This is a genomic window from Phenylobacterium sp. (assembly GCF_025351295.1).
Taxonomy (GTDB): Bacteria; Pseudomonadota; Alphaproteobacteria; order Caulobacterales; family Caulobacteraceae; genus Phenylobacterium.
On sequence record NZ_JANXWD010000077.1, the window covers coordinates 1 to 47550 of the forward strand.

Below are 47550 nucleotides of genomic sequence, written 5' to 3' on the forward strand. Positions count from 1 at the left end.
GGCTTCGTCACCCTCGCCAGCATCATGCTATGGCTCAAATGACTAAATCGTCCCTACGACCTAGAGCGCGGCAGGCGAAAGTGGATCCCGGTTTCGCCGCCCGACGCGCTCTAATTCAAAGAGTTAGAGCCTTTTTATCGGGTTCAAGTGAGGCCACTTGAACCAGAAAGGCTCTAGGCCGCGCCGCGCGCCACACTGGCCTCGCCGCCGTGATCGAAGACGGTCTTCCCGCGCTGGGTCGCCTGCACGCTCCATTTGATCCCGAATCTCGCTGCCGTCGAGCGGACTTCGAGCCGCGTCGTCACGCTCACCGACCAGTCCGGCCGTTCGAATTCGGCGCGATAGACCTTGGCTGCTGCGGCGTTCGAACCGTCCGCGGTCAGCTCAACGTCAAACCGCGAGGCCATTCGATAGTCCGTGCCCGTCGCCGCCAGGTGATAGGCGACGGCGGCCGGCGCATGGACGGCGGCCCGCGACAGCCCAGTCGTCGGCAAGGGTTGCGCCGTTGCGCCAAGCCACTTGGCTGGCCCCGGACCGGCCACGGCCGCGGTCGTGGGCGGTTCGAATGGACGCACACGGCTCGTGGCGAACGCGCCATCCGGGACGCCCAGCTCCAGCGTATCAAGGTCCAAGGTCAACGTCGCGCCCGTGCGGCTTGGCCAGAGGGTCGGCCAGCCCTCAGCGGAGAGCAGCAGGCCGAGCCGATGACCGGCCCTCAGGCGCCAGGCCGTGGCCTGGAAGGGCAGGGCGATGTCGAGGATCTCGTCAGCCGTGGGCGGCGAAGCGCGGCCTGAGCCATCGTGGAACGCCAGGTTCAGCGCGCCGGTGGTCATCCGCACGGCCTGCCCGTCCGGCGCGATGTCCAGCAGCCGGGCGACCAGCAGGCCTCCCGCGCGGTCCGAGCGCAGGCGGCAGCGCAGCACCGGCGCGGCGATAATCTCCAGATCGGCCGTGGCCGGGGCCGTGGTCAGGGCGCCCGCCGCAGGCCATGGTCCAGGGACATCCTCGTAGAGATCGGCCTGCAGCGTCGCGGGCGTTTGCGGCGCCGGCTTGAGAACCAGGGGTCCCGTCCCGAACCGGAAACGGGCGGATCTCGCCGCCGTCATGGGCCAGGCCATGCCGCGCCATGTCCCGGTCTGCAGCCCGCCGGCCCGGTCCGGTTCAGCCACCCAGAGCCGCAGGGCTGGCTCGTCCATCACGCCGGTGTCACGGCCCTTCAGCCAGCGATCCCACCAGCGCAGCGCCTCCTGCAGGAAGCCGATACGTGGTCCGTGCGTGGCGATCACCGGAACCGCATGCTCCCACGGTCCGATGATCGTCCTGACGGGACCACGCCATGTTGCGGCGATCCGCAGGACCGATGTCGAATATTTGTCCGCCCATCCGGAGTAGAGCAGCAGCGGAATGTCAGAGGGCCGCGCGGCGCGGTCCTTCCAGTAGGGGTCCCTTTCGGGGTGCGAAAGCCAGCGGATGACGAACGGCCGGTTCGCCTCCAGACGCCTGAGCCACTCCTTTCGCCACCCGGCGCCGAACTGCTGCGGGTCGGGAGGCAGGGCGTTGAACATCAGCATTACACCGGACCAGTCGATCAGGCCGGCATAGGGCGCTCCGCCCAGGTTGTGGATATCGGTCGTCCAGCCGTCCTCGGAGACGCCGCCAAGCACCATGGCCTTGAGCGCCGGCGGCGCACGTCCCGCTGCACGCAGCGCCGTGAAGGCGGCCCAGGACAGGCCGCTCAGGCCTACCGACCCGTCACACCACGGCTGCGCCGCGGACCAGGCCACGACCGCCACCGCGTCGTCGATCTCCGAGGTCTCGTATTCGTCAAGCAGCAGGCCGGTCGAGCCCCCGGCGCCGGCGGTGTCGACCGCCAGCACGGCATAGCCCCGTTCGGCCCACCAGGGCAGCAGCGAGGCTTCCAGGGTCCGGAAGACATCGAAGGCGCGGTAGGGCGAAAGGTCCAGGATCGCGGGAACGGGACCGCCTTGGGCCGGACGCCAGATATGGGCCGCCAGCACGCGGCCGCTAGGCAGCGGAATCCGCAAGAATTCGTCGATCAGCGATGCGCTCGCGGCCATGCGCCCCTCCGCGCGGCAGTAAGCGTCACCGCGCCGCCGAAGGGAAGGCCAGCCGGTGTTGAAGCCGGTCCGGCTGCCGGGCCATACGATCTACGAACTTTGGGTCGTGACCGGAGGCCAACCCGTTTGGTCGGAGCCTGGAGCTTTCCCGTGGCAATTGATCCCTGCAAGAGCAGCTGAACGCGTCAGCGCCTCGACACACCAGACGGCTAGCCCCGCCGCCCCACAGCCGCCTCGGAGGGATAGATCTCGCGCCCCTGGCCCAGGAGGGCTGGGACGACCTCGTCCACCGTGCCCACCGAGGTCCAGGCCAGCATGAACTCCGGCGGAGTCAGCTTCTCGTCGACCGTATGCTGGAACAGCTTGAACAGCGGCTCCCAGAAGCCGCGCGGGTTATAGAACACCACCGGCTTGGCGTGCAGGTCGAGACGGCGCCATGACAGCAGCTCCACCACCTCCTCCAGGGTGCCGATCCCGCCGGGCAGCACCACGAAGCTGTCGGAGCGCTGGAACATCAGCATTTTCCGCTCATGCATGTTGTCGACGATGATGTGCTCGACGCTCTCCAGGGCCCGCTCCGCGCCGACCAGGAAGGTCGGGATGATGCCCAGCACCTCGCCGCCCGCCTCGTGGGCCGCGCGCGCCACCGCGCCCATCAGGCCGACCCCGCCGCCGCCATAGACCAGCTTGATCCCCACGTCGGCCAGCGCCTTGCCCACGCCGCGCGCCGCGTCGAGGAACGCCGGGTCCGCATCGTCGGAGGATCCGCAGAACACGCAGGTCGATTCCAGGCGTTGGCTCTCACGCCCCATAGCGCGTACTCCGTAAGGAAATCGGATTGGGCCGCTTGCTTCGGCGGCGCGCAAGCCCAACTAGCTATGGCCCAATTAGCTATGGCCAGGGTTAAGGAGTTTCAAGCGCACCGTGAACTTGCAGCCCGCCCCCCTTTTCGCGCGCCGTGCGGTCGCGCCGCGGTCTGAGGCCTAGCCCGCTTGGTCCACGGTCACATGGCGCATGCCCGGTTCTCGGGGCCCGAGGCGGTCTCGCCGCCGGAAACCAAGTTCGCCTTCTGGGGCTCGATGGGCGACCTGTTCGCCCTGGTGATGCGCTCCGGCGCGCCGCAGCTGCGCCTGCGGATCGGCGCGGCCCTGGTGCTGGTGTTCATCGGCAAGCTGTGCGGCGTCATCGCCCCGGTGATGCTGGGCGACGCCATCAACACGCTCACCCCGGCGGCCCAGGGTGGGGTGATCCTGGGCGCGACCTTCATCACCCTGGCGGTGGCCTTCGCGGCGCTGCGGCTGATCGCGGCCTGCGCCCCCTACGCCCGCGACGCGATCTTCACGCGGGTCTCGCAGTCCACCATGGCGCGGGCGGCGGTGGAGAGTTTCGGCCACGCGCTGTCGCTGTCGCTGGACTTCCACCAGAGCAAGCAGACCGGCACCCTGTCGCGGGTCATCGACCGCGGCGCGCGCTCCACCGACTTCCTGATCCGCAGCCTGATCTTCAACCTGGGCCCCACCTTCGTGGAGCTGATCCTGGCGATCGTGGTGATGGTGGTGCGGCTGGACTGGCGCTTCGCGATCACCGCCTTCGTGACCCTGGTGATCTACTCCGCGGTGACGTTCCGGATCACCGACTGGCGGCTGTCGCATCGGCGCGACCTCAACGAGGCGGAGAACCGCGCCGCCGGCCTCTCGTCGGACGCCCTGATCAACTACGAGACGCTGAAGGCGTTCGGCGCCGAGGACCGGCTGGTGGACGCCTACGGCGGGGCCATGGCCGACTATGTGGACGCCAGCTCCAAGGCCAACAGTTCGCTCAACATGCTGAACGGCGTGCAGTCGCTGATCCTCAACGTCGGCCTGGCCGCCATGACCGTCATGGCGGGGCTGGAGGTGGCGGGCGGGCACCTGAGGATCGGCGATATCACCACGGCGATCTTCCTGCTGTCGGGGCTCTATGCGCCGCTGGGCATGCTGGGCTTCCAGTACCGCGAGATCCGCCAGGGGCTGATCGACATGGAGCAGATGGTCATGCTGAAGACCATCGCGCCCGACATCACCGATGCCCCAACCGCCCAGGCCCTGCCGCCGGCCAGCGGGAAGGGGGCCCGGGTCGCCTTCGAGGACGTCAGCTTCCGCCATGACGCCCGCTCGTCCGGACTGCTGGGCGTCAGTTTCGAGGCCAAGCCCGGCGAGACCGTGGCCCTGGTCGGTCCCTCCGGCGCCGGCAAGACCACCGCCGTGCGCCTGGCCATGCGCTTGCTGGACCCGCAGGAGGGCCATGTGCTGATCGACGGGGTCGACATGCGCCAGGCCCGCCAGGCGGAGCTGCGCGGCGCCGTGGCCCTGGTGCCCCAGGACGTGGCCCTGTTCAACGACACCCTTTACGCCAACATCGGCTTCGCCCGGCCGGATGCGACGCTGGACGAGGTCCGCGGGGCCGCCGCCGCCGCCGAGCTGGGCCCGTTCATCGACGGCCTGCCGAACGGCATGGCCACCAAGGTGGGCGAGCGCGGCCTGAAGCTCTCCGGCGGCGAACGCCAGCGGGTCGGCATCGCCCGCGCCCTGCTGGCCAACCCGCGCCTGCTGATCCTGGACGAGGCCACCAGCGCGCTCGATGGCCCCACCGAGGCCGCCATCCAGGAGACCCTGCGCAAGGTGAAGGCCGGCCGCACCACCATCGTCATCGCCCACCGCCTCTCCACCATCGTCGACGCCGACCAGATCCTGGTCCTGCGGCGGGGTCGGATCGTCGAGCGGGGGACGCATGCGGAGCTGCTGGAGAAGACGGGGGAATATGCGGCGCTATGGAGAAGGCAGACGCGGGAGAGCTGACCCAGCGCCCCCTCCACCGCTTCGCGGTCCCCCTCCCCCGAAGTGTTCCCTTCGGGGGAGGAACTTGACGCTGACACCGAGGCTTCCGTTCCTCACCCGCAAAGCGGGGGAGGGGGACCCCGAAGGGGGGGAGGGGGCGCTGTGGCCGTGCGCCCGGCTAGAGCCTTTCCGGTTCAAATGGAATCATTTGAACCGGACAAAAAGGCGCTAAATCAAAAGTCTAGAGCACGACGGGCGCTTGAAGCGGTATCCACTTCAAGCTGTCGTGCTCTAGCCGATCGCCTTGCCCATCCGCACCAGCGGCACCGCCGCCCCGCCGCGTGCGTCTTCGATGGCCTCGATGTCGGTGTAGCCGCATTGCGTATAGAGCGCCCGGCCGGACAGCGTCGCCATCAGCTCCAGGCGCGTGAACCCCTCGGCCCCGGCCGCCGCCTCGCACAGCTCCAGGATCAGCCGGCCGACGCCACGCCGGGCGAAGTCGGGGTGGGTGTACATGGCGCGCACGCGGGCGGCCTGCGTGCCCGGGTCGAGCAGGGCGGCGTCGCGGCCGGGGGTGTGGTCGCCGCCGTAGAGCGTGGCGCGCCGGCTCCAGCCGCCGCAGCCGGCGATGCGGCCTTCAGCCTCCACGACGAAATAGGTGCCGTCGGCCACCAGCTGGCGATCCAGGCCCATGATCGCGCGGCTGGAGGCGATCTGGGCAGGGTCGAGGAAGCCGCGCTGCAGCTCGGCGATCGATGCGTCCATGACCCCCTTGAGGGCATCCAGGTCCGCGGGCTCCGCCAGCCGGTGCGAAAGTCCCGCCGTCACCGCCTACTCCGCGGCGCGGGGGATGTCGGCCTGGCCGAGCTCGGCCGGGCGCTGGCGGTCCTGGACGCCGCCGCGGGCGCCGGTGATCCACCCCTTCAGCTTGCCGAACCGCGCCGAATAGACCTTGGGCGCGGCCAGCATCACCGGCGTCAGCACCAGGGTCAGCAGGGTCGCGAAGCTGAGGCCCCAGACCACGGCGGCCGACAGCTGCACCCACCATTCCGACCCCGGCGCCTTGTACTCGATGTGGCCGGTGCGGAAATCCGGGTGCACCTGGAACATCAGTGGCAGCAGCCCGGCCACCGTCACCAGGGTGGTCAGCAGCACCGGCCGGAACCGCTGGGTCGCCGCGCGCACCGCCGCCTCGTCGGCCATATAGCCGCTCCGCCTGAGGTGGTAGTAGGTGTCCACCAGCACGATGTTGTGGCCCACGACCACGCCGAACAGCGCGACCACGCCGGTCCCCAGCATGATCACCGAGATGTAATCGAAGGTATGGGCGACGTTCACCTGCACCCCCAGCAGCACGCCGGTGGTCGACAGTATCACCGCCGACAGGGTGACCAGCACGCCGTAGAAGCTGTTGAACTGCCAGAGCAGGATCACCGACATCATGAAGATGGTGGCGACGATGGCGACCATGAAGAACTGCGCCGCCTTCTGGCCCTCCTCGTCGGCGCCCACGAACTTGGTGGACACGGCCGGGTCGATCGGGGCCTTGGCCAGCCAGGGTTTCAGCTGGGCGATCTTCAGGTTGCCGGCCACGCCCTCGATGGTGTTGGCCTGGACGACCACCAGCCGCTGGCCTTCGCGCCGCTGGATTTGGGTGACCTGCTGGGCGGGCACGCGCTTGATGAAGTAGCTGGCGGGCACCGCGCCGCTGGGGGTGGTGATCTTCAGCTGCTCGATGGCGGCGACGTTGCGGTCGCTGGCCGGGAAGCGGACGCGGATGTCCAGCTCGTCCTGGGCGTCGTCGGGGCGGAAACGGCCCATCAGCACGCCGCCGGTCAGGAACTGGATGGTCTGGCCCACCGACAGCACGTCGACGCCGTAGCGGCCGGCGGCTTCGCGGTCGACTGCCAGGTTCCACTCGATGCCGGGCGAGGTGCGGTTGTCCTCCAGCTCGATGAGCTGCGGATCGGCGGCCAGCTTGGCCTTCACCAGATCGGCGGCCTTGCCGAGCGCGATGGGATCGTGGCTCTGCAGCTGCACCTGGATCGCCTTGCCGGTGGGCGGGCCGCCCTGCGGCAGGCGCACCTCCACCTGCATGCCGGGCAGGTCGCGGACACGCTGGCGCACCTCGGTGGCGATCTCGAAGCCGCTGATCCCCAACGCCTTGCGCGCCTCGTATTTGTCGAAGTCGACGCGGATGCGGCCGATCGTGTCGTTGGGGGCCGAGTTCGGCCCGCCGTTTTGAGTGAAGCCGCCGGCACGCACGTACATCGAATGCACGCCCTTGACGTCGATCAGCCGGCCCTCGACCTGCTTGGTCAGGGCGTCCTGCGCCTCGGGCGACAGGTTGCCGCGGGCCTTGGCGTAGACATCGACGAATTCCGGCTCCTGCTTGAGGAAGAACTCGCTGGAGTGCGGGGTCTTGCCGAACCAGACGAAGATGCCGATCACCACCGCCAGGGCCACCGCCAGGCTGCGGGTGGGGTGGCGGCCCAGCGTGGTGATCATCCGGGCGTACCAGCCCATGAAGCCGCTCATCCCGGTCGGATCGCCATGCTCGGACTTCATGATCTCGGCCAGATGCGCCTCATCGATGGACGCCTTGCGCCCGATCAGCGAACCCAGCGCCGGGGTGAAGATCAGGGCCACGAAGATCGAGGCGCCCAGCACGAAGAACAGGGTCATCGGCAGGAAGCTCATGAACTTGCCGGCGATCGAGTTCCAGAACAGGAACGGCAGGAAGGCGCAGAGCGTGGTCAGGGTGCCGTTCACCACCGGCCAGAACATGCGTTTGCCCGCGGCGGCGAACGCCTCCTCACGCGGCAGCCCCTCGGCCATCTTCCGGTCGGCGTACTCCACCACCACGATGCCGCCGTCGACCAGGATGCCCACGGCCAGCACCATGCCGAACATCACCATCTGATTGAGCGTGATGTGCATGGCGTTGATCATCAGGAAGGCCAGCAGGAAGCAGGCCGGGATGGCGATGCCCACCAGCAGCCCCTGGCGGATCCCCAGGCTGGCCACGATGATCATCATCACCAGCAGGCTGGCCGAAATCAGCCCGCCCTCCAGTACGTTCAGGGTGCGGCCGATGAAGTCGCTTTCATCGAAGGTGTAGTCGGTATGCACCGTCGCGGGCCAGTGTTTCGCCTCCTCGGCGGTGACCGTCTTGATCGCCTGAACGGTGTCCAGCACGTTGGAGCCGCCGCGCTTGGAGACCTCTAGCGAGAAGGCCGTCTGGCCGTTGTAGCGGCTGATCGCGCTCGGCTCCTTGAAGGTCCGACGCACATCGCCGATGTCGCCAAGAGTCACGATGCGGTCGCCGCTCTGCTTGATCGGCAGAGCCAGGATGTCGGCCGGTTTCTGCACCACGCCGGGCACCTTGACCGCGAACATGCCGGCCCCCGAGCGCAGGTTGCCCGCCGGGACCAGCTGGTTGTTGCGGCCGATCACGTTGGCGATCTGGCCGGTGGTGACGCCGTAGGCCTCCATCCGCAGCGGGTCGATGGTGACCTCGAGCACCTCCTCGCGGCCGCCGCTCATGAACACTTCCAGGACGCCCGGCGTGGCCTCCAGCCGCTCCTCCAGCGCTTGAGTGATCCGGTAGAGTTCGCGTTCCGGCGCCGCGCCGTAGAGCATGATCCCGATCACCGGCTGGCCGGAGAAGTTCTGCTCCTGGATGATCGGCTCCTCGGCGTCCGGCGGGAACTTGCCGCGGGCGAGGTCGACCTTGGCGCGCACGTCGGCCAGGGCCTTGTCCTTCTTGAAGTCGGCCTCGAACTCCAGGGTGACGATCGCCGCGCCCTGCCGGGCCACGGCGTTCATGTGCTTCACGCCCGGGATGGCCTGCATCTCCACTTCCATGGGCTTGACCAGCAGGCGCTCGGCGTCCTCGGGGCTGACGCCGGGATAGGGGACGACCACCGAGATATAGGGCAGGTCGATGTCGGGTTGCGCCTCGCGCGGCATGGAGAGATAGGCGAAGAGGCCGAAGATCGCCGCGACCAGGGTCACGCCGAGCACGACCTTGCGTCGCTTGATGGCTCCGTCGATCAGACCGCCGATCATTCTTCTTCTCCCCGGTGCGCTCAGGCCTAGCGGGCCTGCGCGACCCGAACCTTCTGGCCGTCGGCGACGAAAGACTGGCCGACGGTGATCACGTTGACGGCCCCCGAAAGGCCGCTGACCCACATGCCCTGGGGCGTTTCCTCCAGCACCGTCACCGGCGCGAAGGCGACGCGGCTGTCGGCCTGGACGAAGCGCACGCCCTGGCGGCCGGCCGAGTCCAGCACCAGGGCCGAGACCGGCACCAGATGCGCCGCGCCGCTGCCCGTGCCGACACTAAGGTCGGCGGAGAGGCCCGAGCGGACGGCGAGGTCCGGGTTCTGGACCAGCACCTGCAGGTGATAGGTGCGGGTCTGCGGGTCGGCGTCATGGGCCACGTAGCGCACGCGGCCGCTCAGCATCTGGCCCGACACCAGCCGGGCCTGGGCGAGAGCGCCGATTTTCAACCGCGAGGCCTGGGTCTCGGGCGCGTCGCCCACCACCAGCAATGGGTTCAGCTCGATCATCGTACCGCAGGGCTGGCCGGGGGCCAGATAGGCGCCGATCTCGGCATCTCGGTGGTCGAACACCCCGGCGAAGGGCGCGCGGATATCGACCTGCTTGAGCGCGATCTCGGCGGCGCTGACCCCGGCCTGTGCGGCGTCGAGATCGGCCTGAGCCTGCAGCACCTGGGTCGGCGACCGGTAGCCCTTCGCGGCGAGCTGCGCCGCGGCGTCGCGCGACAGCTGCCGCGACTTCAGCGCCGCGCGCATCTGGTCGAGGTTGGCCTGGCGGGCGTCGACGGCCAGTCGGCAAAGCACCTGGCCCTGCTTCACGAAGCTGCCTTCGGCGGCCGGCGCTGCAGCCACCACGCCGCTGGTCTCGGAGCGGACGCTCACGCTGCGCGTCGCCTGGGTGCGGCCGCGCATGACCAGCTGGATTTCACGGACCGTCTCTGGCGTGAGCCTGACCTGGACGCTCGGGGGGCCGTTTTCGGGCGCCTTCGCCTTGGCCTCGGCCTTCTTCGAGCCGCCTGTGGCCAGGGACATCACGACGAAGAACACCACCAGCACACCCAGGACGGCGAGAATGAAGACATACTGCGGCTTCAGGCGCTTCAAACTAAATCCCCGGTCTCGGCTGCATGCGTGAAAGGTCCCGCCGCACGCGATCGCCGACTTTGCGCGGCTTGCGGTGCTTTTGATGCCGCCGTTATGTCAGCGCAAATGAATTTGCGGTCACGCCGGCGGGCAGGTCTAATCTGACGCAGTGAGCCTAGATTGCAACGCGCCGGTTTCACGCGCGCTACGCGAGCCCGGCGCATTGAGTTTACGAGGTAAGAGGAAGGATCGCCAGTGAGATACCTGCATACCATGGTCCGGGTGGCCGATCTCGACGCCTCGCTCAGATTCTACTGTGACAAGCTTGGGCTTAAGGAAGTCTCCAGGGTCGACAACGAGGGCGGCCGCTTCACCCTGGTGTTCCTCTGCGCCCCTGGCGACGAGGACGCGGCGCGGGAGAACCGGGCCCCGACGGTCGAGTTGACCCACAACTGGGACCCGGAGGCCTACCAGAGCGGCCGCAATTTCGGTCACCTGGCCTATGCGGTGGACGACATCTACGCGACCTGCCAGCGGCTGCGGGACGGCGGCGTGGTGATCAACCGGCCGCCCCGCGACGGTCGCATGGCCTTCATCCGCTCGCCCGACAACATCTCGGTGGAACTGCTGCAGGCCGGCGCCGCCTTGCCGCCCGCCGAACCCTGGGCCTCGATGCCGAACGTCGGGGTCTGGTGAGCTAGCGCCCGCCCAACCATCGCGCCAGGTTCTCGAAATACCTCACGGTGTCGGCCAAGGCGGTCGGGTCGCGCAGCATGCCGTCGCCGGGCGGCTCGCTGACGAAGCTGGGACAGCCGTCGCGCGGGTCGAGGTTGTAGTCGCAATAGTGGTGGAAAGTGCTCTCGGCCAGGGCGCGGCCGCCGTCCGCGCTGGCCTCGAAGGCGACGGCGATATTGAACCGCCGGTTCGTCGCCTGGCTCATGCCGCGCGCGATGACCCGCGCCGTCGGGTCGTCCGGCGGCGCGCCGACCGCCCCCTCGTGCGGATGGGCGGGCAGGCGGGTGATCGGCCCGTCCGGCTTGCGGAACACCGGATGCGGCGCGCCGACCAGCTCGATGGTCTGGAAATCGCCGTTGGCGCCCGAGTGATAGTTCGGCCAGTCGATGTTGAGGGTGTGCGGGTCGTCGCGGCGGTTGCGGCTGGCGTCGGGGTCCGGGTTCTTCGAGTGGAAGTAGTGGGCCGCGCCGACGCCGCCGAGCGTGCAGATCGAGACCCCCAGGTCCATGTGGTCGCGGGTCACCATCAGCCCGCCGCCGGCCTTGCGGAACCGGCCGATCGCCGCGCATTCCTCGGCGTTGAGCCCGTCGCCCACGTCAACCGCGAACAGCCAGAGTTCATCGAAGTCGGAGCGGTCCAGGGCGCCCAGCACCGGATCGGTGGTTCCGCCCGACGTCGCCCGGTCCCGCGCCGTCACCTGGACGCCCTCCAGGCTGGCCAGGTGATGGCGAAGGCGGCTGAAGCGCCCGATATGCCAGTCGTCGGCCTGGGTCGTGATGGTGGTCTGCAGCAGGATGCGAAGCGGCGTGCTCATGCGCCCCATTCTAGCATCAGCCCTCCGCGGCGTCAGGCGAGACCCGCTCGGCCGCCCACACCCGCCAGCGCCAGATGATCAGACCCGCGATCACCGCCACCAGCCCGGCGCCGATGGCGATCGGCGCCGCATGCGCCATCAGCCCGTTGAAGACCAGCATCACCGCCGGGCCAAAGGCGTAGCCCAGGCCCACGAACGCCGCCGCCCATATCACCGCGCCGAGGGCGTTCAGCACGGCGAACCGCGTCGTGGAGATATGGGTCACGCCCACCGCCACCGGCCCCGCCGCGCGCAGGCCGTAGAGAAAGCGGAAGCTCAGGATGAACAGGGTTGGATGGCGCTCGATCATGTTCAGCGCCTTGGCGAAGGCCACCTTGGCCGAGACGCGCTGCACGAAGCGGCTGTCGCGGAAGCTGCGGCCCAGGATGAACAGCACCTGGTCCAGCACGCCGGAGCCCATCGCCGCGGCGGCCACCGCTACGAACGGCGAAAGCATGCCCTGGCGCGCCAGGACGCCCCCGGCGATCACCGCCGTCTGGCCCTCGAACGCCGCGCCCGCGAGGATCGCGGGCGGCCCCAAGGCCGCCAGGAAATGCGCCAGTTGATCCATGCCGCCGTCTGTTGGGGGAGGTCGAAAGAGACTTCATATGGGCGATGCCGGGGGGTTCCGCCAACACCCAGCCCGAGACATTTCCACGGTGTGTCTTAACGCCGGTTCTTCAGGCCGCCAGATCGAGGGCGAGACGGCCTTTTCCAGCCGCCGCAGCAGGGTTTCCCGGTCCTCGGCTGACCCATCTCCGAAGTGCCAATGCATCGTCGCCATGTCGTCGCGCAGCTGCCCAGGCAGCGTGCCACCGGTTGGCGGCCAGCCGCATGTCCATTGCGGAGATCGCGCTGGAAACCGGCTTCGCCCACCAGGGCCACATGACCCGCAGCATGCGCCGGCTGATAGGACTCACGCCCGGCGAGTTCGCGCGGGCTCGGCAGAGTTGCCCGACTGACCGGGTTGGCGAACCCGCTCAGGTGGATCGATGCGGCCATGCTCGAAGCTCTGACGACAGGCATGCCGCTGCGGACACTGGGCGCCAGCCAGGGGGTGCGGTCAATGCGGGATGACGACCGGCACTGACGCCGACGTCGCTGTTCTTCTGCGGCTGGCGGTCCATCTCGGGCGATCGCCAAGACACCCCTCATTCAGCACCAAGTCTGGGTTGAAATGCGGGGTGAGCCATAGAAAATGCCGATTTCTTGGGGAAATCAGTAGGCGATGGCTCCCGGAGCAGGACTCGAACCTGCGACAAGTCGGTTAACAGCCGACTGCTCTACCAGCTGAGCTATCCGGGATCAGGCCGTCGAGAGGCCGGGCGTATACGCTGGCCCGCCGGGGCGCGCAAGCGGCGCCGGCGACACGTCGCGCAGGCTGGTGCAACCACCGCGAGCGACATTCCGTCGCCTCCCAGGTGGGGAACGCTGATGCGCCAAGGTTGGGTCGCGAACGCCGACTCGCCACCCATTCCCCTGTCGGGTGGGTCGGGTCGCCGACCGTACTGCGCGGCCGCCGTGCGGTGGGTTTCGCGTGAAGGCCTGACGCGATCTGAATACAGCAGGGAGCCGCCGGCCGAACGGTCGGTGGCGCCCTGCTGGGCGTCCCTCGCCCCATGCGGGAATGCCACCGGCCGGGTTCACGCCTCCGGTGAGTCGTGTTGTGCCCCAAGCTGCACCGCAGCATAGGGTGTTCCCAACAGTCATATCGTTGGAGTTCCGGAGCCTCCGGAACGGCACGGTCCATCGGGGTTACCAGTATGAAGTTCGGTATTTTGGCCGCCGGCGTTGCGGCGGTTGCGGTGATGGTCGGGGCGCCGGCGAGCGCGGCCGTGCTGTTCGGGTTCGACCCGGGCGCTGCGTCGCCCGAACCGGGCTACCATGTGGTCAACGCGTTCGATGTCGCCACCGGCATCACCGGTTCGAACTTCCAGATCAAGGTTCCGCCGTCGGACGGGAACGGCGCGCTGCCGGCCAACTCGATCCCGGCCGGCACGCCCTATTTGTCGGTCCTGGGTGGCGGCTTCGCCAATGTCAGCCTGGGCGGCCTGTTCTCGGCCTTCCAGTTCGACTGGGGCTCGATCGACACCTACAACACCCTGACCATCCACGGCACCGCGGGCGACGTGGTCGTCGTGCCGGGCGGCAACTTCCCCAACCAGGCCGACGGCAACCAGTTCGCGGCTGGCACCAACGGCGTCTTCACCGTGGTCGGAACGGCCGGCGAAAAGTTCACCGGCATCACCCTCGCCTCGGGCAGCAATTCGTTCGAGATCGACAACCTGGCGGTCGCCGGCGGCGTGCCGGAACCGGCTGCCTGGACGATGATGATCCTGGGCTTCGCCGCCGCCGGTAGCCTGATCCGTCGCCGCCGGGCGATGGCCGCCACCGTCTGAACCCAGGCCTGAGCGTTGCAGACGCCGCCGCCCCCGGGGCCAGCGGCGTTTTGCTGCGCTGGGGCGCGACGGCGTGGCCCAGAAAAAAGCCCGGCGCGAGCGCCGGGCTGTACAGAGTTTGGTGATGGTGGGTGTCTTCGAAGAAGACGCCCTGAAACTCGCCCCTTGTAGTTAAGGCCGCATTAACGACGTGGGGCGGGCTGGACGAGGCGGGCGGATCGTCCGATCAACGGGCCGATGCGCATCCATTTCACGGGGATTGCCGGGGCGGGCATGGCGGCGGCGGCGCTGATGATGCGCGAGGCCGGGCACACGATCGCCGGCTCCGACCAGGACGTCTTCCCGCCCATGTCGACCTATGTCGAGGGCCTGGGCTTCCCGGTCTTCCATTCGTTCGCGGCGGCCAACCTGGCGGCGGACCTCGACCTGCTTGTGCTGGGCGCCAGCGCCAAGCTGGGCGGTGAGGCCAATCCCGAGGTGCGCGCCGCCCGCGCCCGCGGCGTACGCGTGACCACCTTCCCGGCGCTGGTGGGGGAGGCGACCGCGGGCCGGCGCAACACCGTGGTGGCCGGCTCGTTCGGCAAGTCCACCTGCACGGCGCTGCTGGCCCACGTGCTGAGCCAATCGGGCCGCGACGCCGGCTGGATGGTCGGCGCGATCTCGCCCTCGCTACCGGACACCGGCCACTGGGGCACGGCGCCCGAGGTGGTGCTGGAGGGCGACGAGTACATCGTAGGCCCCGATGATCGCCGCTCGAAGTTCGTGCTCTACCATCCGCGCGACGTACTGCTGACCTCGCTGGTCCACGACCACGTCAACGTCTTCCCGACCTTCGCTGACTACGAGGCGCCCTTCCGCGAGCTGCTGCGCCTGCTGCCGGCCGAGGGCCTGCTGGTGGCCCGCGAGAGCGCCCCGATCCGCGCCGTCGCCGGCGAAGCCGCCTGCCGCATCGTCTGGTACGACACCGCCCCCTGCGACGGCTGGTATGCTGAGGACGTGACCTACGGCGACACCTCGCGCTTCACCCTGGTGGGGCCCGGCGGACGGCGCGTGGCCCTCGCCACCACGCTGCTGGGCGCGCACAACATCGAGAACATCGTCGGCGTCGGCGCCTACCTGCTGGAGCGCGGCCTGGCCGCCGAGCCGGCCCTGGCCGCCGCCGCCGCGAGCTTCGCCGGCATCCGGCGGCGCCTCGACCGCCTGACCCGGCGCTCGGCGATCCCGATCATCGAGGGCTTTGGCTCCTCCTACGAGAAGGCCCGCTCGGCCATCGAGGCGATGCTGTTGCACTACCCGACCCGTCCGCTGACGGTGGTGTTCGAGCCGCACACCTTCTCCTGGCGCAACCGCGACGCGCTGGCTTGGTACGACACGGTGTTCGAGGGCGTGGCCAGGGTCCTGGTGATCCCGCCCCCGCACCACGGCGAAGGCAGCCACGACCAGTCCAGCTTCCCGGAGATCCTGGCGCGGGTGGCGGCCGCGGGTGTGCCCGCTGAAGGCGTGGAGACCGCGGAGGCCGCCACCGAAGCGCTCTTGCGCCTTACGGGCGACGAGGTGGTCCTGCTCCTGTCGTCCGGCCCGCTGCTGGGCCTGCCCGACAGCCTGCCCCCGGTGTTCGACAAACTGTATGGCCGGGCCTAGCGCCCCAGGGCCAGGCATGCCTCGCGGTCGGCGGCGCAGGGGAACCACACCTCCACCAGGCCCGGCCTGACGCGACCGCTGACGCCGCTCACCTGCTTGAGGGTCGGCACGCCGAACTGCGGCAGCACGCGCGCGATCCGCCCCGCCAGGCCCAGGGCGGCGTCCCGGTCGGCGTCGCGGAAATAGCGCACGTCGATCGCCCCCAGCTGGCCGGCCTTCAGCACGCGGGCCCCCTGGGCGTTCAGCACATTCTCGATGCCCGGCACCGGAACGCCGTCCTCCCGCAGCGCATCGCGCAGGCGTTCGGCCGCGCTCCGGTCGGCTTCCCTGTAGAGTTGGAGGTAGACCCACCGCGGCATCGCGCTGGCCACGCTGGGTGGTGTGAGCGCAACCGCCTTGCTGATGGTTTTGGCCCCGCCGGTCACCGCCGCGCTCGACAGGGCGAGGCCGCTCGAGGCGCCGCCCTGGTAGAGGCTCTCCGCGTCCAGCGCCGCCTCCTTGCGCACCTTCATGTCGCTGCTCTGCTGGCCGGCGCCCACGATCACCTGGATCTGCCGATAGGCCGCGGACAGCCCAGGACCGGCCTCCCGGGCGTTCACCAGGCTGGACAGCACCGCAATCCCGATGGTCCGCTCCGACGCTTTGTCGCTCGACAGGCTGGGGATCAGGGCGGTCATCTGATCGACGTCCTTGCGCGCCTCGGCGATCGTCACCTCCTGGTGACGCTCCGCCTCATGCCGCTTGGCGTCGAACAGGCCCCAGACGCCGGTGGCGATCGGGATCATCAGACTGGCGATCAGCCACTTGACGTTGTCGGGCGCAGCCAGGGTCCGCCAGAAGCCCTTCTGCGCCTGCGCCTCCAGGTCCCCGCGCAACTTGTGGCGGATGACCTCCTCTTCCTCGAGGCGGGCGCGGTCCTCACTGCTCAACGGCATGATACGACCCCCGATGCTCAGCGCATTAAGGCGCCGGGCGCGGGGGGCTCGCAAGCGGCGACGCAACCCCTGGTTCCAGACGCAGGGCGTAAAGCCATGCGTCGGTCATCCCGCCCGGGGCCTCGACCGGAACGACCAGCCGCTCGTATTCCGCGCCTTCGAACGCATCCAGCCGCGCCCAATGCGCCGCCAGATCATCCGAACTGAACACCTGAACCGCCACCGCCGGCCCCGCCGGATCCGGCCGCAGCCCAGGATACCCCTGCGCCGCGCCCCAACCGCTTTCGACGCGCCAGCCGCGTACCGTCCCCGTGCTCCAGTCGCCCCGCAGGCCGGCCAGTTGATGGTGGTTCGACTGGCCCGGCGCCAGCGATCCGTAGACCGCCAGGCGCCGATCCGCCGTCACGGCCGCGCGGGAACCGGCTGGACGTAGGCGTTCTTCGCCGCCTTCTCCGCCGCGTTCAGCTCCTTGAACTCCTCCCGCTTGGGGCCGAGGTAGCCGAACAGATAGGCCGCCACCTTGCGGATCTGGATCTCCTCCGAGCCCTCGGTGATCCGGTAGCGGCGGTGGTGGCGGTAGATGTGCTCGAAGGGGGTGTGGCGCGAATAGCCCATGCCGCCGTGCACCTGCATCGCCCGATCGGACGCCTCGCAGACCAGCCGGTTGCCCCAGTAGTTGCACATCGAGACCTTGTCCGAGATCGTCCGCTCGATCTCCTTGTGCTCCATCTTGTCCATCTGCCAGGCAGTCTTGCGGATCAGCAGGCGCAGCATCTCGCACTGGGTCTGCAGTTCCACCAGCGGCCACTGGATCGCCTGGTTCTCGGCGAGCGCCTTGCCGAATGGCTTGCGCTTTCGGGCGTACTTGACGCTCTCGTTGATGCAGAACTGCGCCGCGCCCAGGCTGGAGGCCGCCTGCCGGATGCGGTTCTGGTGCACGAAGCTCTGGCCCAGGCCCAGCCCGCGGTCGATCTGGCCCCAGTAGCTGTCCTCCGGGATCCAGACGTTGGTGAAGCTGACCCGCGGGTGGTCCGTGGGCATGTTGAAGGTCCACATATATTCTTCGATCTTCACCCCGGGGGTGTCCGCCGGCACGATGAAGCAGGTGATGCCGAGGGCGTCGCCGTCCTTGCCGGAGGTGCGGGCGAAGACCATCACATGGGTCGCCACGTGCATGCCCGTGGTCCACATCTTCTCGCCGTTTATCAGCCAGCCCGGCTGGCCGTCCTTCTCGTGCGGGACGCCCACGGTTTCCATGAAGGTGGCGTCGGAGCCGTGGTTGGGCTCGGTCAGGCCGAAGCCGGTGCGCATCTTGCCGCCCAGCAGCTTCTCGGAATCGCGGGCGTACTGGGCGTTGGTGGCGAACTCCTTGAACATCAGGATGAAGGGGTTGTTGCCGACGATCGAGTGCTCGGTCTGCAGGTCGTTGAACAGGCCCAGGCCCTTGGCGGCCAGGTGTTCGCGGATTACCGCCATGGCCAGCTGGGTGCCGCCCTTGCCGCCCATCTCCGGCGGCCAGGCGTAGCGCAGGTGCCCGGCGTCGTCGGCCAGCTTGCGCGCCTTGCCCAGCAGCTCCTCCCACTCCTTGCGCGGCAGGCCCTGGTTGTCCCAGTCGGTGCGGGCGTGTTCGCGGCGGTGGTCGAAGAACCGCTCGTTGTCGTCCTGCGCCTGCAGTGGCTTGATCTTGTCGTCGATGAAGCGGTCGAGTTCGTCGAGGTAGTCGACGAGGTCCTTGGGCAGGTCGAAGTCCATGGCGGTTTCCTTCCGGGCGCGGTCCTTCAGCGGGCTTGACGTTGGGGAGGCGTTTACAAGCCGCCCATTCGCCCGCCAGATCGGGATGAGATTAGACCAAGCAACAGGTTCCGTCGGGTCATGGAATTGGATGTCCGCGCAGGGTTGGAACGACTGGCCGAACGGCTGGGCGGCGCGGGTGCGAGCCTGACCGAGGCGCAGCGCCTGTCCGGCGGTGCGAGCATGGAGACCTGGGCGTTCGGCGTGGACGGGCAGGGCGGGCGCGAGTCGCTGATCCTGCGCCGCCGCAGCGCGCCGTTCGACGCTGAGACCGCGCGCTCGGTCAGCCTCGCCACCGAGGCGGCGCTGATCCAGGCGACCGGCGCCAACGGCGCGCGGGCGCCGAAGGTGCGCCACGTCTGCGACGCCGCCGACGGCCTGGGCGAGGCCTATGTGATGGTCCGGGTCGGCGGCGAGACGTTGGGCAAGCGAATCACCAGCGACCCGCGGTTCGACGCGATCCGCCCGCGGCTGGCGCGCCAGTGCGGCGAGGTGCTGGTCCCGATCCACGCCACCCAGCCTCCCGCCGGCCTGAACCTGAAGACCGTCGACGCAAACCTCGAACTGGACCGCTACGAAGAGGTCTACCGCGCCACGGGCGCTGAGCGGCCGATCCTGGAGCTGGCGTTCCAGTACCTGCGCCGGCACACGCCGCCGCCGGTCGAGCCGACCCTGCTGCATGGCGATTTCCGCAACGGGAACATCATGTTCGACCCCGAAATCGGCGTCGCCGCGGTGCTGGACTGGGAGTTGGCCCACATCGGCGACCCGGCCGAGGACATGGGCTGGATCTGCACCAACTCCTGGCGGTTCGGCCGGCCCGACCGGCCGGTGGGCGGATTCGGGGCCTATGAGGACCTGCTGGCCGGCTATGCGGCGGCGGGGGGACGGCCCATCGAGCTCAGCCGCGTGCGGTTCTGGCAGATGCTGGGCTCGCTGCGCTGGGGCGTCATGTGCCTGACCATGTACCTGAGCTGGCGCGACGGGCTGGAGAAGTCGGTGGAGCGCCCGATGATCGGCCGCCGCGTCTCGGAGACCGAGGCCGACCTCGTGGTGCTGCTGGAGGAAGGCCTGTGATCTCGCATCCGACGACGGAGGAACTGGTCAAGTCCGTGGCCCTCTGGATCGACCAGATCCGCCCGAGCCTGGACCCGCGCAACGCCTTCCTGGCCCGCGTCGCCGCCAATGCGCTCGCCACCGTCGGACGGGAGCTGACCCAGGGCCCGGCGGCGGATGCGCAGGCCATCGCCCGGATGGGCGAGGTGCTGGGCCTCGCCGGCGCCTTCGCCGAACTGAACGCCGAGCTCTGCGCCCGCATCCGCGCCGGCGAACTCACCGTCGAATCGCCCGGCCTGCTCGCCGCGTTGCAGGTCATGGCCCGCGACCAGATCGCCATCGACCAGCCCAGCTATCGGCCGGAAGGGTCGATGGTCTGAGCCGCCTCAGTCCGCGTGGACGTCGGGGCGCTCGATCCGCAGCCCCCGCGTCGGCCGCAGCATCAGGATAAGCGGCAGCAGCAGGACCAGCGCCAACGCCATCCAGCTGAAGACGTTCACATAGCCGATCATCGCCGCCTGGCGGGTGACCTCCGCGTTCAGCGTCAGCAGGCCGGTGGCCTGGGTGGGGTCCATGAAGGCCGGCAGCGCGTAGCGGATCAGCGGGTTGCTGGGGTCGATGCCGTCGGCGAGCCGGCTGTGGGCCGCGGCGCTGGTGCGGATCACCATCGCCTGGACGATCGAGATGCCGGCGCTGGAGCCCAGGCTGCGGGCCATGGTCGAGACGATCGTGCCTTCGACCCTGTGAATGGGGTCGAGCGTGACGTAGGCCAGGGTGGTGAGCGGCGCGAACAGCAGCCCCGTGCCGAGTCCCTGGATGAACCCGCTGACCATGATCGGCTGGGCTGTCATCATCAGGTCGAACCGGCCCATCATCCCGAGCGCGGCGATGGAAATCGCCAGGCCGATGATCAAGGCGGTGCGCGGTCCAAGCCGGGCCATCACCAGCGGCACGATCAGGAAGGAAACCAGCGAGCCCACGCCGCGCGGAACGCTCGCGATGCCGCTCTGCAAGGCCGAATAGCCGAGCAGCTGCTGCATGAAGGACGGCAGCAGCGCCGTCGTCGAGAACAGCAGGACGCCCACGAACAGGCCAAAGATCGCCGTGCCGACGAAATTGGCGTCCTTGGCGAGGTCGCGATGGAAGAACGGGTGCTCGGCGGTCGCGGTCTGGACGACGAACACCCAGAAGCCGCCGGCCGCGATGGCGGTCTCGAACCAGATTTCCCGCGAGGCGAACCAGTCCTGGGTGGGCCCGCGATCCATCAGCACCTGGAAGCCGCCGATGAAGGCCACCAGCGCGCCGAACCCGAGGAAATCGAACGGTCGTTGCCGTCCGCCCGGGTCCTTGGCCATGACGGTGTAGAGGCCGACCGTGGCGATGATGCCGATCGGCAGGTTGATGTAGAACACCCAGCGCCAGGTGAGGTTTTCGGTGATCCAGCCCCCGAGCGTCGGCCCTAGGATCGGCCCCAGGATCACCGCTGCGCTCCACAGGCTCATCACCCGCGGGATCAGCCGCTGGGGATAGAGGTCGAGCATCACCGTCTGCGACAGCGGCATGAGCGCCGCGCCGGCCACCCCCTGCAACAGACGGAAGGCGACCATCTCCGGCAGGTTGGTGGCGACGCCGCAGAGCATCGAGGCGATCGTGAAGCCGCCGATCGAGAGCAGCAGCATCCGCTTGCGGCCGATCTTCTGCGACAGCCAGCCGGACAGGGGCGTCATCAGGGCTGTGGCGATGATGTACGAGGTCAGGACCCAGGTGATCTGGTCCTGCGAGGCCGAGAGGCTGCCCTGCATGTGCGGCAGGGCGACATTGGCGATCGTGCTGTCCAGCGTGCTCATCAGCGTGGCCAGCATCAGGGCGCCCGTGATCGGGATCCGGTTCGCGATGTCCTGGTCTGACGCCAAACGCCGATCCCCCCGGAGGCCACGCCACCATGACCACGGCCGGCGCGGATACCAAGCGGGACGTGGCGTAAGGCGGGCGGATCAGGCCGCTTCGAGCACGCGGATGATCTCGCTCTCGCGCTCGTTCCAGAGGATCGCGACGCGGGCGGCGCGGGACGCGTGGGGGCCGAGCGCGGCCTCCACCTCCGCGTCGTGCAGCCGGCGTTCGGAGAGCCGCAGCAAGGTACGCTGGCCGCCCTGGTCCACGGCCACGTCGTGGAAGCGCAGCACTGCGTCGACCACGGCGGCCGGCGGCAGCGGGCGCGGCGGCGGCTTCGGCGCCTGGACGGGGCGAGGGGCGAATGGGCTGCGGCGGCGGCGGGGTTGGAACGGTGAGGTCATCGGTCGAGCGCCTTGCGGGTTGTCGATGTTTCCGTTCTATTCCGTAGGTACGACAGAATCGGACGTTGGCCGGATGCGACACGAAAAAGCTGGACGATTGCTGGAGCTGGCGCGGTGGTTGGCCAGCACCGCCGAGGGCCTGACCCTCGACGAGATGGCGCAGAGGCTGGGGGTCGGCCGGCGCACCGCCGAGCGGATGCGCGACGCCGTCCGCGACGTGTTCCCGCAGCTGGAGGAGGTGGCCGACCCGCCGACCCGGCGCTTCCGCATCCCCTCGGGCCTGGATCACCTGTTCCAGGCCCCCACGGCGGAGGAACTGGCGGCGCTGTCGGCCTCGGCCGAGATGATGGACCGGCAGGGCGCCTCCGGCCGGGCCGCCGCGCTCAGGTCGCTGGAGCACAAGGTGCTGTCGGCGACGCGGGCGGCTGCGCGGCGCAGGCTGGCGCCGGACCTGGAGGCCCTGCTGCAGGCCGAGACCATCGCCGTCACCGCCGGGCCGCGGCCGTTCGAGGAAGCCGGGGTGCTGGCGAGCGTGCGCGAGGGGGTGAAGGCGCTCTCGACCCTGCGCTTCCGCTACGAGGGCGGGTCGACGCCCGGCCGGGTGCGGGAGGTAACGCCCTACGGCATCCTGTTCGGCCGCTCCAACTACCTGGTGGCCGCGGAGGAGGGCGCCGAGACCGGGCCGCGCAACTGGCGGCTCGACCGCATCTTCGACGTGGAGGTCACCGGACGGGCCGGGTCGCGGCCGGAGGGCTTCTCGCTCCAGGCCTACGCCGACGAGAGCTTCGGCATCTACCAGGACGACACCGAGAACGTGGTGCTGAGCATCACGCCGCAGGGCCGCGAGGACGCTCTGCGCTGGCGCTTCCACGCCAACCAGCGCGTGGAGGACCAGCCCGACGGCTCGGTCACCGTCCGCTTCCGCGCCAGCGGCATGCGCGAGCTGGCCTGGCACCTGTTCACGTGGGGCGACAAGGTGCGCGTGGTCGCGCCGCAGGCATTGCAGGACATGCTGGTCGGCGAGATCGAGATCGCTCGCCGCGCCCACGTCCGGAACTGACGTACCCCGCGCCTAGCGTCGCCCCATCAGACCGGGAGCCAGGCCTTGACCACCCTCGATTATGCCGCCGCCTACGAAACCGAACGCCATGCGCGCCGCCGTCGGCGGGCGATGCTGAGTCTATCGACGCTCGTCGTGTTCATGCTGCCCATCGCCTTCGTCGGGTTGCTCGGGCTTGGCTGACGGCCTGCGGTGAGTGAGACATTGACCTCGTGAGTTCAGATCGCCATCTTACCCAGGTCTTACCTGGAAACGATCATGGCTGTGATGGCAACGCAAACGACCGTCTTGTCGACCAAGGGGCAGGTGATTCTGCCCAAGGCGATCCGAGAGCGTCGCAACTGGGCCGCGGGTACGAAACTCGTCGTAGAGGATACGGACGACGGCGTACTGCTGAGATCTGAACCTCTCTTCAAGCCGACGACCGTCGAAGAGGTTTTCGGAATGCTGAAGTATGACGGCCCGCCCATCAGCGTGGAAGAGATGAACGCAGCTGTCTTGCGAGCGGCCGCCGAGGATGACGCGCGGATCAAGGAAGACTATCGGCGTCGTGATTGCGATTGACACAAATCTGATCGTCCGGGCGTTGACGGGGGACGACGCTGAGCAGTCGGCACGTGTGAGGGCGCTGCTGGGCGAGGAGGATCTCTTCGTCCCGACGACGGTCCTGCTTGAGGCCGAGTGGGTTCTGCGGACAGTTTATCGGCTCGACGCGAGCCGGGCGATCGAGGCCTTTGTCGGCCTTCCGCGGATTCGCCTCGAGCATCCGCAATACGTGAGCCACGCCTTGAAGCTGGCCCGAGCGGGCTTCGATTTTGCTGACGCCCTGCATCACGCCGCCGCCGGCGCGGCGGGCTGCGACAGCTTCCTGACCTTCGATCGTGAGCTCGCAAAGCTGCCGCAAACCGAGGCGCCGCCCGTGCGCCTGCTTTGAGACCACACCGCCCGCAGCACGGCTAGTGACGTCCCTGTTACGTCGGGCTAGCGTCCGCGCCATCGTGCCATCGAGACCCCAACCATGCGTCTGTCCGTCGCCGCGACCCTGCTCGCGGGAGTCTTCCTGATGGGCGCCGCCGCGCCGCCCAAGGACCCTTATGTCTACATGGAGGAGGCGGAGGGCGCGAAGGCGCTGGCCTTCGCCAAGGCTGAGAACGCGCGCTCCCTGCCACAGCTGCAGAACGACCCGCGCTATGGCGGCCTCTATGCCGATGCCCTGAAGATCGCCACCGCCAAGGACCGGATTCCCGCCGTGGGTTTCGCCGGCGACGGCGCGTTCCGCGACTTCTGGCAGGACGCCGAGCATGTGCGCGGCGTCTGGCGCACCACCAGCATTGACAGCTACCGCGCCGGCGCCCCGGCCTGGAAGACCCTGCTGGACCTGGACGCGTTGTCCAAGGCCGAGACGGCCAACTGGGTCTGGAAGGGCGCCCAATGCCTGGCCCCGGACGACCGCTACTGCCTGGTCAGCCTCTCCAACGGCGGCAAGGACGCCGTCGAGGTCCGCGAGTTCGACACCGAAACCGGCAGGTTCGTCGAGGGCGGCTTCCACCTGGCCGAGGGTAAGCATCGTTTCGACTGGCTCGATAAGGACACCTTGTTCGTCGTCACCGACTGGACCAAGGCCGACGTCACCACCTCGGGCTATCCGTTCATCGCCAAGGTCCTCAAGCGCGGCCAGCCGCTGAGTTCGGCCAAGGAGGTCTATCGCGGGACCGCTGCCGATGGCGGCTATGGCGTGCAGCCGGCCGTGCTGCGCGATCCCGAAGGCAAGGTGCAGGCCGTGGTGATCCAGCGGCCGCTCGACACCTTCAACGCCGAAAAGTACCTGCTGACCGGGGCCACGACCGCCCGCCTGGACCTGCCGAAGAAGTCGACCATCCAGGGCTACGTTTCCGGCCGGATGATCCTCAGCCTGGAGGAGGACTGGCCGGCCAAGGGGCTGAAGCAGGGCGACCTGATCGACGTCGACCTGGCGGCGGCAAAGGCCCAGCCGGGCGACCTGAAGCCGTCGCTGATCCTGCGGCCCAGCGAGAGCCAGGCGGTGGAGGAGGTGGCGACCACCCACGACCGGCTGGTCGTCGTGCTGCTGGATGACGTGAAGGGCCAGGTGCAGAGCCTGCGCCGGGTCGGCGCGGGCTGGGAGACGACCGCGCTCGACCTGCCGAAGGATTCCACCATCGGCATCGACTCCACGTCGGACCACGACAACCGCCTGCTGCTGAACGTTGCCAGCTACCTGACACCCACCAGCCAGTGGCTGGCCGACGCCGGCGGCGGCGCCCAGCCCACGCAACTGCGCGCCCTGCCGGACCGCTTCGACGCCTCGAAGTTCGCCGTGGAGCAGTTCTGGGCCACATCGAAGGACGGCACGAAGGTCCCGTACTTCGTGGTCCACAAGCAGGGTCTGACGCTGGACGGGACCAACCCGACGCTGCTCAACGCCTACGGCGGCTTCCAGGTCAGCGAGTCGCCCACCTACTCCGGCGCGGTCGGCAAGCTGTGGCTGGAGAAGGGCGGCGTCTTCGCGGTGGCCAATATCCGCGGCGGTGGCGAGTTCGGTCCCCGCTGGCACAACGCCGGCCTGAAGCTGAACCGCATGCGGGTCTACAACGACTTCTTCGCCGTCTCCCGGGACCTGATCGCGCGCAGGATCACCAGTCCGAAGAAGCTGGGCATCGTCGGCGGCTCCAACGGCGGCCTGCTGATGGGCGTTGCCCTGACCAGGCACCCGGAGCTCTACAACGCCATCGTCATCCAGGTGCCGCTGTTCGACATGATCGGCTACGACCACATCGGCGCGGGCTCGTCCTGGATCGGCGAATATGGCGACCCCAAGGTCCCGGCCGAGCGGGCGATGCTGATGACCTATTCGCCCTACCAGAAGCTGAAACCCGGCCAGCCCTATCCGAGGGTGTTCATCGAGACGTCCACCAAGGACGACCGCGTCCACCCCGCCCACGCCCGCAAGGCCGCCGCGCGGCTGAAGGAATACGGCTACGACTACCTCTATTACGAGAACATCGACGGCGGCCACGCGGCCTCGGCCAACCTCAACGAGCGCGCCATGCGCCAGGCGCTGGAGTATACCTACCTGCAGCAGCGGCTGATGGACTGACCGTCGGCTACCCGATCTGCGAGAGAGGAGTCCGCGCGTGACCTTGCACCGGACCCTGGAGGATCTGGTCGGGCCGCGCTCGGGCCTGCTGTGCGCCTATCGTTTCGCCGGCGGGATCGCGGCGGCCTCGGCTGGGCCGGAGTTCGATCCGGGACCGGACGAGGGGGCCTGGGTCTGGTCCCACCTGGCGCTGGGCGACCTGCGTTCCAAACTGCTGCTGGACAAGGTCGAGGGCCTGCCCGCCGACGCCAGGACCCTGTTCGTCCGCCGCGAGGCGCGGGTGCACATCGAACAGGGCGACGGCTGGGTCTACGGCGTGCTGCCCGAGCTGGAGCGGGACCTGGCCGGCCGGCCGCAGGGCGAGGGGCGGCTGGTGTTCGCCCTGGACGCGACCCGCCTGATCACCGGGCGCCTGCACGCCCTGCGCGCCGTGGACGACCTGCGCCACGAGGTTGACGGCGGGCTCGCGTTCGAGAGCCCTGCGGCCGCGTTGGCGCGGCTGATCGAGCACTACGTCGACCGCGTGGAGCAGATATTCGAGGACCTCGGCGCGTCCCTGGCCACCGTCGAGGACTATGTGCTGACCGAACCGCAGGACCTGGCCGACACGGGCCTCAGCCCCGTGCGCCGCAGCCTCTCGCGCTACCGACGCGAGGTGCAGGCCCTGCGCACCGCGCTGATGCGCGGCTATGCCGGGCGGGGCGCGCGGCGGGTCGAGCTCCTGGCCGAATGGCTGCCGGACCTGATCGCGGCCGTCGAGGACGCGGACCGCGAGGCTGGCGGCCTGCAGGAGCGCGCGCGCCTGCTGCACGAAGAGGTCGACACCCTGATCACCAACGCCACCAACCGCGCGATGCGCACCCTGACGGTGATCTCGACCCTGCTGATCCCGCCGACCCTGGTGGTCGGGGCCTGGGGCATGAACGTCGAGGGCATCCCCTTCTCCCACTCGCCCACCGGGTTCCTGGCCGTGAGCGTGATCTGCGTGGCAATGGTCGGCGGCGCGCTGTGGATGCTGCGCCGGATGGGCATGCTGCCCTGAGCAGAAGGGCCCGAGAACCGCCCCTTGGCCAAACCACAGCCTCGCCGCCGAAACCGCTCACACTTTCGCCCAACAAGCCCTAGTCAGGCCCCGTGTCCGAACCCCTCCAATCCGCCACCATCCGCGCCGAGCCGGACGCCTTCGACGTATCGCGCCCGCAGTTGATGGGCCGCCACACCGCGGGCCATGGCTTCCTGCGGGCCGCCGTGGCCGCACGCGGAGACGGGCCGATCCACGGCTATGCGCCGACCCCGGCCGCGGCGCGGGGCTTCGAGGCGATCGTGCGCGAGATCGACCCGGCCGCCCGCACCGCCATGGTGCAGGGGACCGACCTGGCCGGGCTGGGCGATCCCGGCGTGCTCTACCTCGGCGACGTCACCGTGCCGACCTTCGCCCGGTTGCGGCTGCGCCAGGGCGTCGCCGCCTTCTCGCTGTGCGGCGTGACCCACACCACCGCCAGCAGCAGCAGCATGGACGCCACCGCCGACCTGCTGCGCGAGCCGATCGCGCCGTGGGACGCCCTGGTCTGCACCTCGACGGCGGTGCTGGAGACCATCCGGCGAGTGCAGGCGGCGGAGGCCGACTACCTGCGCTGGCGGCTGGGCGAGGCGGTGCGGATCGAGGGGCCGCAGCTGCCGGTGATCCCGCTGGGGGTGCATTGCGCGGACTTCGACTTCAGCCCGGCGGACCGGACGGCGGCGCGGGCCGCCCTGGGCCTGGAGCCCGACGAGGTGGCCGGGCTCTACGTCGGGCGGCTGCTGTTCCACGGCAAGGCCCATCCGCTGCCGATGTACCAGGCGCTGCAGGCCGCCGCCGAGCGCACCGGCCAGCGGGTCGCCCTGGTGATGAGCGGCTGGGCGCCCAACAGCTTCATCGAGGACGCCTTCGTCCGCGGCGCCGCCGAGTTCGCGCCGGATGTCCGAACCATCTTCGTGGACGGGCGCGAGACCAGCCCCCGCCGTCACGCCTGGGCCGGCAGCGACATCTTCTTCTCGCTCTCCGACGGCATCCAGGAGACCTTCGGCCTGACCCCCATCGAGGCGAAGGCGGCCGGCCTGCCGCTGATCGTCAGCGACTGGAACGGCTATCGCGACACGGTGCGCAGCGGGGTCGACGGCTTCCGCATCTCTACCTGGGCGCCGACTGCGGGCGCCGGCCAGTCGCTCGCCCTCGCGTTCGAGGCCGGGGTCATGAGTTACGACCTTTACGGCTGGGCGGCGGCGGCGACGACCTCGGTCGACCTGTCGGAGTTGTGCGACTGCGTCAGCCTGCTGGTGGCCAACCCGCCGCTGCGCCGCCGGATGGGCGACGCCGCGCGCCTGCATGCCCGCGAGGTCTACGACTGGCCGAGCGTCTACCGCGTCTATCAGGCCCTGTGGGGCGAGCTTGATGCGCGCCGCCGCCACGCCCTGGCGGATCCGGTCGCGATGGTCCGGTGGAGCGCCGCGCCGCGCGTAACCCCCCGGCGGCTCGACCCTTTCGACGCCTTCGGCCACTACCCGACCTTCAGCCTCGGGCCGCGCACCCTGTTGAGCCCGGCCGAGGGGGCGTCGATGGCGCGGTTCGAGCAGATCGCGGCGCACCCGCTGTTCTGGGAGGTCGCCATGCCGCACGAGATGACCCAGGCGCTGATGGCGCTGGCGCTCCATGGTCCGGTCGGCGTGGCCGACGCCGCGGCGACGCTGGCCCTGAACGTGACGGTGGTGATCCGCTCGGCCGGCCTGCTGGCGAAGATGGGCCTGATCCGGCTCTCCGCCGGCTGAGCCTATTTAACGGACGAAGCTCGCGCCGTTGATATCCAGGACGGCGCCGGTCATGGACGGCGGGGCCTCCAGGGCGAGCCAGGCGGCTGCGGTCGCCACCTCGCCCGGATCGGCGACCCGGCCGAGCGGGATGTCGGCCAGCATCCGGTCGCCGCCGCGGCTGGCCAGGTAGTCCTGCGCCATGCCGGTCATGGTGAAGCCGGGGCAGATGGCGAAGGCCAGGATGGCTTCCGCCGCATAGCCACGGGCGATCGACTTGGTCATCGCTACCATCCCGGCCTTGGCGGCGGCGTAGTGCCAGTGGGCCGGCGAATCGCCACGATAGGCGGCACGGCTGGCGATATTGACCAGGCGGCCAGGCGCGCCGCGCTCGCGCCAGTGCAGGATCGCGCGGCGTGAAAGGTCGGCGGCGGCCTGCAGGTTGACCTGCAGCGTCCGCGACCATTGCGCCTGCCAGTTGGCAAGTGGCGCGTCGACCGCGACCGCCTCGAACACCCCGGCATTGTTGATCAGCACGTCGATGCGGCCATCCAGCCGCTCGATCGCCCGGTCCCAGAGGCGCTCGGCGGCGGCCGGGTCGGCGAGGTCGGCGCCCAGGGTGTCGGGCCCGTCGCGGCGCCCGTGACCCACGACCCGCGCGCGGCCGGTCAGCGCCTCTACGATCGCCGCGCCGATCCCCCGCGTCGAGCCGGTGACCAGGACATGGGGGAGGGCGTTTGGCATGGCTTCGGTTAAGGTGCCCGTCCTGGATGATCAAGCATCTGGCTCCGGGGGAGACCGCGCATGACCCTCTATCTGGCCGCCCTGCTGCTGGGCGTGATCGCGGGCCTCCGGGCGATGACCGCGCCGGCGGCGGCGAGTTGGGCGGCGGCGCTGGGGGTTCTCAGGCTCGGGGGGACGCCGATGGCCTTCCTGGGTGCGGCGTTCACGCCGTGGATCTTCACCGCATTCGCGGCGGTCGAGCTGGTCACCGACAAGCTGTCGATCACCCCCAGCCGCAAGGTCCCGGTGCAGTTCGGGGCGCGGGTGCTGATGGGCGCGCTCTGCGGCGCGGCGGTCGGCGCATCGGCCGGCGCGCTGGCCCAGGGCGCGGTGCTGGGCGCGGCCGGCGCGGTGCTGGGGACCTTCGGCGGCGCGGCGGCGCGCGGCTCGCTGGCGGGCCGGCTCGGCCGCGATCTGCCCGCAGCGCTCTGCGAGGACCTAGTCGCGGTCGGCGGCGCCGTGTTGGTCATCTTCGGCCTGCTCTGACGCCACGGTTTCGCGCCCCGCCGCCGTTGCATTTGGCGCGCCCGTCCGACACACAGCCCCGCAGTGCGCCCGGTAGGGGCGGCAGGAGCGCTGGCGTGGCCGGGAACTTGACGATCAACGAGCCGACGGTCCCGCAGCTGGTGGCCATGGCCGATGGCCTGGTGGCCACGGGCGAGCTGCGCATGGCGGGCCAGCTCTATGGCGTCGCGCTGCGGCGGGCGACCGCCAAGGCGCGGCGCGCCATACGCCTGCGGATCGGCATCGCCTCGTCCACGACGACCCCGGGCATGAACCTGGACATCCTCAAGCTGCTGGAGGCGGAGGATACGGCCTCGCCGTTCGTGGGCGCCGGCCTGGCCACCTGGTGGAAGACCCTGCCGTTCATGGAGGACCCGCGCTTCGTCGAGCTGTGCGACCGCCACGCCGCGCTGCTGCCGCTGGCCAACTGGCAGTGGAACCTGCAGAGCGCGCTCTGGTGCGTGCGGCAGGTCAAGGACGTGCCCGGCGACTTCGTCGAGCTGGGCGTTTTCAAGGGCCACACCACCCTGTTCTGCGCCGAATACGTCGGCTTCCAGGACTGGCCGCGCCGCTGGTGGCTGTACGACACCTTCGAGGGTATCCCCGACGACCAGGTCGCGCCCGGCTGGGAGCAGACCAACAAGAACCTCTACGAGGGCACCTTCTCATTTGAGGAGGTCACGGCCCGGTTCTCCGCCTTCCCCAACATCGACGTCATCCAGGGCCGGGTGCCCGAGGTGCTGGCCCAGGGATCTCCCGACACCATCGCCTTCATGCACATCGACATGAACAACCCCACCGCCGAAATTGGCGCCCTGGAGGCGCTGTTCGAGCGGGTGTCCAGCGGCGGGATCATCCTGTTCGACGACTTCGCCTGGGCCACGGCGCGGGCGCAGTATGTGGCCGAGACCCGCTGGTTCGCCGCCCGCGGCCTGCACGTGCTGGCGCTTCCGACCGGCCAGGGCCTGTTCGTCAAGCGCTAGCCGCGGGGACTGGGCTATGGTGTGGCTCCGATCCGGAGGCGCCGCCATGACCCAGACTTTCGACGCCATCATCCTGGGGGCCGGCCAGGCGGGTCCGCCGCTGGCGGGGCGGCTCACCGCCGCCGGGATGAGCGTCGCCCTGGTCGAGCGGAAGTATTTCGGCGGCACCTGCGTCAACACCGGCTGCATGCCCACCAAAGCCCTGGTGGCCAGCGCCAGGACCGCGCGGATGGCCCGGCGGGCGGCGGACTACGGGGTCCTGCTGCCCGGGCCGGTGGGCATCGACATGTCCCGGGTGCGCGAGCGCGCCCACACGGTCACCCTGAACGCCCGCCACGGCGTCGAGCGCTGGCTGAAGGGCATGACGGGCTGCCGGGTCATCGAGGGCCACGCCGCCTTCGTCGGCCCGCATGAGATCGAGGTGGACGGCGAGCGGTTCACCGCGCCGCGGATCTTCATCAATGTGGGCGGCCGCGCCACCGTGCCGGACATGCCCGGCGTGCGCGATGTGCCCCACCTCAACAACGTCTCGATGGTGGACCTGGATGTCGTGCCCCGTCACCTGGTGGTGGTGGGCGGCAGCTACATCGGCCTGGAGTTCGCCCAGATGTACCGCCGGTTCGGCGCCGAGGTGACGGTGGTTGAGAAGTCGTCGCGCCTAGTGGCCCGCGAGGACGAGGACGTCTCCGACGCCATCCGCGAAATCCTCGAGGCCGAGGGGATCCAGATGCGGCTCAACGCCGACTGCATCGCCTTCTCCCGCGAGGGTCAGGACATTGGCGTCGGCGTCGACTGTACGACCGGCGCGCCGCAGGTGGTGGGCTCGCATGTGCTGCTGGCCGTGGGCCGGCGGCCCAACACCGAGGACCTGGGGCTGGCCGCCGCCGGCATCGCCACCGACGCCCGCGGCTACATCGCCGTGGACGACCAGCTGCGCACCAGTGTCGAGGGCGTCTGGGCGATGGGCGACTGCAACGGGCGAGGGGCCTTCACCCACACCGCCTACAACGACTTCGAGATCGTCGCCGCCAACCTGCTGGACGACGACCCGCGCCGGGTCAGCGACCGGATCGAGACCTATGCCCTGTTCATCGATCCGCCGCTGGGCCGCTGCGGCCTGACCGAAGCGGCGGCCCGGGCGGCGGGCAGGCGCATCCGGGTCGGCAAACGGCCGATGACCCGCGTGGGCCGGGCGGTCGAGCGGGGCGAGACCCAGGGCTTCATGAAGGTGGTGGTGGACGCCGACACAGACGCCATCCTGGGCGCCGCGATCCTGGGCGTGGAGGGCGATGAGGCGGTGCACGCCATCCTCGACACCATGGCCGCGAAGCAGCCCTACACCACCCTGATGCGCACCATGCACATCCACCCGACCGTCTCGGAACTGATCCCGACCGTGCTGAGCGAACTGAAGCCCTGAGGTGATGGCCCAATTCCGCAGATCGCTTGTTCCCCACCCTCGGATCGTCATCCCCGGCCTTGTGCCGGGGATCCATGCCTCAGCTGGCGCGAGTCATTGCGGCAGGCCGCGCGGCGCGGCCTGCTCCCACGGCCGTGCCGGCGGCTCGATGGATCCCCGGCACAAGGCCGGGATGACGGCCGAGGGGTTGAAGAGGGCCCTGTCCCTAGCCCTGCCTTCGCTCGGAAACCCACGCCCGGATCGAGCGCCGGCCGCGGCGCATGCCGCGTGGCCTTGAACACGTCTCAGGACTTGCGACGGCTGGAGGCCCGACCGAGAATCGAACTCGGGTGCACGGATTTGCAGTCCGCTGCGTCACCACTCCGCCATCGGGCCACCAGAGCGCGCGGTGCTATCAGAACGGCCCATCAGCCGCAATTGCCTTCCGGGCGCGGGCGCTATAACCCCGGCCACGGATACCGCGCCCGCAAGGATTCCCGATGGCCGACTTCGCCGCCGCCCGCCTAAACATGGTGGAGAGTCAGGTGCGCACCGCCGACGTCACCGACGTGCGCATCCAGGACGCCATGCGGGCCTTGCCGCGCGAGCGGTTCGCGCCGCCGGCCCGGGCCTTCCAGGCCTATGCCGACCTGGAGGTCGAGTACGCCCCCGGCCGCTGGCTGCTGAAGCCGCGCGACGTGGCCAAGCTCATCCAGGCGTTGCGGCCCATGCCCGGCGAGCGCGCCCTGGCGATCTCGGCGCCCTATGCAGCGGCGGTGATCGCGGCGATGGGCGTGCCGGTCACCGAGATCGACGCCGCGGCGGCCCTGCCGGAGGGGACCTTCGACATCGTCGTCTGCGAGGGCGCGGTGGGCTGCGCGCCGCAGGCGTGGCGCGCAGCCCTGGCGATGAACGGCCGGCTGGGCGTGGTCGAGCGGTCGGGCCCGGTAGGCAAGGCCTGCCTCTACGTCCGGGCCGCCGACGGGGTCGGCCGCCGCGAACTGTTCGACGGCTTCCCGCCCGTGCTGGCGGGTTTTGAGCCGCAACACGGGTTTGCGTTCTAGGTCCGTTGGGAAGCTTGACCTGAAACACCTTCGAAACCGAGGCGTGAAAAAAGCTTAAGGTGACGCGGCTTGGTCCAGACGGCAGACGACACATATAGAAGACGTCTCTCGCGAGATCGGGGATAACGAATGCTGATGACTTTCCGTGGCCGCCTGTTGGCTGCGACCTTCTGCGCGGGCGCTTTGGGCGTGGCGCTGCCCGCCGGCGCCGAGACGCTCGCCGACGCCGTCGCCATGGCCTATCAGAACAACCCCACGCTGCAAGCCCAGCGCGCGACCCAGCGCGCCCTCGACGAGACCTATGTCCAGGCCCGCAGCGGCTGGCGGCCCACGCTGAGCCTGGGCGCGTCCGCGTCGTACAACGAAGTCCGCATTCCCGGCCGCGCCGCCGGCGCCGGCCTCGACCGCAATGGCGACGGCATCCCGGACCGCGTGGCGTTCGGCATCTTTGAAACCAATTCGTCGCGCATCGGCCTGACCTTCAACCAGCCGATCTGGACCGGCGGGCGGGTTTCGGCCTCGGTCAACGCGACCAACGCCGACGTGCTCGCGGGCCGCGAGAACCTGCGCCGGATCGAGGCCCAGGTGCTGACCTCGGTGATCCAGGCCTATTCCGACACCCGCCGCGACACCGAATCGCTTCGCATCCGGCAGGAAGATGTCGGCGTCCTGACGCGGCAGCTTCAGGAATCGCAGGCGCGATTCGATGTCGGCGAGATCACCCGCACCGACGTGGCTCAGTCCCAGGCCCGCCTGGCCCAGTCCCAGGCGCTGCTGCAGTCGGCCGTCGCCCAGCTGGCCATCACCCGCGCCGGGTACGCCACGCTCGTTGGGCAGAACCCGGCCGACCTGGCGCCCGAGCCGTCGCTGGCCTACCTGCTGCCCACCGACCCGGACGAGGCCTACAAGGTCGCCGGGGACGACAATCCGCAACTCCGCGCCCAGCTGTTCACCGAGCAGGCCAGCCGCGCGCGCATCGCCGGCGCGAAGGCTGATCGCATGCCGAGCTTCGCGCTTCAGGCGACCTACGGTTTCAATGGACCGGCGATCCCCGAACCCCCGCAGTCGGTATTGCAGGGGGACCTCTACAGCCGCGGCATCACCGCGACCGTGCAGGGCACCATTCCGCTGTTCACCGGCGGCCTCACCACCTCGCGCATCCGCCAGGCGGTGGAGCGCAACAATGTCGACCGCATCACCACCGAGGGCGTGCGCCGCAACGTCCTGCAGGGAATCACCCAGTACTGGAGCCAGCTGATCGCGGCGCGCTCCAACATCGTCTCCAGCGACGAGCAGGTTCGCGCCGCCCGCATCGCCGCCGAGGGCACGCGCCAGGAGCAGCAGGTGGGCCTGCGCACCACCATCGACGTACTGAACGCCGAGCAGGAACTGCGCACGGCGGAACTCAATTCGGTCAGTTCGCGGCGCGACGAATATGTGGCCGCCGCGAATGTGCTGGCCACCATGGGCCGGCTGGAGGCCAGGAACCTGATCCCGGGCGTGCCGCAATACGACGCCACGAAGAACTTCCGCCGCCTGCGGATGACCTGGGGCTGGGTGCCGTGGGAAGAGCCGATCGCCGCCTTCGACCAGGTCACCACGCCATGGGAATCGAAGGCTCCGGTCGGCAGACCGGCCGAGCCGACGATCGCGCCGGGCCTGCAGCCCGGGCCCGCTGTCAAGCCGGCCCCGGCGACCCGTTGACGCGCTGTTAGGCAGGAAATTGCAGGATGACGCGGGCGCGCCTAGGGTCTGGCGCTGAGTGTCAACCGCGGCGGCAGGGTCATGTCTGAAACGTCTTCTCAAGAACCGACCATGGAGGAGATCCTCGCCTCCATCCGCCGGATCATTTCCGAAGACGAGACGCCCGCCGGCGATGGCGCTGCGGCGGTCGCCGAGGCGGCGCCGGCGCTGCCCGAGCCTGAACCGGAACCCGAGCCCGCCGCCGCCGCTCCGGCCGCCGCGCCCGCACCGGAGCCCGAGCCGGAGCCGGCCCCGGTGATCGCCCGCGCGCCCGAGCCGGTCCTGGTCGCGGTCCCGGAGGAGGACGATGACGACGACGACCTCGAACTGACCCAGAAGGTCGAGACCCACGGCGACCTGGATGTACTCGCACCGCCCGAGCCGGAACCGCCGCCCCCGCCGCAGGCCCTCGAATCGCTGGTCAGCGAACGGGTCGCGGTCGCCGCCGCCGCGAGCTTCGGCCAGCTGACCGCCAACATCCTGATGCCGCGGTCCGACCGGACCCTGGAAGACGTGGTCCGCGAACTGCTGAAGCCCCTGCTGCAGCAATGGCTCGACGAGAACCTCGGGGCCATCGTCCAGGACGCCGTCCAGACCGAAGTCGAACGCATCGCCCGCGGCCGGATCCGGTAATTGCTCCCCAATGCTCCCCCTGGGGAAGCTCCCGCGAAGCGGGTGATGGGGTCCGCTCAGAAGACCCGACCGGACGCCTCGGATGCGCCGACGGCCGCTGCGGCCTTTTGAGCGGACCCCCGCCGGCGCTTTCGCGCCACCTCCCCGATGGGGAGGAATTGCGGTATTGCAGCCGCTCGTTCAGAAGACCCCCGCCATGCTCGACAAGACCTTCGACCCCAAGACCGCCGAACCGCGCCTGTACGCCGCCTGGGAGGCCTCGGGCGGCTTCGCGCCGACCGACGACCCGGCGGCCGAGCCGTTCTCCATCGTCATCCCGCCGCCGAACGTCACCGGCTCGCTGCACATCGGCCATGCGCTGAACAACACCCTGCAGGACGTGCTGATCCGCTTCGAGCGCATGCGCGGCAAGGCGGCCTTGTGGCTGCCCGGCACCGACCACGCCGGCATCGCCACCCAGATGGTGGTCGAGCGCCAGCTGGCCGAGGCCGGCAACCATAGCCGCCGCGACCTGGGCCGCGAGGACTTCGTCGCCAAGGTCTGGGAATGGAAGGCCAAGTCCGGCGGCACCATCGTCAACCAGCTGAAGCGCCTGGGCGCGTCGTGCGACTGGAGCCGCGAGCGGTTCACCCTGGACGAGGGGCTCAGCGCGGCCGTCCGCAAGGTGTTCGTCACCCTGCACAAGCAGAAGCTGATCTACCGCGACAAGCGGCTGGTGAACTGGGACCCGCAGTTCCAGACGGCGATTTCCGACCTGGAGGTCGAGCCGCGCGAGGTCGACGGCTTCTACTGGCACTTCGCCTATCCGCTGGAGGACGGCTCCGGCGAGATCGTCGTGGCCACCACCCGGCCCGAGACCATGCTGGCCGACACGGCCGTCGCCGTTCACCCCGACGACGAACGCTACAAGGCCCTGGTCGGCCGCGCCGTGCGCCTCCCTATCGTCAACCGCCCGATCCCGATCATCGCCGACGAGTATCCGGACCCCGAGAAGGGCTCCGGCGCGGTGAAGATCACGCCCGCCCACGACTTCAACGACTTCATGGTCGGCAAGCGCCACAACCTGCCGGTCATCAATATCTTCGACGACTTCGCCCGCATCAACGACAACGCACCGGTCGAGTACCGCGGCCTGGACCGCTTCGTCGCCCGCAAGAAGGTGGTCGAGGCGTTCGAGGCCCTGGGCCTGCTGCGCGAGATCGAGAAGACCCGCCACACCGTGCCGCACGGCGACCGCTCCGGCGTCGTCGTCGAGCCCTACCTGACCGACCAGTGGTACGTCGCCGCGGACGTCCTCGCCAAGCCGGCGATCAAGGCCATCGAGGACGGCGACACCGTCTTCGTGCCGAAGAACTGGGAGAAGACCTACTTCGAGTGGATGCGCAACATCCAGCCGTGGTGCGTCTCGCGCCAGCTCTGGTGGGGTCACCGCATCCCAGCCTGGTACGGCCCGGACGGCAAGGCGTTCGTGGAAGAGACCGAGGCCGAGGCGATGCGCCAGGCCGAGGAGCACTATGGCCGCCCGACACCGCTGCGCCAGGACGAGGACGTCCTCGACACCTGGTTCTCCTCGGGGCTGTGGCCGTTCTCCACCCTGGGCTGGCCGGAGAAGACCGACGACCTCGCGCGCTTTTACCCGACCCACACCTTGATCACCGGCTTCGACATCATCTTTTTCTGGGTCGCCCGGATGATGATGCAGGGGATCCACTTCACCGGCGAGGTCCCGTTCAAGCGCATCTTCATCAACGCCCTGGTGCGCGACGCCGAGGGGAAGAAGATGTCCAAGTCCAAGGGCAACGTCATGGACCCCCTGGAGCTGGTGGACGACTACGGCGCCGACGCGCTGCGCTTCACGCTGACCGCCATGTCCGGCCAGGCGCGCGACATCAAGTTGAGCCGGCAACGGATTGAGGGATATAGAAATTTCGGCACAAAGCTGTGGAACGCCACCCGGTTCTGCCAGATGAACGGCTGCGCCCGCGCCGAGGGGTTCGACCCTGTTGACGTCAAAGTCCCGCTGAACCGCTGGATCGTCGGCGAGACCGCCCGCACCGCCCAGGCGGTGACCGCGGCCCTGGCCGAGTGCGGGTTCGGGGAGGCGACCGAGCTCCTCTACCGCTTCATCTGGAACCAGTTCTGCGACTGGTACGTGGAGTTCGCCAAGCCGCTGCTGACCGGCGACGACGAAACCGCCAAGGCCGAGACCCAGGCCACCACCGCCTGGGCCCTGGACGTGATCCTGAAGCTGCTGCACCCGGTGATGCCGTTCATCACCGAGGAGCTGTGGGCCCAGACCGCGGATCTGGGCGCCCCCCGCGCCGAGGCCGGCTTCCTGATGACCGCCCGGTTCCCGGAGCTGGCGTCCGAGCTGATCGACCCCACGGCCGACGCCGAGATCGCCCTGCTGATCGCCGCCATCACCGAGGGCCGCTCGGTGCGCCAGGAACTGAACGTCCCGGCCAGCGCCCAGCCGGCCCTGCTGGTCGTCGAGACCAGCGCCGATCAGCGCCGGATCCTCACCGAGAACGCGCCCCTGGTCGCCCGCCTGCTGCGAGTCTCCGAGCTCAGCTTCGTCGACGCCGTCCCGGAGGGCGCGATCCCCTACGTGGTTGAGGGCGCGACCCTGGCCCTGCCGGTGGCGGAATTCATCGACTTGGCCGCCGAACGCGCCCGCCTCTCGAAGGAGGTGACCAGCCTCGCCGCCGACATCGACCGCACCGCCAAGAAGCTCGGCAACGCCGACTTCGTCGTCCGCGCGCCGGAGGAGGTGGTCGAGGAGAACCGCGAGCGGCTGGCCGAGGCGCAGGCCGCCAAGGCCAAGCTGGAGAGCGCCCTGGCCCGGCTCGGCGTCGCCGCCTAGAGGAGGCCCAGCACCGCGTCCAGGGCGCCGGTGAGGGACTTCAGCAGGCCCAGCGCCGCCACCGCGTTAGCGGCGTCGTCCAGCGGCTTCTGCATGGCGTCGAGGCTCTCATCCAGGGTCTTCGAGGCGGCGGTGAACTCCGCCGTCGTCGTCTCGAACCAGTGGCCGGAAAGCTGGTCGAAGCGCTTGGACAGCGCGTCGGCCTTGTCCTTGAAATCCTGCCGCGTCGCAGAATCCAGCGCCAGGTCGATGCTGGCGTCGTAGGCGTCGCTGACCGCCTTCGCCAGGGCGGGCAGGTCGAGTTGGCTGGCAGGCATGGGATCACCTCTTCCGGGCGGCGTCGAGTTTGTCGACAATGGCCTTGAGCCGCGTCACCCGGGCCGCGAACTCGTCGACCGCCGCGCGGGTCTCCGCCGGCGTCGCCGCGCCGTCGATGTTCTTCTGCAGCGCTGCCACCGCCTTGTCGGCCGCGGTGACGATCCCCACGAGGTCGATGGCTTCGTTGGCGTCGCGCGCCGCCGCGGAGTCGATCAGGGCGGTCGCCAGGGCGGCGCGCTGGGCCGGATCCAGCTTGCCCGCGTTGTCGTTGTAATAGGTCACCAAGTCGGCGAACTCCCGGTGGCTGTCCATCTGCTTGGTCGGTTGCAGGACGTTCGCGGCATCCGCCTTCAGCAACTCCAGCACCTTGCGCACCTTGGGCGTGGTCGCCCCGATGCTGGCCTTGAACCCGCTGCGCAGCCGCGCGTCGACGATCCAGGTCGAGACCGCCGTGACGAGGTCGCTGACCGGCGCCTTGTAGGCGGCCAGGCCCGCGTCGTCCCCCGCCGCGGCCATCCGCGCCTGCAGGGCGAACAGGCCGTCGCTCAGCCCGCCGACCGCCGCCCCGACGTCCTTGGCCTGCGACCCGCTGGCATAGGCGTCCAGCAGCTTCGTGTAGCGGCCCACGACGTCCAGCGCCGCCAGCCGCGCCTGGATCGCGTCGTCGGGGTAGATGGAGCCCTTCAGCGCCGGGTCGCCGCCGTTGACGGTCTGGCCGCGATAGACCTGGCTGCGGATATAGGCGTCGCGCCGCAGCGCGTTCAGGTTGCCGTAGTAGTCGGCGAAGGTGGTCTGCACGGCGCCAAGCGCGGCGCCGGTCTTGGCGATCTGCTTGGCGGGATAGCCCGTCGCGCACCCGCTCAGCGCGATCACGGCCAGCGCGGTCGCCCCCAGGCGAAGTCGATCGGGCATGTCACGTCCCCTCCCGGATACGGCCGGGCCAAGCTAAGGGCGCGTCGCCGGCTGTTGCAACCCGCCGCGTCATCGCCCCGCCCGAGGGCGTCCGCGCGCTCTGACCCGCTACCTCGGCTTCCGGAACCGCAGCAGGAACTGGTCGGTCTGTCCGCGGATGGCTGGATTGAACACCATCGCACTGTGATCGTCCGCGGCGTTGGCCAGCACCTGGCTCGCGCCATCCAGCTTGAAGCCGGCGGCCAGCACGTCCTTCTTCACCTGCGCCACATCGATCCGGTGCAGGGTCTCGGTCACGCTCATCGGTGCGCCCGCCGCCGCCGCATGGTCCAGGATCACGTAGACCCCGCCGGGCTTCAGCGCCGCATAGACCTGCCGGTTGAACCCCGGCACGTCGGCCGGCCCCGTGAACGTGTCGTAGAGGTCGTGGTAGTTCTGCCGGATGAACACGGCGTCCAGGCTGGCCGGCGCCAGACCCATGGCGTTCACCGGCGGGGTCATGACCACGATGTTGGAGCCTGGCGCGCTCGCGCCGGCCTTCAGCATGCCCACGACCTCCGGATGGGCCTTCGCCACCTCCGCCGGCATCACCGCATAGAGCTTCCCGTTCGGCCCGACCGCCGCGCTCAGGGCGCGCACGAAGCGGCCGGCGACGATGTCGGCGACCTTGTCGCCCGGCTTCACGCCGATGAAGGCGATGACCTCCGCGCGCTTCATGGCGGGGTCGGTCATGGCGTCGGCGCCCGGCGCCGGAACCTGGGCGGCGGCGAAGGTCGCGACGCCGGCCGCGCCGATCATCAGCGCCATCAGCGCCGGTACGAGTCTGAGCTTCATGAGGTCCTCCCTGAGGGGCTGGCGAACGGCGGTTTTGCTTGCCGAGCCCGGCGACTTCGCCGTTGATGCGCCCGAGATCGGGGAGACTAGTTCCATGCGCTGGGTTCTGAAAGCGGCGGCCACAGCCCTTGTTGTTGCGCTCGGCCTCAGCGCGCCGGTCGCCCAGGCCGAGGACGCCAAGCCCGACGCCCCGAAAGCCGACGCCGCCAGGATCGACCTGCCGCCGTTCCCGGCCGACGCCAGCGTGAAGCAGGTGACCCACGTCGCCGGCAAGACCCTCAGCTACACCGCCACGGTCGGCGCCCTGCCGGTGCGCGACGAGAAGGGCAAGAAGATCGCCGAGGTGGTGTTCACCGCCTACACCCTGGACGGCGCGAAGGACCCCAATCGTCCGGTCACCTTCGCCTTCAACGGCGGCCCCGGCGCGGCCTCGGTCTACCTCAACCTCGGCGCCATCGGGCCCAAGCGGGTGCAGTTCGGCGCCCAGGGCGACAGCCCGTCCGATTCCGCCCAGCTGGTCGACAATCCGGGCGCCTGGCTGGACTTCACCGATCTGGTGTTCATCGACCCGGTCGGCACCGGCTTCTCGCGCTCCCTTGTGGACAAGGAGGAGACGAAGAAGCAGTTCTACTCGATCAAGCCGGACATCGAGTACCTGTCCCGTATCGTCTACGACTGGCTCTTGAAGAACGGTCGCATGGCCTCGCCCAAGTACATCGCCGGCGAGAGCTACGGCGGCTTCCGCGGGCCTAAGATCACCTACTACCTGCAGACCAAGCTGGGGGTGGGCGTGAACGGCATGGTGCTGGTCTCGCCCTACCTGGAGCCCTCGGCCAACCAGGCGCCGGACTTCTCGCCGATGGCCTGGGTCGCCACCCTGCCGTCGATGGCGGCCTCCAACTATGAGCGCCAGGGCAGGGCGCTGTCGCCGGCCCAGATGGCCGAGGTCGAGGCCTATGCGCGGGGCGACTACGTCACCGACCTGCTGAAGGGCCGCCGCGATCCCGCCGCCCTGGCCCGGGTGGTGGACAAGGTCACCGCCTACACCGGGCTCAACCGCACCTTCGTGCAGCTCTCGGGCGGCCGCATCGAGAGCCGCGCCTATCTGCGCGAACTCTACCGCGAGCAGGGCAAGATCGGCAGCTGGTACGACAGCAACGTCACCCAGGACGATCCCTTCCCCTGGGCGCCGGAGGGCCGCCGCGGCGACCCGATCCTGGACGCCATCATCGCGCCGACCACCAGCGCCATGGTCGACTTCACCACCCGCACCGTCGGCTGGAAGGTCGAGGGCCGCTACAACGCGCTCAGCGACGAGGTCGGCGAGAACTGGGAGAAAGGCGTCGAGCTCACCGACGCGGCCACCGACCTGCGGTTGGCCGTGGCCGCCGATCCGAAGATCAAGGTGCTGATCGCCCACGGCTACGACGACCTGAGCTGCCCCTACTTCATCTCACGACTGATCGTCGACCAGATGCCGGTCAGCGGCGACGTCGGCCGCGTGCGCCTGTCGATCTATCCCGGCGGCCACATGTTCTACAGCCGCCCCGCCAGCCAGGCCGCCTTCCGCGCCGACGTCATGCAGCTGTTCGGCGTGAGGTGACAGTGCACGCCGCTCCGATTGGGGCCCGCGGACAAGCCGCAGGATGACGGCGAAGGGGTTATCGGCTTTATAGATCGGGGCGAAGGGGACGACAGGCATGGAGACAGAGTCGGCGGGCCTGCATCACATCGTGGTGGCGGGCGGCGGGGCGGCCGGCCTCGAACTGGTCACCAAGCTTGGCCTGACCCTGGGCAAGACCGGCAAGGCGCGGATCACGCTGGTGGATCGCTCGCGCACCCATCTCTGGAAGCCCCTGCTGCACTCCGTTGCCGCGGGCAGCCTGCGCCGCTCACAGCACGAGCTGAACTACCTGGCGCAAGCGCAGTGGCGGCACTTCGACTACACCTTTGCCGAGGTGGTCGGGCTCGACCGCGCCCACAAGCGCCTGAAGCTCGGGGCGATGCATGACGAGGACGGCCGCGAGATCACGCCGGCCAGAGACCTGCCCTACGACACCCTGGTCATGGCGATCGGCAGCGTCACCAACGACTTCGGAACGCTGGGGGCGGCGCAGCACGCCATCCCGCTCGAGACACCGGAGCAGGCCAGTCGCCTGAACCGCCGGATCGTCAACGCCTGCCTGCGGGCCAACAGCCAGGTCGAGCCGGTGCGGCCCGGCCAGCTCCACGTGGCGATCATCGGGGCCGGGGCCACGGGGACGGAGCTCGCCGCCGAGCTGCATCGCACGGTGCGCGCGGTGGTCGCCTACGGCATGGACCGCATCGATCCGGCCAAGGACGTGCACATCGTGCTGATCGAAGCCGCCGACCGGATCCTGCCCGCCCTGCCGGGGCGGATCTCCAACGCCACCCGCGACCTGCTGACCAAGCTCGGCGTGGAGGTGCGCGTCGGCGCCCGGGTCTCGGAGGTGCGCGCCGACGGCGTGGTGCTCGCCGACGGCGGCTTCATCCCCGCCGAGCTCGTCGTCTGGTCGGCGGGGGTCAAGGCGCCGGATTTCCTCAAGGACATCGACGGCCTGGAGACCAACCGGATCAATCAGCTGGTCGTCGAGCCGACGCTGCTGACCACCCGCGACCCCGACATCTTCGCCATCGGCGACTGCGCCTCCTGCCCGCGGCCCGGGGAGGCGACGCCGGTGCCGCCGCGCGCCCAGGCCGCCCATCAGATGGCCGACCACATGGTCGCCCAGATCAACCGGCGGCTGGCCGGCGGCGCGTTGGAGCCCTACCACTACCGGGACTTCGGCTCGCTGGTGTCGCTGGGCCGATACAGCACGGTCGGCAGCCTGATGGGCTTCGTGACCGGGCGGGGCATGTTCATCGAGGGGCTGTTCGCGGGCTTCGTCTACCGCTCGCTCTACAAGATGCACGAGGCCGCGCTGCATGGCGGACCGACGGTGATCTGGCGCACCCTGGTGGGGGCGCTTTCGCGCGGTCCGACACCGAGCGTCAAGCTGCACTAGCGCTCGCCGACGCGCCGCAGCCCGCCGGCCTTGTTGCGGATGTGCGGACCGTCATAGACTCGGGCTGGACTTGAGCTGGGGCGTGGGCCGAGCCGATGGCGACCTTGTGAGCGACGATCCCTCCGCCTCGCGCCAGCGCGTCTGCGTGCTGGGGGCCACCGGCACGATCGGCCGCGCGACGGTCGGCGCACTGCTGCGACGCGGACATCAGGTGGTCTGCTTCGTCCGGCCCCGCGCCGGCGTCGGCGCATCGCTCACGCCGGCCGACGTCGCCCGACTGCTCGACGGCGCCGAGGTCAAGGTCGTGGATCCCACCGATCCTCTGTCGCTGGCCCGCGACGGGTTCGCCGGCGAGCGGTTCGACGCCTTGGTGTCCTGCATGGCGTCGCGCACCGGCGCGCCCAAGGACGCCTGGGCCATCGACCACCGCGCCCAGCTGAACGTGCTGGAGGCGGCGCGGCAGGCCGGCGTCGGCCACCTCGTGCTGCTCTCGGCGATCTGCGTGCAGAAGCCGCTGCTGGCCTTTCAGCAGGCCAAGCTGGCCTTCGAGGCGGCGCTGATCGAATCCGGCCTGCGCTATTCGATCGTGCGGCCAACCGCCTTCTTCAAGTCGCTGTCGGGCCAGATCGAGCGCGTGCGGCGGGGCCGGCCGTTCCTGGTGTTCGGCGACGGGACCCTGACCGCCTGCAAGCCGATCGGCGATGACGATCTGGCGGACTACATCGCCGGCTGCCTGGAGGACGAGGGCCGGTGGAACCGCATCCTTCCGATCGGCGGGCCGGGCGAGGCGATCACCCCGCGCCAGCAGGGCGAGGCGCTGTTCGCGATGCTGGGTCGCCCGCCCCGGCTTCAGTCCGCGCCCGTAGCCCTGCTCGACATCGTCATCGGGGGCCTCGGCGCCCTCGGACGGTTCGCGCCGTCGCTGGCCGACAAGGCCGAACTGGCCCGGATCGGCCGCTACTACGCCACCGAGTCCATGCTGGTGCTGGATCCGCAGACCGGACGCTACGATGCCGCCGCCACGCCCTCGACGGGGACCCAGACGCTGTTCGATTTCTACCGCGCGGTCCTGGCCGGCGCCGACGCGCCGGAGCGTGGCGACCACGCCGTGTTCTGAGACGGCGCGGGTTGGTGTCTAACGGAGCGTCTCAGACGGAGCCGCGCGTGGTCGGAAGCAGGAAGACGATGCCGATGATATGGGCCGGGGTGGCGGGCGTGGCCGTCGTGGCGGTCCTCGCCCTGGGCCTATGGCTCTACGCTCCCGACAAGCCCCGCGCGGCACTGGAGGCGGCCTATCCCGGTGACTACCGCACGATCGACGGGGTCCGCCTGCGCCTGCGCGACACCGGCCCGCGCGGCGCGCCGGCGGTGATCCTGCTGCACGGCTTCGGCGCCAGCCTGGACACCTGGGAGCCCTGGGCGCAGGCCTTGTCGGCGCGTTACCGGGTGATCCGGTTCGACCTGCCGGGCTTTGGCCTGACCGGCCCCGACCCCACCGGAGACTACACCGACGCCCGCGAAATGAAGATCCTGGCCGACCTGATGGACCAGTTGGGGATCGACCGCGCCAGCCTGATCGGCAATTCCCTGGGCGGACGCATCGCCTGGAACTTCGCCGCCCTGCATCCCGACCGGGTCACGCGCCTGGTGCTGGTCTCCCCCGACGGCTTCGCCAGCCCGGGGTTCGAGTACGACAAGCCCCCCAGCACCCCGCTGATGATGCGGGCCCTGCCTTACGTCGCGCCGCGCGGGCTGCTGAGGGCCAATCTGGCCGTCGCCTATGCGCGCCCGGCGGCCTTGAGCGAGCCCACCCTGACCCGCTATCGCGACATGATGTTGGCGCCCGGCGTGCGGCCGGCGATCCTGGCGCGCATGAGCCAGGTGATCCTGCGCGATCCCGCCCCGACCCTGGCCCGCATTCAGGCCCCGACGCTGCTGCTCTGGGGCGAACAGGACGGCATGATCCCGATCGGCAACGCGGCCGACTACCTGCGCGACCTGCCGCACGCGAGCCTGGTGCGCCTGCCGAACCTCGGCCATCTGCCGTTCGAGGAGGACCCGGCCGGTTCCCTCGCCCCCGTGGAAGGCTTCCTGGCCGGCGCGACGCCTTAGGCCGACCCCGGCGCGCTTGACGTTTCCGCCTGCTCGCGGTCGCTCCGCCGCAGCAGATAGATCGAGATCACCATCACCAGGATCAGCCCGCCCAGCACCGTCAGCTCCAGCATGGTGGAGCCGAGCAAGGCCTGGGCGTCGAGGCTCCACTTGCCCGGCTCATGCGCCTGGGAGGTCTCCAGGGTGATCACCAGCACGCGGCGGATGGAGGCGATCAGGCCGACGATCAGGAACGGCTCGCACACCAGCCGCCCGGAGCGGAACGACACCCGCACGGTGTGCATCACCTCCACCACCATCAGAACGAACAGCAGGCGGTCGACGGCCAGCACCAGGGCCCCGGTCTCGCCCCGGGCCAGGATTGCGCGCCACAGCGACACCGCCGCCCCGCCCACGCCCACCAGTACGGCGATGGCCAGCATGACGCCCAGCACCACATAGGCCAGCACCTCGACGGTCAGGAACACCGCGCCGGCGCCGGCGCTCAGCCGGTTCACCTCCCGGGTGCGAACTTCGGGGATAGCCATGACCTCTCCCTGCAGGCGCTTGTTCAGACGCCCTATGGAGACCCGATACGCAGGCCGGCGAGCAAGATTTTCCGGCCGCCCTCACCGAAATGTTTGTTTCCCGTGTTCGGGCAACGGTGAGGGACCGTCCGCCGAGGCGTCCGGCCGCTCAACCTGGGGGCCGCAAAAAAGGCCTGTGCGCCGGCGCGCTCCCGTTCGAGGCGAGCCAGATTGACCGGGTTGCAGCGCCCACTAGGGTGGCGTGGCGGCTAGCCTTGGGGTGAGGCGCTGTCGTCGGGGCCTGCACGCAGCGGCCATGGTTTCGGGGGAAATCCAATGAAAGCGTACGCATTCGCCGCCGCGCTGCTTTGCGCGGCGGCTTCGTCGGCGTTGGCCGCCACGCCGGTGGTCACGGACACCGCGACGTTCGAAGGCCTGGGCGCCACGATCGGCACCACCTTCGATACGCTGAACCTGACCGGGACCAGCTTCACGATCACCGCGCCGGGCGCCTACACGCTGTTCGACGCCGCGTTCCTGGTCGGCTTTACCGGATCCGACTCGAACGGCGTCAGCGGCGGCGTGCTCGCCAATTCGGGCGTGTTCGGCGGGTCGCCGGCGGTGTTCAACGTCAACTATTCGATCGCCATCGGCTCGTCCGTCGACTCGATCGTTCTGGGCGGCAACAGCTTCACGGCGGGCGGCTACCGGTATGCGATCGACACCCTGACGCTGAGCAGCGACGGCAGCTCGCCGGCGACCGGCCGACTGACCGCCAACGTCACCGCCGCCGTGCCGGAACCCGCGGCCTGGTCGCTGATGATCCTGGGCTTCGGCGCGACTGGCGCCACCCTGCGCCGCCGCCGCACCCACCGCGATCCGAAGCCGGTGCTCGCCGCGACGTGAGACCCCCTCCCTTTCCCGCGAGCGGGAAGGGCGGACGGCCCCTATTTCGGTGACCCTCTATTGCAGTGACAGTTTACTTAATTGCGGTTTGCCTGCGGACGGCAACAACGCGCTGAACGCAATTAAGTAAACTGTTGTCTAATTGATTTCATGGTGTGGTGTGGTTCTTGGCGTGTCTGACCGTGGTCTATGGTTGTCTTCGGGGTCATGGCCTGGCTGGGGAGCCTTGGGTGGCCATGCCGCAGGATCGCGGTCAGGCG

Annotated in this window: 43 protein-coding genes and 2 tRNA genes; 26 read left to right on the plus strand and 19 right to left on the minus strand. The window is 69.6% G+C overall.

From position 1 onward, the window contains the following. Window positions 1-173 precede the first annotated feature (173 nt). On the minus strand, window positions 174-2078 hold the full coding sequence (locus tag Q0R13_RS11075; RefSeq protein WP_293903819.1) for a CocE/NonD family hydrolase: 1905 nt from the start codon (window positions 2076-2078) through the stop codon (window positions 174-176). A gap of 209 nt (window positions 2079-2287) precedes the next feature. Next, window positions 2288-2890: a TIGR00730 family Rossman fold protein gene (locus Q0R13_RS11080; RefSeq protein ID WP_293903821.1), complete on the minus strand. Its 603-nt coding sequence runs from the start codon at window positions 2888-2890 to the stop codon at window positions 2288-2290. Between the two features lie 195 nt (window positions 2891-3085). Between Q0R13_RS11080 and Q0R13_RS11085 the strand changes: the two genes are divergently transcribed. Next, window positions 3086-4915 carry an ABC transporter ATP-binding protein/permease gene (locus Q0R13_RS11085; protein WP_293903899.1) on the plus strand — a complete coding sequence of 610 codons (1830 nt, stop codon included), beginning with the start codon at window positions 3086-3088 and terminating at the stop codon, window positions 4913-4915. A gap of 270 nt (window positions 4916-5185) precedes the next feature. On the opposite strand, the gene Q0R13_RS11090 is transcribed toward Q0R13_RS11085, so the two are convergent. From Q0R13_RS11090 to Q0R13_RS11100, 3 genes are all read right to left on the minus strand, one after another. Next, on the minus strand, window positions 5186-5659 hold the full coding sequence (locus Q0R13_RS11090; protein ID WP_293903823.1) for a GNAT family N-acetyltransferase: 474 nt from the start codon (window positions 5657-5659) through the stop codon (window positions 5186-5188). Window positions 5660-5725: 66 nt separating this feature from the next. Continuing rightward, the gene (locus Q0R13_RS11095) at window positions 5726-8965 is read right to left on the minus strand and encodes an efflux RND transporter permease subunit (RefSeq protein ID WP_293903825.1); all 3240 of its coding nucleotides are present in this window, start codon (window positions 8963-8965) and stop codon (window positions 5726-5728) included. 26 nt (window positions 8966-8991) lie between these two features. Continuing rightward, on the minus strand, window positions 8992-10062 hold the full coding sequence (locus tag Q0R13_RS11100) for an efflux RND transporter periplasmic adaptor subunit (protein ID WP_293903827.1): 1071 nt from the start codon (window positions 10060-10062) through the stop codon (window positions 8992-8994). A gap of 234 nt (window positions 10063-10296) precedes the next feature. On the opposite strand from Q0R13_RS11100, the gene Q0R13_RS11105 reads away from it, so the two are divergent. After that, window positions 10297-10737: a VOC family protein gene (locus Q0R13_RS11105; RefSeq protein ID WP_293903829.1), complete on the plus strand. Its 441-nt coding sequence runs from the start codon at window positions 10297-10299 to the stop codon at window positions 10735-10737. Window position 10738: 1 nt separating this feature from the next. On the opposite strand, the gene Q0R13_RS11110 is transcribed toward Q0R13_RS11105, so the two are convergent. Then, a complete protein-coding gene (locus tag Q0R13_RS11110; RefSeq protein WP_293903831.1) occupies window positions 10739-11590 on the minus strand; it encodes a hypothetical protein in 852 nt (283 codons plus the stop codon). A 16-nt stretch (window positions 11591-11606) separates the two neighbouring features. Continuing rightward, window positions 11607-12200 (minus strand): DedA family protein, encoded by a 594-nt coding sequence (locus Q0R13_RS11115; protein WP_293903833.1) that lies wholly within the window; start codon window positions 12198-12200, stop codon window positions 11607-11609. Between the two features lie 44 nt (window positions 12201-12244). On the opposite strand from Q0R13_RS11115, the gene Q0R13_RS22630 reads away from it, so the two are divergent. Continuing rightward, window positions 12245-12706, plus strand: coding sequence for a helix-turn-helix domain-containing protein (locus Q0R13_RS22630; RefSeq protein ID WP_366852802.1), 462 nt, complete (start codon window positions 12245-12247; stop codon window positions 12704-12706). Between the two features lie 152 nt (window positions 12707-12858). On the opposite strand, the gene Q0R13_RS11120 is transcribed toward Q0R13_RS22630, so the two are convergent. After that, window positions 12859-12934 (minus strand) — tRNA-Asn (locus Q0R13_RS11120). Window positions 12935-13392: 458 nt separating this feature from the next. On the opposite strand from Q0R13_RS11120, the gene Q0R13_RS11125 reads away from it, so the two are divergent. Then, window positions 13393-14028: a PEPxxWA-CTERM sorting domain-containing protein gene (locus Q0R13_RS11125; protein WP_293903835.1), complete on the plus strand. Its 636-nt coding sequence runs from the start codon at window positions 13393-13395 to the stop codon at window positions 14026-14028. A 237-nt stretch (window positions 14029-14265) separates the two neighbouring features. After that, window positions 14266-15669, plus strand: coding sequence for a Mur ligase domain-containing protein (locus tag Q0R13_RS11130; RefSeq protein WP_293903837.1), 1404 nt, complete (start codon window positions 14266-14268; stop codon window positions 15667-15669). Here Q0R13_RS11130 and Q0R13_RS11135 read toward each other — a convergent pair. From Q0R13_RS11135 to Q0R13_RS11145, 3 genes are read right to left on the minus strand one after another with little or no spacing between them, the layout of a single operon-like run. Next, window positions 15666-16604, minus strand: coding sequence for a hypothetical protein (locus Q0R13_RS11135; RefSeq protein WP_293903839.1), 939 nt, complete (start codon window positions 16602-16604; stop codon window positions 15666-15668). The genes Q0R13_RS11130 and Q0R13_RS11135 overlap by 4 nt on opposite strands. A gap of 25 nt (window positions 16605-16629) precedes the next feature. Next, a complete protein-coding gene (locus tag Q0R13_RS11140) occupies window positions 16630-17010 on the minus strand; it encodes a gamma-glutamylcyclotransferase family protein (protein ID WP_293903841.1) in 381 nt (126 codons plus the stop codon). Continuing rightward, window positions 17007-18356, minus strand: a complete 1350-nt coding sequence (locus Q0R13_RS11145) for an acyl-CoA dehydrogenase family protein (RefSeq protein ID WP_293903842.1) — start codon at window positions 18354-18356, stop codon at window positions 17007-17009. The genes Q0R13_RS11140 and Q0R13_RS11145 overlap by 4 nt, the downstream gene beginning before the upstream one ends. Window positions 18357-18500: 144 nt before the next feature. Between Q0R13_RS11145 and Q0R13_RS11150 the strand changes: the two genes are divergently transcribed. Together Q0R13_RS11150 and Q0R13_RS11155 are read left to right on the plus strand one after the other, a co-directional pair. Further along, the gene (locus Q0R13_RS11150) at window positions 18501-19472 is read left to right on the plus strand and encodes a phosphotransferase family protein (protein ID WP_293903844.1); all 972 of its coding nucleotides are present in this window, start codon (window positions 18501-18503) and stop codon (window positions 19470-19472) included. Further along, on the plus strand, window positions 19469-19831 hold the full coding sequence (locus Q0R13_RS11155; protein ID WP_293903846.1) for a DUF6285 domain-containing protein: 363 nt from the start codon (window positions 19469-19471) through the stop codon (window positions 19829-19831). Before Q0R13_RS11150 ends, Q0R13_RS11155 begins: the two co-directional genes overlap by 4 nt. 6 nt (window positions 19832-19837) lie before the next feature. Here the strand turns inward: Q0R13_RS11155 and Q0R13_RS11160 are convergent, their stop codons facing one another. Both Q0R13_RS11160 and Q0R13_RS11165 read right to left on the minus strand, forming a co-directional pair. Continuing rightward, on the minus strand, window positions 19838-21364 hold the full coding sequence (locus Q0R13_RS11160; protein WP_293903848.1) for a DHA2 family efflux MFS transporter permease subunit: 1527 nt from the start codon (window positions 21362-21364) through the stop codon (window positions 19838-19840). An 81-nt stretch (window positions 21365-21445) separates the two neighbouring features. Beyond that, window positions 21446-21745 (minus strand): hypothetical protein, encoded by a 300-nt coding sequence (locus tag Q0R13_RS11165; RefSeq protein WP_293903850.1) that lies wholly within the window; start codon window positions 21743-21745, stop codon window positions 21446-21448. Window positions 21746-21818: 73 nt separating this feature from the next. Between Q0R13_RS11165 and Q0R13_RS11170 the strand changes: the two genes are divergently transcribed. The 7 genes from Q0R13_RS11170 (at window position 21819) to Q0R13_RS11200 (ending at window position 28725) form a co-directional block, all read left to right on the plus strand. After that, a complete protein-coding gene (locus Q0R13_RS11170; protein ID WP_293903852.1) occupies window positions 21819-22805 on the plus strand; it encodes a YafY family protein in 987 nt (328 codons plus the stop codon). 45 nt (window positions 22806-22850) lie between these two features. After that, window positions 22851-22988, plus strand: a complete 138-nt coding sequence (locus tag Q0R13_RS11175; RefSeq protein WP_293903854.1) for a hypothetical protein — start codon at window positions 22851-22853, stop codon at window positions 22986-22988. Between the two features lie 75 nt (window positions 22989-23063). Beyond that, window positions 23064-23369, plus strand: a complete 306-nt coding sequence (locus tag Q0R13_RS11180) for an AbrB family transcriptional regulator (protein ID WP_293903856.1) — start codon at window positions 23064-23066, stop codon at window positions 23367-23369. Then, entirely contained in the window at window positions 23356-23739 is a 384-nt protein-coding gene (locus Q0R13_RS11185) for a type II toxin-antitoxin system VapC family toxin (protein ID WP_293903858.1), read from the plus strand. Before Q0R13_RS11180 ends, Q0R13_RS11185 begins: the two co-directional genes overlap by 14 nt. A gap of 84 nt (window positions 23740-23823) precedes the next feature. Beyond that, a complete protein-coding gene (locus Q0R13_RS11190) occupies window positions 23824-25920 on the plus strand; it encodes a prolyl oligopeptidase family serine peptidase (protein ID WP_293903860.1) in 2097 nt (698 codons plus the stop codon). A 37-nt stretch (window positions 25921-25957) separates the two neighbouring features. Continuing rightward, window positions 25958-26962, plus strand: a complete 1005-nt coding sequence (locus Q0R13_RS11195; RefSeq protein WP_293903862.1) for a CorA family divalent cation transporter — start codon at window positions 25958-25960, stop codon at window positions 26960-26962. 92 nt (window positions 26963-27054) lie between these two features. Continuing rightward, window positions 27055-28725: a glycosyltransferase family 4 protein gene (locus Q0R13_RS11200; protein WP_293903864.1), complete on the plus strand. Its 1671-nt coding sequence runs from the start codon at window positions 27055-27057 to the stop codon at window positions 28723-28725. 6 nt (window positions 28726-28731) lie between these two features. Here Q0R13_RS11200 and Q0R13_RS11205 read toward each other — a convergent pair whose 3' ends face one another. Next, window positions 28732-29448 (minus strand): SDR family oxidoreductase, encoded by a 717-nt coding sequence (locus Q0R13_RS11205; RefSeq protein WP_293903866.1) that lies wholly within the window; start codon window positions 29446-29448, stop codon window positions 28732-28734. A gap of 60 nt (window positions 29449-29508) precedes the next feature. Here Q0R13_RS11205 and Q0R13_RS11210 point away from each other — a divergent pair, with 60 nt between their 5' ends. The 3 genes from Q0R13_RS11210 (at window position 29509) to Q0R13_RS11220 (ending at window position 32394) form a co-directional block, all read left to right on the plus strand. Beyond that, window positions 29509-29973: a DUF4126 domain-containing protein gene (locus Q0R13_RS11210; RefSeq protein WP_293903868.1), complete on the plus strand. Its 465-nt coding sequence runs from the start codon at window positions 29509-29511 to the stop codon at window positions 29971-29973. Window positions 29974-30068: 95 nt separating this feature from the next. Beyond that, window positions 30069-30974, plus strand: a complete 906-nt coding sequence (locus Q0R13_RS11215; protein WP_293903870.1) for a TylF/MycF/NovP-related O-methyltransferase — start codon at window positions 30069-30071, stop codon at window positions 30972-30974. A 46-nt stretch (window positions 30975-31020) separates the two neighbouring features. Beyond that, window positions 31021-32394, plus strand: a complete 1374-nt coding sequence (locus Q0R13_RS11220; RefSeq protein ID WP_293903872.1) for an FAD-containing oxidoreductase — start codon at window positions 31021-31023, stop codon at window positions 32392-32394. Window positions 32395-32695: 301 nt separating this feature from the next. Here the strand turns inward: Q0R13_RS11220 and Q0R13_RS11225 are convergent. Then, a tRNA-Cys gene (locus Q0R13_RS11225) sits at window positions 32696-32769 on the minus strand. A gap of 104 nt (window positions 32770-32873) precedes the next feature. Between Q0R13_RS11225 and Q0R13_RS11230 the strand changes: the two genes are divergently transcribed. From Q0R13_RS11230 to Q0R13_RS11245, 4 genes are all read left to right on the plus strand, one after another. Next, window positions 32874-33437 (plus strand): protein-L-isoaspartate O-methyltransferase, encoded by a 564-nt coding sequence (locus Q0R13_RS11230; protein WP_293903874.1) that lies wholly within the window; start codon window positions 32874-32876, stop codon window positions 33435-33437. Between the two features lie 129 nt (window positions 33438-33566). Continuing rightward, window positions 33567-35141 (plus strand): TolC family outer membrane protein, encoded by a 1575-nt coding sequence (locus Q0R13_RS11235; protein ID WP_293903876.1) that lies wholly within the window; start codon window positions 33567-33569, stop codon window positions 35139-35141. 81 nt (window positions 35142-35222) lie between these two features. Then, complete coding sequence (locus Q0R13_RS11240; RefSeq protein WP_293903878.1) at window positions 35223-35813, plus strand: DUF2497 domain-containing protein; 591 nt, start codon at window positions 35223-35225, stop codon at window positions 35811-35813. Between the two features lie 196 nt (window positions 35814-36009). Then, complete coding sequence (locus tag Q0R13_RS11245; RefSeq protein ID WP_293903880.1) at window positions 36010-38676, plus strand: valine--tRNA ligase; 2667 nt, start codon at window positions 36010-36012, stop codon at window positions 38674-38676. On the opposite strand, the gene Q0R13_RS11250 is transcribed toward Q0R13_RS11245, so the two are convergent. The 3 genes from Q0R13_RS11250 to Q0R13_RS11260 all read right to left on the minus strand — a co-directional run bounded on the left by Q0R13_RS11250 (window position 38673) and on the right by Q0R13_RS11260 (window position 40740). Then, complete coding sequence (locus Q0R13_RS11250) at window positions 38673-38993, minus strand: hypothetical protein (RefSeq protein WP_293903882.1); 321 nt, start codon at window positions 38991-38993, stop codon at window positions 38673-38675. The two genes, Q0R13_RS11245 and Q0R13_RS11250, sit on opposite strands and share 4 nt — an antisense overlap. 4 nt (window positions 38994-38997) lie before the next feature. Continuing rightward, window positions 38998-39906 (minus strand): hypothetical protein, encoded by a 909-nt coding sequence (locus tag Q0R13_RS11255; protein WP_293903884.1) that lies wholly within the window; start codon window positions 39904-39906, stop codon window positions 38998-39000. Window positions 39907-40014: 108 nt separating this feature from the next. Continuing rightward, complete coding sequence (locus Q0R13_RS11260) at window positions 40015-40740, minus strand: methyltransferase (RefSeq protein ID WP_293903886.1); 726 nt, start codon at window positions 40738-40740, stop codon at window positions 40015-40017. Window positions 40741-40834: 94 nt separating this feature from the next. Here Q0R13_RS11260 and Q0R13_RS11265 point away from each other — a divergent pair, with 94 nt between their 5' ends. The 4 genes from Q0R13_RS11265 to Q0R13_RS11280 all read left to right on the plus strand — a co-directional run bounded on the left by Q0R13_RS11265 (window position 40835) and on the right by Q0R13_RS11280 (window position 45878). After that, window positions 40835-42343 carry a peptidase S10 gene (locus Q0R13_RS11265; protein ID WP_293903888.1) on the plus strand — a complete coding sequence of 503 codons (1509 nt, stop codon included), beginning with the start codon at window positions 40835-40837 and terminating at the stop codon, window positions 42341-42343. A gap of 97 nt (window positions 42344-42440) precedes the next feature. Continuing rightward, a complete protein-coding gene (locus Q0R13_RS11270; protein ID WP_293903889.1) occupies window positions 42441-43766 on the plus strand; it encodes an NAD(P)/FAD-dependent oxidoreductase in 1326 nt (441 codons plus the stop codon). A gap of 106 nt (window positions 43767-43872) precedes the next feature. Continuing rightward, the gene (locus tag Q0R13_RS11275) at window positions 43873-44883 is read left to right on the plus strand and encodes an NAD(P)H-binding protein (RefSeq protein WP_293903891.1); all 1011 of its coding nucleotides are present in this window, start codon (window positions 43873-43875) and stop codon (window positions 44881-44883) included. Window positions 44884-44951: 68 nt separating this feature from the next. After that, entirely contained in the window at window positions 44952-45878 is a 927-nt protein-coding gene (locus tag Q0R13_RS11280) for an alpha/beta hydrolase (RefSeq protein ID WP_293903893.1), read from the plus strand. Here the strand turns inward: Q0R13_RS11280 and Q0R13_RS11285 are convergent. Next, complete coding sequence (locus Q0R13_RS11285) at window positions 45875-46405, minus strand: phosphate-starvation-inducible PsiE family protein (protein ID WP_293903895.1); 531 nt, start codon at window positions 46403-46405, stop codon at window positions 45875-45877. The genes Q0R13_RS11280 and Q0R13_RS11285 overlap by 4 nt on opposite strands. 315 nt (window positions 46406-46720) lie before the next feature. Between Q0R13_RS11285 and Q0R13_RS11290 the strand changes: the two genes are divergently transcribed. Next, a complete protein-coding gene (locus Q0R13_RS11290) occupies window positions 46721-47290 on the plus strand; it encodes a PEPxxWA-CTERM sorting domain-containing protein (RefSeq protein WP_293903897.1) in 570 nt (189 codons plus the stop codon). Window positions 47291-47550: the final 260 nt, after the last annotated feature.

What these genes read in the sequence shown, in the direction of transcription:
- Q0R13_RS11260 (WP_293903886.1), bottom strand. Translation starts at nt 40,740, where the DNA reads ATGAAGCTCAGACTCGTACCGGCGCTGATGGCGCTGATGATCGGCGCG.
- Q0R13_RS11075 (WP_293903819.1), bottom strand. Translation starts at nt 2,078, where the DNA reads ATGGCCGCGAGCGCATCGCTGATCGACGAATTCTTGCGGATTCCGCTG.
- Q0R13_RS11255 (WP_293903884.1), bottom strand. Translation starts at nt 39,906, where the DNA reads ATGCCCGATCGACTTCGCCTGGGGGCGACCGCGCTGGCCGTGATCGCG.
- Q0R13_RS11230 (WP_293903874.1), top strand. Translation starts at nt 32,874, where the DNA reads ATGGCCGACTTCGCCGCCGCCCGCCTAAACATGGTGGAGAGTCAGGTG.
- Q0R13_RS11080 (WP_293903821.1), bottom strand. Translation starts at nt 2,890, where the DNA reads ATGGGGCGTGAGAGCCAACGCCTGGAATCGACCTGCGTGTTCTGCGGA.
- Q0R13_RS11170 (WP_293903852.1), top strand. Translation starts at nt 21,819, where the DNA reads ATGCGACACGAAAAAGCTGGACGATTGCTGGAGCTGGCGCGGTGGTTG.
- Q0R13_RS11240 (WP_293903878.1), top strand. Translation starts at nt 35,223, where the DNA reads ATGTCTGAAACGTCTTCTCAAGAACCGACCATGGAGGAGATCCTCGCC.
- Q0R13_RS11285 (WP_293903895.1), bottom strand. Translation starts at nt 46,405, where the DNA reads ATGGCTATCCCCGAAGTTCGCACCCGGGAGGTGAACCGGCTGAGCGCC.
- Q0R13_RS11270 (WP_293903889.1), top strand. Translation starts at nt 42,441, where the DNA reads ATGGAGACAGAGTCGGCGGGCCTGCATCACATCGTGGTGGCGGGCGGC.
- Q0R13_RS11220 (WP_293903872.1), top strand. Translation starts at nt 31,021, where the DNA reads ATGACCCAGACTTTCGACGCCATCATCCTGGGGGCCGGCCAGGCGGGT.
- Q0R13_RS11115 (WP_293903833.1), bottom strand. Translation starts at nt 12,200, where the DNA reads ATGGATCAACTGGCGCATTTCCTGGCGGCCTTGGGGCCGCCCGCGATC.
- Q0R13_RS11125 (WP_293903835.1), top strand. Translation starts at nt 13,393, where the DNA reads ATGAAGTTCGGTATTTTGGCCGCCGGCGTTGCGGCGGTTGCGGTGATG.
- Q0R13_RS11245 (WP_293903880.1), top strand. Translation starts at nt 36,010, where the DNA reads ATGCTCGACAAGACCTTCGACCCCAAGACCGCCGAACCGCGCCTGTAC.
- Q0R13_RS11210 (WP_293903868.1), top strand. Translation starts at nt 29,509, where the DNA reads ATGACCCTCTATCTGGCCGCCCTGCTGCTGGGCGTGATCGCGGGCCTC.
- Q0R13_RS22630 (WP_366852802.1), top strand. Translation starts at nt 12,245, where the DNA reads ATGCCGGGGGGTTCCGCCAACACCCAGCCCGAGACATTTCCACGGTGT.
- Q0R13_RS11265 (WP_293903888.1), top strand. Translation starts at nt 40,835, where the DNA reads ATGCGCTGGGTTCTGAAAGCGGCGGCCACAGCCCTTGTTGTTGCGCTC.
- Q0R13_RS11110 (WP_293903831.1), bottom strand. Translation starts at nt 11,590, where the DNA reads ATGAGCACGCCGCTTCGCATCCTGCTGCAGACCACCATCACGACCCAG.
- Q0R13_RS11095 (WP_293903825.1), bottom strand. Translation starts at nt 8,965, where the DNA reads ATGATCGGCGGTCTGATCGACGGAGCCATCAAGCGACGCAAGGTCGTG.
- Q0R13_RS11235 (WP_293903876.1), top strand. Translation starts at nt 33,567, where the DNA reads ATGCTGATGACTTTCCGTGGCCGCCTGTTGGCTGCGACCTTCTGCGCG.
- Q0R13_RS11090 (WP_293903823.1), bottom strand. Translation starts at nt 5,659, where the DNA reads ATGGACGCATCGATCGCCGAGCTGCAGCGCGGCTTCCTCGACCCTGCC.
- Q0R13_RS11135 (WP_293903839.1), bottom strand. Translation starts at nt 16,604, where the DNA reads ATGCCGTTGAGCAGTGAGGACCGCGCCCGCCTCGAGGAAGAGGAGGTC.
- Q0R13_RS11180 (WP_293903856.1), top strand. Translation starts at nt 23,064, where the DNA reads ATGGCTGTGATGGCAACGCAAACGACCGTCTTGTCGACCAAGGGGCAG.
- Q0R13_RS11205 (WP_293903866.1), bottom strand. Translation starts at nt 29,448, where the DNA reads ATGCCAAACGCCCTCCCCCATGTCCTGGTCACCGGCTCGACGCGGGGG.
- Q0R13_RS11290 (WP_293903897.1), top strand. Translation starts at nt 46,721, where the DNA reads ATGAAAGCGTACGCATTCGCCGCCGCGCTGCTTTGCGCGGCGGCTTCG.
- Q0R13_RS11130 (WP_293903837.1), top strand. Translation starts at nt 14,266, where the DNA reads ATGCGCATCCATTTCACGGGGATTGCCGGGGCGGGCATGGCGGCGGCG.
- Q0R13_RS11145 (WP_293903842.1), bottom strand. Translation starts at nt 18,356, where the DNA reads ATGGACTTCGACCTGCCCAAGGACCTCGTCGACTACCTCGACGAACTC.
- Q0R13_RS11165 (WP_293903850.1), bottom strand. Translation starts at nt 21,745, where the DNA reads ATGACCTCACCGTTCCAACCCCGCCGCCGCCGCAGCCCATTCGCCCCT.
- Q0R13_RS11190 (WP_293903860.1), top strand. Translation starts at nt 23,824, where the DNA reads ATGCGTCTGTCCGTCGCCGCGACCCTGCTCGCGGGAGTCTTCCTGATG.
- Q0R13_RS11250 (WP_293903882.1), bottom strand. Translation starts at nt 38,993, where the DNA reads ATGCCTGCCAGCCAACTCGACCTGCCCGCCCTGGCGAAGGCGGTCAGC.
- Q0R13_RS11085 (WP_293903899.1), top strand. Translation starts at nt 3,086, where the DNA reads ATGGCGCATGCCCGGTTCTCGGGGCCCGAGGCGGTCTCGCCGCCGGAA.
- Q0R13_RS11280 (WP_293903893.1), top strand. Translation starts at nt 44,952, where the DNA reads ATGCCGATGATATGGGCCGGGGTGGCGGGCGTGGCCGTCGTGGCGGTC.